We start from the raw sequence: 54,524 nt of genomic DNA, 5'->3' as shown, positions 1-54,524 counted from the left end.
AGGACTTCGCCACACAATGGCTATGGACTTACAACAACGACCGCCCGAACATGGGCATAGGCGGCATCACACCCGCCCAGAAACTGAAAACGGCCGCCTAAGTTCTACAAATGCACCCCGTCAAAAATGGGGGGATTACCACCTACCTTCACCCTTCCTTAACCATCCCTCCCCTCTCCTCACCCTTGCATTTCCCCTTAATGTATGCATATAAATATGGGACTGGGACGAGCCGAAACGCCAAGCGACGCTGCTGCTTCGGGGGCTGGATTTTGCTATGGTCCGTGACTTTGATCTGGATACGGCGGTGATCGACCCAGACGACAGGCGCGACTATGGCGAGGCACGATTTAAGGCGACTGGGATGATTGACGGGCGGTTGTTCATCGTGATCTTTACCACGCGCGGTGAAAGATTTCGGCTGATCAGCCTGCGAAAGGCGAATGAAAGAGAGAAACGGGCATGGGCAAATCGCTAAGAGAATCCGAACCAGACGAAGAAAACCCGGAATGGACAGCGGAAACCTTCGCCCGCGCCAAGCCCGTCTGGGCCTTCCCCGAACTCGTCGCTGTCCTGCAACACCACGGCAAACTCGGTCGCCCGCCACTGGCCGAGGCTGACAAAAAACAGCGCGTCACGCTCTACCTTGACCCCGATGTGCTGGCAAACCTGAAACAAGGTGGCAAAGGCTGGCAAACCCGCGCCAACGCGGCGCTGCGCAAGGCGTTGGGCCTGTAGGGTGGGGTTACACCCCACCAGCCCTAAACCTTAACAAACCCTTAAACTGGCTTCGCAACCCTTTGAAAACAAACACCCCAAAAACGGTCCCAACTCGGGACCACCTCAACTACCCCCGCCGCAGCAGATAGATATCCATAATCCACCCATGCGCCGCCCGCGCCTCAGCCCGCAGCTTCACAATCCGCGCCCCCACCTCGGCGAGCTTGCCCTCAACAATAATCTCCTCAGCCATCCCCACATACCCCCCCCACCAAATGCTCACCCCTGCCGGGTCGATATTCTGAAATGAACACTCCCCATCCAACATCACCACCGCCGTATCGACGCCCAAAGGAAACCCCTCCTCCCGCAGCCTTCTCCCGGTCATCACGATAAACGGCGCGCCGATCTCATTCAAAGCGATCCCATGCGCCGCCGTCAGGGCATGAATAGACGTCACCCCCGGCACCACATGCACCCGCTTGGCAGGCACCAACCGCGCCGCAATCCTCAGCGTGGAATCATAGAGCGCGGGGTCGCCCCAGACCAGCAACGCGACCCTCAAAGCTCCGCCAATCGCGCCCCTCCAAACGCCCGCGATCCGGTCGTGCCAATCCTCCACCCGCGCTTTATAATCGGCGATGCTTTCGTCCCGCACCGGCAGGTCAAACTCGACAATCCGCGTCGCAGGATTGGTCAGCACATCGCGACAGATCGCGAGGCGCAGCTCGGCCAGATCCGCCTTCCCCTCGCCCTTGCGCGGGATCAAGATCAGATCGGCGGCGTTGATCGCCTTGATGGCTTGCAGGGTGAGATGATCGGGATTTCCCGTACCAATGCCGATGAGGGTGAGATCAAACATGGGGCCTCCTGTAACTGCCCTATCAGCAGCAAAACGCGCGCCAACCACAAGGATCGGCGCGCGTTGATCTTCAGTGTCTTACTGTGGGCGCGACCAGAACCAGCCCGAAAGCGCGCCCAAGGCCGACCACACGATCAGTCCCACAGCCAGCGAGCGCGCCGCGAAGGCTGAGGCCAGTTCGGGCGGAGCGACGCCGGAATAGCTGTCCAATTCGGGCGCGCCTATCACATGCGGAATTGCCAGCAGCAGGACCGCGCCGATCACCGAAGCCACACCCTTGCCGTAGCCCAAAAGGCCCAATCCACCAGCCGTGCAGATCGCAGTGCCAAGCCACCAGATCTGCCGCGCGGTCAGATCAGCGGCCATGGTTCCGGGTAGTTCAGGCTCTAACCCCATTGCCGGGGCGAGTTGAAGGGCGGCGTAGCCCGCGATGCCCCAAAGCAGACCTTCGCGCAAAGTCACACGTTTGCCGAACGCTTCGGCAAGTCCATACCCTGCCACCAGAAGAAGGGCATAGCCAACATACCCGGCGCCGAAGAACAGGCTGGTCCAAGCGTTGCGCGTGAGTGCGCTGCCTTCTTCGACCGCTTCATGCTCATGCGAATGGCCGTCAGCTTGAGTTGCGGTGGCCGCTTCGGTAGTGGCCGGAGCCGCTGCATCTGCCACAGATATGGCGGTGTGATCGTGACCATTCAAGGAACCCGACGTGGCGACCCCGTTGAAATGCACCAATACGCCGGTTTCATAGCCTTCACCCAGAAGGATCAGCTTCTGTACGAATGCGAAATGCAACAAGGCTGCGAGCAGGCCTGCCGCAAAACCAGCGAACACCGCGCTGGTCAGCATATGTTTGATCATCAGATCAGTGGCAGGGGAAGCCAGAGGCGTGACGCACATCATGTGCTGCGTCATGCAGGGCCTGCGAATGGGCAAAACCGGTCAGAAATACGGTCGCAGCGCCAATCATAGCAACAAACAGCACCGACATCAGCGCGGTTGCTTTGCTGGAAGCGAGGGTCTTTGTGGTCATCATAGTCTCCATACCGTCACACCCGACGGTTTTCGTGTTTCTTTGCACGGCCGGTCTCCTGGCTCGCGGGTCGTAGCGACCCCTCCCCTTCCCAGCCCTAAGAAGGCCAGTGGATTTTGAGGGGCCGCTCACCGCATACAGTCGCGGGGGCGGCTGAGGCTTGGGGTGCCGATTGGTCCACCCATTCCTCATTCTCGTTTCAGTCCAGACGCTTTGCGTTTTTCAGAACACCATGCAGCACCATCAGTCACCTAAGGCCGGGTTTGGGTCAAGCGGAAATGCGGCTTTTGAAGGCACATCGCCGACACTGTGGGCGAATAATCTTAAGCCGGGATGCGGGCGATGGCCTTGCTGCGCAGATTTCCCAGCACACGGGCGTCGGGGAAATTACCGTCCAGCGACGCGGCATAGAGTCGGGCGAAATTTTCAAGCTCGGGCAGGTCATCGGCGGTGATGTCGCCAAACAGATAGGCGGTTTTACCGTCAGCACGGAAGGCTATGGTTTGGTCGCGAGCACAGCCAGACATGCATTCGATTTCAAGCACTTCTACGGCGGAGGACATGGCGTCGCGCAGGGTGTTCGCAAAGCCCTCGCGGCCCAACTGGCACAATGTGCAGACGTAAAGCCTCACGCCGGAAACTCGGCCAGCGGGCCGTAGAAGATCAGAGCCGGGTGCGCGCTGGTTGCTGCTTGCAGATGGGTCGCAAGGCTGGCGATGGTGTGGCGGGTGATCTGTTGATCGGGGGTAGAGACGGCTTCGGCCAACAGCGCGGGCGTGTCGGCGGGCAGGCCGTGGGCGATGAGCCGAGCGGCGAGACCCGCGAAGGTGCGGCGGCCCATGTAGACCACGGTGGTGGCGAGGGGGTCGGCGAGCGCGGCCATGTTGGTGCTTTCCGGCAGGCTTCCGGTCACATCCGCCCCGGTGATGAACTGCACGCGCCGCGCCGTGAGGCGGCGGGTCAACGGGATGCCCGCGGCGGCGGCGGCGGCAGAGGCAGACGTAACCCCCGGGATAATTTCGTAAGCGATGCCAGCGGCTTGCAGGGCTACAATTTCCTCCTCCAGCCGCCCGAACATGCCGCAATCGCCAGATTTCAGCCGCACAACCCGTTGGCCCGCCAAGGCGTGATCGACCAGCAGGCGACTGACGTGATCTTGTTTCGGCGAGGGTCGCCCTGCCCGTTTGCCCACTGCGATCAGATCGGCTTGCGTGGCATGGCCAAGGATCGGGCCAGAGGACAGGTCGTCAAACAACACCACCTCAGCCGCTTGCAGCCGTTGTACGGCCTTGACCGTCAAAAGCTCCGGGTCGCCGGGCCCGGAAGAAACGAAGGAAACAAAGCCAGTCATGTCGCCTCTGCGATCAAATGGAAGAAGGTGCCCGAAGATTGGCCGCCACCCGCTTGGATGCGGAGCGAGCCAGTTTCCGGCACAACCGTATCGGTTGCATCGATGACATGCGCAAGGGCTGTGTCGGGCTGGGCAAGGATGGTGGCATAGTGAAATTCATGGCCGCGCAGGCGGGTGTGGGCCGGATGGCCAGCCAGCGGCGCGTGGGTTTCGGCCAAGCGGTAGCCCAGATGCATCCGGCGCTTGGCAAAGCTGGTCTCTAGCCCCAACAGCCCTGCCATCTCATGGCGTTGGCCCTGCGCATCCAGCAGTCCCGCGCCCATCGCCATATAGCCGCCGCACTCGCCATGCACTGGTTTGGTCTGGGCGAAGGCTTGCAGGGACTGTCGAAAATGCGCGTTGGCGGCAAGTTTTCCGGCGTGAAGCTCGGGGTAGCCACCGGGCAGCCAGCAAGTCTCGGCTGTCGGATCTGGGGCCTCGTCTTGCAGCGGTGAGAATGGCAAGATCGTGGCCCCGGCCGCGCGCCATCCCGCTAGAAGATGCGGGTAGACGAAGGAAAACGCGGCGTCTCGCGCAAGGGCGATGCGATTGGCCGGAGGAGTGATTTTCAGTGGCGGTTGGAAGCGCAGATGGCCACGGGCTGCGGCGCGCAGGGTGTCGAGGTTCAGGTGTTCGGCAATGAACGCCCCGGTCTCGGCCAGCAGGGCCTGTAGATGCGGTTGCTCCTCGGCTTGCACGAGGCCCAAATGACGCTCGGGCAGAGCGATTGAGGCGCGACGCGGCAGCGCTCCAAGCACCGCGATACCCGCCGCCGCCATCCCTGCGCGCACCAAGGCTTCGTGGCGGGGCGAGGCGACGCGGTTTAAGACGACCCCGGCGAAAGGCATGTCGGGGCGGAGCAGTTGGAAGCCCTTGGCGACGGCGGCGGCAGATTGGGCTTGGCCGGAAACATCCAGCACCAGAACCACCGGCCAACCCATCATCATCGCAATATCGGCGCTGGCCCCTGAGCCAAATTCCCCCGGTTTGGCGACGCCGTCGAACAGGCCCATCGAGCCTTCCGCCAAGATCAAATCGGCATCTGCCGCTACCGAAGACAGCCCTGCGATCCGCGCCGGGGTCATGGCCCAACTGTCCAGATTGACCGAAGCGCGGCCCGAGGCTGCGGCATGGAAGGCGGGGTCGATGTAGTCAGGACCGGATTTGAACGGCTGTACGTTCAATCCCTGCGCGCGGAAGGCGGCGAGCAGACCCAGCATCAGCGTGGTCTTGCCGGTGCCCGAGGCGGGGGCGGAAATGAGGAGGCCGGGAATGTTAAGGTTGGGAGGGGTCATTTGGCGTCCGGGAAGCGCGGTTCAGTGCCAACGGGACGGAAACGGCGGTCGTAGTCACCGGCATAAAGACGGCTTTCCTCAAATCCTTCGGCGGCGAGGGCTGGGCCGACGAGGATCAGGGCCGTGCGCTCCATCTCGGCACCGATGGCGGTTTGCAGGGTGGCGAGGGTGGCGCGAACGATCCGCTCATCCGGCCAACTCGCGCGCCAGACCACAGCGACAGGGCAATCAGGGCCGTAGTGGGGGGTGAGGTCTGCGACAACCTTTTCAAGCACATGCACGGACAGGTGGATGGCAAGGGTAGCCCCGGTGGCGGCGAAGGCGTGCAAGCTTTCTTTTTCGGGCATCGCGGTGGCACGGCCAGAGGTGCGGGTAAGGACGACGGATTGCGTCAGGCCCGGCAGGGTTAATTCGGTCGCCAAAGCAGCAGCGGCGGCAGCGAAGGAGGGCACGCCGGGGGTTACATCATACGGGATATTCAAGGCCCGCAGGCGGCGAAGTTGCTCGCCCATCGCCGACCACACCGACAGATCGCCGGAATGCAGGCGGGCGACGTCTTGGCCAAGTGCATGGGCGGCTGCGAGTTCGGCGATGATCTCGTCCAGCGACAAGGGGGCGGTGTTGATGATCTTGGCACCGGGCGGACAATGCGCCAGCAGCGCTTGCGGCACCAAGGAACCCGCATAAAGGCAGACCGGGCTGGAGGCGATCAGATCACGCCCGCGCAGGGTAATCAGATCGGGTGCGCCGGGGCCTGCGCCGATGAAATGGATGGTCATGGGATGCTCCTTTCGGCAAGGGCTGCGGTGGCCTTGCCGTCTTGGGATGTAGCGCGGGGGCCCAAAAGCCGCGCGCCGGGGCCAGCGGCGGCAAGCGCTGCGGCTTCGGCAAGGCTGCCGGTGCCGTAGCGAGCTTGGATTCGGGCGGATTGGGTGACTGTGACCTGGCTTTGCAGGCTTTCCAAGGGCACTGCGTGCAGAGGCAGGGCCATTTCAGCGGCAAGGGCTTGGATGACAGGGGAGTCAGCTTTGTCCTTGGCTGTAGCAAGGGCCTGCGTCTTTTCGCCCCCTGCAGCGCGCAGGGCATCGCGCAGGCTGTCGATCCCGGCATCTTTGCGAAAGCCTATGCCTGCGACGATCATCGGATGACACTCCATTGCACGACCGGACGGGCAGCGTCCCAGCCGCGCATCCGACCTAGGGCGGCTGCTTGGGCGCACTCGATGCGCAAGAGGGTGCCACCGTGTCGGGCGTGTTGCGCTGCCAGCAGGCTTTCAGTTTCCAGGGTGACGCCATTGGCGACGAGGCGCGTACCTTCGGGCAGGATGTGCCAGAGTTGATCGTACATCGCTGCGTTGCCGCCACCGCCGATGAACACCGCATCGGGGATTGGATGGGTGGCGAGGGTTTCGGATGCTGCACCCTCAAAGCAGGTCAGGCGGTGGTCTAGGCCGAAGTTTAGGGCGTTGGCGCGGATGTTAATGGCGCGGTCGGGGCGGAGTTCAAACGCCAAGGCACGACCTCCAGCCAAGCACCATTCCACCGAAATTGAACCAGACCCTGCTCCGATATCCCACAAGAGTTCGCCTGCGCGGGGGGCGAGGGCCGACAGGGTCAGCGCGCGGATCGGGCGTTTGGTGATCTGGCCGTCATGGGCGAATAGGCTGTCGTCGAGGCCCGAGGCGCGGGACAGGCCGAGGCCTGCAGTGATCTCGATGGCGACGGCAACGGGGGATTGGATGTGGGTCACGGTAAAGGCTGCGGCGGTGGTTTTGCGCACGCGTTGGTTTGGGCCGCCCAAGGCTTCCAGCACGGTCAGATCGGCGGCGAAGCCTTGGTCGGTCAGCCATGCGGCAAGGGCTTGCGGGGCGTAGCCATCGCGCATCAAGCATATGGCACGGTGGCCTTTGGTCAGCACTGGGCGCAAGCGGGCAAAAGGCGCGGCGTGCAACCCGTGGCAAGTTATTTCCTCCATCCGCCAGCCGAGATGGGCCGCAGTCCGTTGGAAGGTTGACGGCGCGGGAAAGGCTTGCCATGCGTCGCGGCCAAGGTGCGCAGTCAGACTGCTGCCCGCGCCGAACCAGAACGGGTCGCCCGAGGCGAGGATGGCCACGTTTTGCCCCTTGCAGGACAGCACCGGGCATATCGAAAACGGGATCGGCCAAGCACGGCCCCTGTCGCCTGCCGCCACCAAAGCCAAATGACGCGGGCCGCCGAAGATGATTTCGGCCTGCGCCAAAGCTTCACGGCTTGCATCTGACAGGCCAGCCAAGCCATCCTCGCCCAAACCGATGATCGCAACCCAAGGCTTACCCATGACTCGCATCCTTCTGCTGGGCGGCACCACCGAGGCGAGTGCTTTGGCGCAAGCTTTGGCAGCTGCGGGGAAGGACGCGGTGTTTTCTTATGCCGGGCGCACCGATAGTCCGGTGGCGCAACCCCTGCCCACGCGGGTTGGCGGCTTTGGCGGCGTGGCGGGGCTGGTGGACTATTTGCGCGCCGAGAGAATTGACGCTGTGATCGACGCCACGCATCCCTTTGCCGCCCAGATGAGCCGCAATGCGATAGAGGCTTGTGCACGGGCTGGAGTGCCGTTGCTGGGGCTGGAGCGCGCGCCTTGGGTGGCGGGGATCGGCAACCGTTGGGTGCATGTGGACAGTCTGGAGGCGGCTGTCGCAGCCTTGCCAGACGCCCCGACGCGGGTGTTTCTGGCGATCGGCAAGCAGAATTTGGCTGGCTTCGCCGCCAAACCGCATCACTATTTGCTGCGGCTGGTCGATGCGCCCGATGCGCCGCCCTTGCCCGATTGCACCGTGCTTCTGGCGCGGGGGCCGTTTGAGGCAGAGGGTGATAGGGCGCTGCTTATACAGCATAATATCAGCCATATCGTCGCCAAGAATGCGGGCGGCACGGGGGCCGAGGCCAAGCTGATCGCCGCCTGCGCTTTGGGTCTGCCGGTGATCCTGATCGACCGCCCCACCCTGCCCACACGGCGCGTGGTGGGATCGGTGCCGGAGGTGATGGGTTGGCTGTCTCATGCCGACCTTGGCGTGTAGACAAAACGGCCAACCCGGCGTGTCGCGGAATTGCCGACGATCACAACGGTGCGCATGTCGGCCATCTCTGGCGTCGCCTCGGCCAGTGTCACGGTCTGGATGCGTTCGTCGGGGGTGCTGACGGCGCGGGCGAAGGTGATCAGGCGGTCGGGGCCACATTCTTCGCGCAAGATGTCCAATGCGCGGGCGAATTGGTGCGGGCGGCTGGCAGAGCGCGGGTTGTAAAAGCCCATGGCGAAATCGGCTTGGGCTGCGAGGCGCAGGCGGTGTTCCACCAGCGGCCACGGTTTCAGGTTATCGGATAGGTTAATGGCACAGAAGTCATGGCCCAACGGCGCGCCGGCATGGGCGGCGGCGGCGAGCATCGCGGTGATACCGGGGAGAATTCGGATATCGAGGTGGTGAAGGTCGGGGCGTTTTTCCAGCGCCTCAAACAGCGCGGACGCCATGGCGAACACGCCAGGATCGCCCGACGAGACGATCACCACCTTCGCGCCCTCGGATGCCAAGCGCAGGGCATGATCGGCGCGGTCAATCTCTACCCGGTTGTCCGATCCGTGCAGGTTCAGACCGGGGCGCGGGGCGACGCGGGCGACATAGGGGAAATAGCCAATCACATCGGTGGCTTCAGCCAAAGCGGTGCGGACTTCGGGCGTCACCATGTTCTCATCGCCGGGGCCAAGGCCCGCGACGGCCAGCCAGCCTGTCATTCGACACCGCCAATTTCCGGGCGGCGGCCTTGGCCGTGGACCAAGACGATGGCGAAATACGGGCAATCGGCGGCATCGACTTCGCTAAGGCGGGCAATGCGCTGGGTTGGCATGGTGCCACGCTCGACCAACCATGCGTCGGCAAGCCTCCCGCTGGTTTGCAAGGCGGAGCGGACTTTTGGCAGGTTGCGCCCGGTTTTCATAATGACCATGGCGTCGGAGCGTTGCATGTGGTGGACCAGATCGGCCTCGGGCAGCGTTGCCATCAGAACCGACAGCACATCGTCGCCCCAAGTAAACGGCGTACCCACGGCATTCCAACAGCCGGTCATGCCGGTGATGCCGGGGATCACCTCGACCTGCGCTCGGCCTTGCAGGCGGGTGTGCAGGTGCATGAACGAGCCGTAAAAGAACGGATCGCCTTCGCACAGCACGATCACGTCTTGGGTCTGTGCGACCAAGGCCAAACGGTCGGCCCAACCGTCGTAGAACCGCGCGAGGGCGTCGTTGTACTCGGGGCTGTCAAAGGGCATTTCCGTGGTGACAGGATACTCCATGGCGTATTCGGTGACGCCTGCGGCCAGCATGCCTTGCACGATCTGCCGTGCCTGCCCTGACCGACCTGCCTTGCGAAAATAGGCGACATGCTGCGCGCTGCGGATCAAGCGATCAGATTTCACCGAGATCAGGTCAGGGTCGCCGGGGCCAAGGCCTGTGCAGATGATTTTGCCCATTCACTCCACCCGGCTTGCAAGCGCGTTGATCGCGGCCACGGTGATCGCCGAGCCGCCCAGCCGCCCGCGCACGATCAAGGACGGCACCGGCAGCGCCTCTATCAACGCTGCTTTCGATTCCGCAGCCCCGATGAAACCGACCGGGCAGCCGATGATCGCGGCAGGGCGCGGGCAGCTTGGGTCTTCCAGCATGTTCAACAGGTGGAAAAGAGCGGTGGGGGCGTTGCCGATGGCAACGACTGCGCCTTGAAGGTGAGGACGCCACAGTTCCAGGGCAGCGGCGGAGCGGGTGTTGGCCATTTCCTTCGCCAGGGCGGCAACCGAGGGGTCATGCAGCGTGCAGATCACCTGATTTCTCGCAGGCATCCGGCCACGGGTGACACCTTCGGACACCATCCGCGCATCGCACAGGATCGGCGCACCAGCCTCCAGCGCCGCGCGGGCGGCGATGGCCATACCTTCGGAAAATTCAATATGCGCCTCTAGCCCGACCATCCCGGCGGCGTGGATCATCCGCACCGCGACGATTTCTTCTTCGGGCGTAAACCGCGCGAGGTCGGCCTCGGCGCGGATCATCGCGAAGGAACGGCGGTAAATCTCGGCACCATCGGTGATGTAGCTGTGCGGCATCAGGGGAACTCGTTCAGGATATTGGTTTCAATCAGGTCTGCGGCGCATAGCCCTTCGCGCAGCAGAGTGCCAGAGGCGGTGCCGTTGCGGATCAGGCAGAAGCCTGTGGGCGTGGCTGTCAGGGTCAGTGGCGCAGCGGTGGGATACGCGCAGCCTTTGGCACAGCCCGAGACATGTAGGGTTTCGGTGAGTTTCGGGGCCAAAGCGCGGGCGAGCGGGCGGGTGGCGGCATGGGCCTGCAGGCAGCCGGGCGCACCTGTGCAGGCGATGACGCGCAGCATCGGATCATCTGGCTGCGTGATCACGCCGGGGATATGGGGGGCATCAGTCAGGTTTTCGATCAGCAGCATCCGCCAAGGGGTGATACGGAGGGGGCCAAGATCCGCGAGGGCTGCCAAGGTTTCATACGGCATTTGACCAAACTCAAACCCGACAAGTTGGCCCTGCGGCTGCATACCTGGCGTGGGCCGCGCGACCGCAGGCCGGCGCGGGGTGGTGAAATCTTCAGGCAAAGCACAGTGTTTCAGCAGGTTCGCCATACGCCCCCTGCCCTCGGTCACGCCACCTTGGGCGATGAACCAATGCGCCAAGGCGATGGCGGCGGGCACGGCGGTTTCAATGGTAACAGGTTTGGCGAGTGGGCCTGGAGTAGCCAGCAGCAAGCCCTCTGCCCCGGTTTCCAGCCAGATATCGGCAGAGACATCGCGCAGAACGGGCTGGACGGCGGTGTCGACAACGAAGCCAAATTTCCCCGGCAGATTTGGCGCATGTGGCGCGGAAAGCGCTTGGGCCAGCGCCGCAGCGATCTCTTGCGAGCCATCGCCCTCGGTCCAGAATGGCGAGACAATAATGTTGCGCCGCGCCTCATCCTCGGCGTCCGTGTCGATCAGATCAAGCCCGCGCAGGCCATCAATCAAGGCGGGGTGGCTGGCTTCGGTCACGCCGCGCAGTTGAACGTTGGCGCGGTTTGACAAATCGATCAGCCCGTTGCCGTGCACAGCTGCAAGCTGGGCGATACCGCGCGCCTGATCGGGCGTCAGGCGGCCCCCACGCGGGCGGACACGGACGACCAAACCATCGCCGGATTGCATCGGGCGCAAGGCTCCGGGGCACCAGCCTTGGACGATGGGGGCTTGAAGGGGGTTCATTCGCCCGCCCCCATCATAGCCGCAATCGAATTACGGCGGGTGATCCAGAGTCCCGCGTCTTGCAGGGCTTTGAAGCGCGCTTGCAGGGCGGCGAGGGCAGCGGGGTTTTCCGCCGCCATAAAGGCCACTAGATCGGCGCGGCCAAGGCTGGCTTCGTGGTATAGGTCAAACAAATGCGCGGGGACGCTGCGGGTCAGATGCGCATAGGCGGCGAGGTTATCCAAGGTCGCGGTCACCTCGGCCGCACCGCGAAAACCGTGGCGCATCATGCCGGTCGCCCAATCCGGGTTGGCGGCGCGGGCGCGCACGACGCGGCCGATTTCCTCGGCCACAAGCCGGGCTTTCGGGGCGTCGGGGCGGGTGGCGTCGATGTGGTAAAGCGCAGGCTCGGCGGCCCCGATCGCGGCCATGGCTGCGGCGAAACCACCTTCGTGCGCGGCATAGTCGGGAGCCAGCAGAATGTCGGTTTCCACCAGATCCTGCACATGGGCATAGCCGTCGGCTTGGCGCAGGCGGTCTTCCAAGGCGGCGCGGTTGTGCTGGGTTTGGCCCTTGGCATCAACCGTCCAGTCAGAGCTGGACAGCCAAGCCTCGCCCGCAGCCGCGCGGCCTTCAGGGCTGTAATCTTCCAATGCAGGCTCCATCCCCATGCCATAAAGGCCGGGTTTCGGGCCGAATACGCGGGGGCCAGTGGTGATATAGGGGTTCATGTCGGGGGCTTCGTCGCGCTGCGATAGGGCTGCGGCCCCGGCATCGAACAACTGGCTGAGCCCGCCGAACACGTCGCGGAACAGGCCGGATACGCGCAGGGTCACGTCAATGCGCGGGCGATCGAGCAACGCAAGCGGCAAGATTTCAAAGCCGGACACCCGTTCGGACCCGTCGTCCCATTTCGGCGCAAGCCCCGCCAGATGCAGCGCCATCGCCAGTTCTTCGCCTGCTGTGCGCATGGTCGCAGAGCCCCAGAGGTCGATGACCAAGCCCTTCGGCCAATCACCCTTGTCTTGCAAATGGCGGCGGAGCAGTTCCTCGGCCAGCTTGACGCCTTGGGCATGGGCGGCGCGGGAAGGCACGGCACGGGGGTCGACAGAATAGAGGTTGCGGCCTGTTGGCATAACATCGGTTCTGCCGCGCCATGGGCTGCCAGAGGGACCCGGTTGCACACGTTTGCCCGCAAGCGCCGTCAGCAGACCCTCGGTTTCGCCAGGGGCTTGGCCGTAGATGTGCAGGCCGTCGCCGAACTGACTTTCCTTGATGTCGCAGACGAATCTGTCAATACGGGTGATCGCCTCGGCGGGGCTTGCGGTGGCGTCGAGGCCAAGGTCCGCTTCGACGCCCGAGGCTTGCGCCTCATCCCGAATGGTGGCGATCAGGCGATTGCGGCGGGAGGGATCAAGGCCGTCGGCGGTGGAGTATTCATCCAGCAGGCGTTCGAGGCGGAGCAGGTTTTCGGGGGTGGCGGATTGCGCCAGTGGGGGCGGGACGTGGCCCAAAGTCACCGCCCCGATGCGGCGCTTGGCTTGGGCGGCCTCGCCGGGGTCGTTGACGATGAAGGGGTAGATTATGGGGAGGGGTCCGGTGAGGGCTTCGGGCCAGCAATCGGTAGACAGGGCCACCGATTTCCCCGGCAGCCATTCCAGCGTGCCATGCGCGCCGATATGGATCAGCGCATGCAGATTTTGGGCGCGCAGCCAGAGATAGAAGGCAACATAGGCGTGGCGCGGGGTGCGGGCGAGATCGTGATAGTCGGTTTCACGCTGCAGCACGGTGCCGCGTTCGGGTTGCAGGGCGATCAGGGCTTGGCCTGCACGGGTGGCTTTGAACCGAAACTGGCCGTTTTGGGCGGCGGGGTCTGATTCAGGTGCGCCCCATGCGGCGGTTAGGGCGGATTGGAGGGGGTCTGGCAGAGTGGTAAGCGCGATTTTATAGGCGTCGAGCGGCCATGTCAGGGTTTCTGTGCTCAGGGCCGCAGCAAGGGTTTTGTGAGAGTGAACGGTGTAGCCTTCGGCGGCTAATGTCGTGGTCAGGGTTTCGGTACTGGCCAGCGCATCAAGGCCGACAGCATGGGCAATCTGGTCGGGTCTGCCGGGATAGGTGGACAGGATCACTGCCAGATTGCGGGCGGCAGCAGGCGCGGTGGCAAGCTGGTGCCAGCCTAGGATACGATCCACCACGGCATTGATGCGGGTTGGATCGGCGCGGTGGGCGAAGCGCGAGAATTGCAGATCGGGGTCGCGCTTACCCGGCGATTTGAAGCTGATCACCCCAGCAAAAATGCGGCCATCGACTTCGGGCAACACCACATGCATCGCAAGGTCGGCTGGAGAGAGGCCGCGCTCGGACGCCGACCAATCGCGCTTTCGGGCGGTAGAAAGGGCGACTTGGAACACCGGGCAGCCGGTTGCATCCAAGGGCGTGGTGCCGTCTGCGCCTCGGGCGGAGAAGGCCGTGGCGTTGACGATAGCGGCGGGGTTCAGGTGGGCGAGGGCTGCGCGCAGGAAGCTATCGGCTCCGGCGGCTTTCAGCGAGGGGGCGAATAGGCCGTAAGCTGCAAAGCCGCGCGCACGGAAGGCGCGTATCAGCGCATCGACGGGGTCGGTGTCGGCGGCGGTGACGTAGCTGCGGTAGAAGGTGATGGCGATGGCATGGCCTGTAGCAGCGGGCTGCGGGATCACGCCAATATCTGGGTCATACCAGCCGCAATCCGGCACAGTTTTATCGCCCGGCACTGGGCCCGCGTAGAGGCCCGCCGCCAAGGCAAGCTGCGCCAAGGCTGCTTGGGCGGCAACGGCTCCGCCAGCGTCACACAGGGCCGAGAGGCGGCGCAGGGTGCTGATCGGCAGGGTGGAATGGGCGTCGAGCGTCTTATCCTCACGGCCATCTGCAGGCAGGACGGCCAAGGCGATGCCCTGACGACGGGCGAGGTCTTGCAGCTGCATCAAGCCGTAGGGCCAGTAATTCTCGCCACCGATCAGGCGGACAAGGATGCCTTTGACGCCCGGCAGAGTTTGCTGGACATAGGTATCGACCGACATGGGATGTTGCAGCGCCACCAGATTGGCAAGGCGCAGGGTCGGCAGTTTGACCTCCCCCTGATTTGCCCTGTGCCAGCCCGCCGCGAAAGCCCCGAGGTCACTATCGGAAAACGACAAAACCACCAGTTCAGCCGGGGTCTGACCCAGATCGAACGGGGTTTGCGTATCCTCCAGCCCATGGCTTTCGCGGAAGACGACATGCATAGTTCAGGCCCCCAACACGCTGCGGATCGCGGCCAGATCAACGTGGTGATGCTCGGCGATCACCACAAGCTGACCTTGGCGCGGCGATGTTCCCCACGGGCGGTCAAACTGATGCCGCACCCGCGACCCCACGGCCTGCACCAGCAGACGCATCGGCTTGCCGGTGACAGCGACATAGCCTTTGACGCGCAGGATGTGCTGCTCGGTGGCCAGGCGCTGGATGGCGGCAACCAAGGCGTCAATGTCGCTGATCTCGGGCAGATCAATCACCACAGTGTCGAAATCGTCATGCTCGTGGTCATCGTGGCCATCGTGATGGGAGGGACGCGCGGCGAGGTCATCCTCGGCGCGGGCGTTCAGACCAAGGATCAACGCCGGGTCAATGATGCCTTCCGACATCGATAGAATCGGAATCGGCCGCGGGCTTTCCGCCATGATCACGGCACGGGCAGCGGCAAGGCCCGCTTCGCCTGCAAGATCGGCCTTCGACATCAGGATAATGTCGGCGCAAGCGATTTGATCTTCGAAAACTTCGGACAGCGGGGTTTCGTGATCAAGTGAAGGATCGGCGGCGCGTTGAGCATCGACCGCCTCGACATTCGGCGCGAAACGGCCCGCAGCCACCGCCTCGGCATCGGCCAAAGCGATCACACCATCGACGGTGATTTTCGAGCGGATTGCGGGCCAGTCGAACGCCTTCAACAGCGGCTTTGGAAGGGCCAGCCCCGAGGTCTCAATGATGATGTGATCGGGGCGCACCGGCAGCGCCATCAGGGCTTCAATCGTCGGGATGAAATCATCGGCGACGGTGCAGCAGATGCAGCCGTTGGCGAGTTCAACGATATTCTCAACCGGACAATTCGCATCCGCGCAGGATTTCAGAATATCACCATCGATGCCCACGGTGCCAAACTCATTGACCAAGATCGCCAGGCGCTTGCCCTGCGGGTTCTGCATCAGATGGCGGATCAGCGTGGTTTTGCCGGCCCCCAGAAAGCCAGTGATCACAGTGACGGGGATTTTTGCAAGATCAGACATCTGGAAGCTCCAAAGGGGGAATACGGGCAAGGCTTTGCTTGCGGAAAATCACCGGGCGCGCACGCCACGGCACGATACCATCGGTGGCATCCAGATAGGCCGCAGCACCAAGCAGAATATCTGGTGCATCGGCCTCAGTCAGACGGCCATAGACATAAGACCAACGGCCGGGTGCCGAAAGCGCCACCGCAGCACCAGAATTACAGGCGGACAGACAAGGGACGCCGACGATGCGCAAACCCTCAGGAATTTCGCCCGCCAACAAGGCCGCATGCAACCGCGCGCCCGGCAGCGCTTGCCCGTCTTCTACGACCTCTCCGGCCTTACAGGTGGTGCAGACATGCAGCGTTGCGGTCATCGGCCTATCCAAATTTAGCGATGGGATGGCCAGAAAGACAAGGGCCAAGGGCCTTGCCTGCTGGTTGCGAAACACCCCGTTCGCCCGTTCAGTCTTGCGCTGGCAGGTCTCCCGGCTTGCGGATACGGGGTTTCCCCCACGGTTGCCCGCCTTCCCGGATTGCTCCAGTGGCCTCGGGCAACCTCTCCGGTCACGGTCGCGGGGGCGGCAGCTTTTGGGGTCTCCCCCTTTCGCATTCCCTCTTCGCCTGTCATAAACAGGAACCAGCGCATGCCCACCTGTGGCACAACCGCCTCCCTTGTCAAGCAACGGAAAACACCTGATGGCCGACCCAGAGCTGCCCGTGATTGAAGCGATTCCCGATAGCGACGCATCAGACGATGAAAACGCCCGCCACGCCCGAAAAATGGCGAAGAAGAAGGCCGCGCGGGATAAGATCATGGCGGGTAAGGCCGGGGATAAAGGCCTGCTGATCGTGCATACCGGCGCGGGTAAAGGCAAATCCTCCAGCGGATTCGGCATGATTCTGCGCTGCATCGCGCATGAAATGCCCTGCGCGGTGGTGCAGTTCATCAAAGGCGCCTGGGATACCGGGGAGCGTCGGATCATTGAAACCCACTTCGCCGACCTGTGCGAGTTTCATGCCATGGGCGAAGGTTTCACTTGGGAAACCCAAGACCGCGCCCGCGACATCGCGATGGCCGCCAAGGGCTGGGAGAAGGCGAAAGAGCTGATCCGCGACCCTGACAACCGGCTGGTGCTGCTGGATGAGATCAACATCGCCCTGCGCTACGATTATCTCGATATCGCCGAGATCTTGGCGTTTCTCACCGCCGAAAAGCCGCCTCTGACCCATGTGGTGATGACCGGACGCAACGCCAAACCCGAGTTGATTGAGGCGGCGGATTTGGTCACCGAGATGGCGTTGATCAAGCATCCGTTCCGATCCGGCATCAAAGCACAGCCGGGGGTGGAGTTTTGATCTGGGGTGCCTGCTGAGCAGATGCATTGGGGGCCAGCCCCCAAACCCCCGGGATATTTATGCCAAGATGAAAGCAACGAAGTGTTAACTATCCTGTGGCAGATTGATCGAGCGGCACAGGGGGGGACCCCGATGGCTGTCCAAGGTGAAAGCGCAGCGCCTCCCCCGTGCAAACGGCCCGAGGTGCTGCGCCCACATGCGGCTTTCATCTTGGCAAAAAATATCCCCGCCGGAGGCTTCTGCAATCTCCGCCAAGACACCGTTGGAAGATCTCGGTGAAAGCCCTGATGATCCAAGGCGCAGGCTCTAACGTCGGCAAATCAATGCTGGTGGCGGGGCTTTGTCGTGCGGCGAGGCTGCGCGGGTTGTCCGTCGCGCCGTTCAAACCGCAGAATATGTCTAACAACGCGGCTGTTACCGCCAATGGCGGTGAAATCGGACGGGCTCAGGCGTTGCAGGCTTTGGCTTGCGGGCTAGAGCCGCATACAGACATGAACCCCGTGCTGTTGAAGCCAGAGTCCGAGACGGGAAGTCAAGTTATCGTGCAGGGCAAGCGCATCGCCACCGTCAAAGCGCGCGATTATGCGGCGTTGAAGCCGTCGTTGATGGCTCCGGTTTTGGACAGCTTCAACCGTTTGAAATCGCAATATGATCTGGTGATCGTCGAGGGCGCAGGTAGCCCGGCTGAGGTCAATCTGCGCAACGGCGACATTGCCAATATGGGATTCGCGCGGGCAGCGGATTGCCCCGTGATCCTGACCGGTGACATTGATCGCGGCGGGGTGATTGCGCAGATCGTCGGCACCCAAGCGGTACTTGACCCCGCTGATAATGCGATGATCGCGGGGTTTCTGATCAACAAGTTTCGTGGCGATCCCCGTTTATTTGACGATGGCTATAAGCTTATCGAAGCCCGCACAGGCTGGCGTGGCTTCGGCGTGGTGCCGTTTTTCACCGATGCGTCAAAACTGCCAGCCGAGGATGCTTTGGATTTGCCAAAGGGCGGCGGGGCCGGCGCTTACAAAATTGCGGCGCTGGTGCTGTCGCGGATCGCCAATTTTGATGATCTTGATCCCTTGGCACAGGAACCCGGCGTCAGCCTGCAGATGGTGCGGGCGGGCGAGGCGATTGCGGGCGATACTGATCTGGTGATCATTCCGGGCTCTAAATCCACGCGCGACGACCTGGCGTATCTGCGGGCGCAGGGTTGGGATGTGGATATCGCGGCGCATCTACGGCGGGGTGGGCGGGTCTTAGGAATTTGTGGCGGCTATCAGATGTTGGGTCAGATCGTGCGTGATCCTGAGGGGATTGAGGGGCTGGCGGGTGAAACCCTAGGCCTTGGGGCTTTAGCGGTGGACACGCTGATGACCCCCGACAAGCGGTTGACGCGGACCGAGGCGGTGCATGCGGCCACCGGCCTTGCGATGCAGGGCTATGAGATTCACATCGGTCGCACCGATGGCCCCGACCGCGCGCGCCCGTTTGCCTATGTCGGTGGCAAGCCCGAGGGGGCGGTTTCAGCAAATGGCCGGGTGATGGGCAGCTATTTGCATGGCATGTTTGCCAATGACGCCTTTCGCGCGGGGTTTCTGCGCCAGATCGGCGCGCAGGCCTCGGGCCTGACCTATGCTGCGGGGGTGGATGCGGTGCTCGACGCGCTGGCGGCGCATCTTGAAACCCATGTCGATGTCGACGCCTTGCTGGCCTTGGCGCGTTAGCGGCGCGGCCATTCGGTCTGGGTGTTTTCCTGCCAGCCAGCGCGGTGCAACAGTGGCGTGTCGTCCATAAACTCAGGGTGGCCAAGGCAAAGATAGGCCGCAAATTCCCAATCCTCGGGCACGCCCAACAATGCCTCGATGTCATGCGGTTCCAGAATCGACACCATGCCAAGGCCCAAATTCTCGGCCCGCGCCGCCAGCCACAGGGTGTGGATTGCCATCGCTGTCGATTGGCGCAGAGTTTCGGGCAGGGTTTGCCGCCCCAACCCATGCCCGGCCTCGGGGTGCATCACGTTGAACACCGCCAGTTGCACGGGGGCTATTTCAAGCCCCGCGAGTTTCAGCGCCAGATATTCCGCGTGTTTGTCGCCGGTGTAAAGCTTGGCGGCCTCAGCGTTGCACCGGCTGAAATTGGCGCGCACGGCGACGCGCAAGCCCGGATCATCGACCCGGATCACCCGCCACGGCCGCGCATTGCCGACCGAAGGCGCGCAATCCATCGTGGCGCGGAGACGCTCTAGCACCGCCTCACCCACAGGATCGGGGCGAAAATGCCGCACGTCGCGGCGCCATTGCAGGATGCGTAACAGGGTGGCGGATTCATCTGAGGTGAACTGCATCAGACCTCCAACGCGCGGGTCAGCCGCGCCCATTCAGCAGGCGTACCGGGAAGGCCGATCCGCAGCCATCGGTTTGAATAAGGAAAGATTCGGCTCCAAATTCGCTGTTTTGCGAGCCGAATTTGTGCGGTTTCTGCATCCGGCGTCTCATAGCTACGAAACAATTCGCAGCCGCCAACCAGTTGCCAGCCCGCCGCCAATGCCAAAGCGTCAGCCTGTGCAACCTCAGACCGTAAGCGTTGTACCGTCGCCTCGGTCCAAGCTTTGTCCGCCAAAGCCGCAGCCCCAATCCGCAACGCCGCACCGTTCACTGGCCATGGCCCCGACATTTCCTGCAGCGCCGCAATATCCTCAGCGCAGCCGATCACAAAACCCAAACGCACCCCGGCCAAACCGTAGAACTTGCCGAACGAGCGCAGCACCAGCAGACCCGCCTGCCCGGCTTGCGGCAGCAAAGACACCTCGGGTTGCGCATCGGCGAAGCTTTCATCCACCACCAACCGCCCGACTTGCCCGGCCAAAGCCAGCAGATCTGCGGGCGCACAGGATCGGCCATCAGGGTTGTTGGGGTTCACCACCACGGCCAAATCCGCGCCTGCCAACTGACCGAACTGGCTGACCTGCTCGACATTCCAGCCAGCGGCACGCAGGCTTGCTGCATGTTCGTTATAGGTCGGCCCCAGCACGCGGGCCTTTCCCGGCTTCGCCAGCCGCGGAATCATCTGAATCGCGGCTTGTGCGCCTGCCACCGCCAGCATCGGGGCGGTGCAGCAGTAGGTTTTAGCGGCAACGTCCAGCAAGGCTTGCTTGGCGGTTTGGGTGGGCAGCATCGTCCAATCTTCCGGCTGCAAGGCGGGAATCGGATAGGCCACGCGGTTGATGCCGGTCGACAGATCAATCCAATCTGCGCCGCCAAAGCGGGCCATCGCGCCGTCAATGTTTCCGCCATGATCGCGTATGGGATCGCGCATCTGCCCCCTCAGACCAGCGCCAAACCGAGCAGCGCTGCGCCCAGCACAAACATCGCCCGGACATAAAGCGCAAGGCCTCGTTGCAGATCGGCAGGGGTTGGGTCGGCGGCACCCGCATTGACCCAAGGCTCCTCCGCCACCCGATCGGCGTAAACCCTCGGGCCAGACAGTCGCACGCCAAGGCCAGCGGCCATCGCCGCCTCTGGCCAGCCTGCATTGGGTGATCGGTGCAGGCCAGCATCTCGCCACATCACTTTCGCCGCGTGGCGCGGGGCGTTGGAGACCAGCGCAAATACCGCCCCCGTCAGCCGCGCTGGGATCAGGTTGACCAGATCGTCGATCCGAGCCGAGGCCCAGCCGAACGCCTCAAACCGGGGCGTGCGGTGGCCGATCATCGAATCCAGCGTGTTGATCGCCTTATAGGCCGCAATCCCCGGCAGGCCCAGAATGGCCCCCCAAAACAGCGGCGCCACAATGCCATCCGAGGTATTTTCCGCCAAACTCTCCATCGCCGCCCGCGCCACGCCCGCCTCATCCAACACGGCAGCATTGCGCCCGACGATCATCGACACCGCAAAGCGCGCCTGTACCAAGTCGTTGTTTTGCAAAGGTAAAACTACGGCGGCGACATGGGTGTACATCGACCGCAGCGCCAGCAATGGCCAGGCCAGAACCCCGCCAATCAGAATACCCAGCCAACCCGCAGGCAAAGCACATTGCAGCGCCCACGCCACGCCACCCGTGACGCCGATCACCATCAGCGCCGTCGCCACCCCCGCCATCCGGCGCGACGTACCGCGTGCCGCATCGTGGTTTAGCGCAAGGTCAAGCCAGTGGATCAGCGCGCCGATCCATGTCACTGGATGGCCGATCACCGCGTAAAGCCGCGCTGGCCAGCCGATTAGACTGTCCAAGACCATCGCCACCAGCATCATCGCGGCAAAACTCATCTGCCCCCCCCGGTCCGAAACTGGATGATACCGTGCAGGCCTGCGTCGTGCAAAGCGACGCTGGCGTGCGGCGGAATCTTACCGGGCGCGAAGATCAGCCCCCGCGCCGCCCCAGTATGGGCAATTACATAACCCAAGGCCCCAAGGTCTGCTGCAAGCGACGCGATGGGATCACTTTGCGTCCCGCGATGCGCCAAAGTGCGGCTTGCCGACAGGCTGGCCAAGGCCGCAACGCGTGCCAGATCGCGGCCAGCGCAGGCATCCTGCCATTGCGGGATCAGATCCGCAATATCGGGAAAATCCACATCCTGCGGATCGGTGCGGCGCGGCGGGCCGAAAAATCCACCGGTGATCTCCATCGCGGGCGGCGGCGGCAGCGTGGTAAGAATTTCGCCCTGACGCGAGGCCCAAAGTGTCTGCGAAGGCCGCGACAGCATCAATGGGTCCGACGCCCCTTCCACCGCAATGCAAGCTCGCGCCAGAAGCATCGGCACCCCCTCCCAACCCGCCAAACCCGCAAGTGCCACCAAAGCAGCTGTCGAGACACCCGCGCCACCGCCGGGGGGCATCTCTGCAGAAAAACTGAGCGTGCCAGAGATCGAAATGTCTAACAGAGTCAGCAGTTTGATCGCCCGTGCTTCGGGTATAATGGCGGCGCTGGCCGCGGTGATCGCAAACCCCAGCCCCTCTGCAAGGCTTGCCGTCACCCCCAGCACCGGGCACGGCAAGGTCACCAGCGCCACCGGGCCATCCCGCCCGATCCGCCCCTGCAACAACTCGCCAAAATGCCCCGCGACCCGGAGAGTTTGCGGCCTCATCTCCGCATCCGATTGACGCCTTCGATAGAAAACACCCCGCCCGGAAGCGCCACAATCGTCGTTAACGACAGCGGTGCGATCTGAAACGCCAGCCCCAATGCAGGCACTCCCAGAGCCAACCCCAAAGCAGCACGGATCACCCCGGCATGGGCGACGATCACCACGCGACCGCCCAACGACCCGGCCGCAAGCAAGGCAGGCGTCAACCGCGCGCAGAGATCCAGAAAACTTTCGCCCTGAGGTGGGCGATGCGCGGCCAGTGCCGCCCCAGACAGCACGCCCAGATCGGGCAGTTCTGCAAAAGGCACCCCCTCCCATGCGCCGAAATCCTGCTCCCACAACCGCGGGTCTTGCATAGGCGTCAGTTCAGGCCACAGCACCGCCGCCGTCTGCACACAGCGCCGCGCCGGGCTGATCCGCAAGTGATCCGCAGCCCCGACCGCGCCACGTAACGCCGCAAAGGCCAAGGCATCACTGCAATCCGCCGCCACATTGCGCCGCCCTGCCATCCGCCCCTCGGTCAGCGCGGGGGCGTGGCGGATCAGCATGATCTCGGTTTGGCGATCTGTCGCGGGTTCTGTCGGGGCATCAGCAGGCACGGTCGCATTTCTCCTTTCGCGCTGGCCCCGTTTCTGCTTTGACAACGGCCAAGGGGCAAGGGCTGATATGCACAAAACCATTCTGATCACCGGCGGCGCGCGCTCTGGCAAAAGCCGGATCGCAGAAGGCCGCGTTTTGCAAATGGGCCAACCCGCGCATTACATCGCCACAGCGCAGGCTTGGGATGATGAGATGCGCGCCCGCATCGCCGAACATCAGGCGCGGCGCGGGCCGGAGTGGATCACCCATGCCGAGCCTTTGGATTTGATCGCAGCCCTGACCGCGACCAATGGCAAAGGCCCGCGCTTGGTCGATTGCCTGACGCTCTGGCTGACAAATCTGATGCTTGGGAACCACGATTGGCGCGCGGCGGGGCAGAAATTGCTGACCGCCCTGCCACATCAAACCAGCCCCGTGGTGTTTGTCACCAATGAAGTCGGCATGGGCATCGTGCCGGAAAACGCCCTTGCCCGCGCGTTCCGCGATGCGGCGGGGACGCTAAACCAATGGATCGCAGCCGAGGCGGATGAGGTGATCCTCGCCGTCTCGGGCCTGCCAATGAAGGTGAAATGATGAAACTGACCTCTCTCGCCGCCGTGGCCGATCTTGCGGCAAGTCTGCCGCAAGCCGATAGCGCCGCCGCCGCCGCAGCCCTTGCACGGCAAAACAGCCTAACCAAACCGCCGGGATCTTTGGGACGGCTGGAGGAGTTGGCCGTGTTCATGGCAAGCTGGCGCGGGACAGCCCGACCACAGATCACCCGCGCCCAAGCGCTGGTTTTTGCCGGAAACCACGGCATCTGCGCCCAAGGCGTCAATCCCTATCCGCAGGCGGTAACGGCGCAAATGGTCGGAAATTTCCAAGCCGGAGGTGCCGCGATCAACCAGCTCTGCCGTGCCAATGGCGCCAATCTATCGGTGATCGCACTGGAACTTGACCGCCCCACCGCCGATTTCACTGAAAGCCCTGCTATGAACGAGGCCGAGGCTTTGGCCGCAATGCAGGCCGGGGCGGACGCGGTGGATGTAAGCGCCGACGTGCTGATCTTGGGCGAAATGGGCATCGGCAATTCTACAGTTGCGGCGGCGATGACCTCAGCCCTGTTTGGCGGTGATGTGGCCGGATGGGTTGGGGCCGGAACAGGCTCGGACAGCGACGGCATCAAGCGCAAGATCGCCGCGATTGAAACCGGGCTTGCCCGCCACAAAGGCCTGACCGCGATGGGCATCTTGGCAGCCTTGGGCGGGCGCGAGCAGGCGGCGATTTGCGGTGCGGTGCTGGCTGCGCGGGCAGCCCGGATTCCGGTGATCCTTGATGGCTTCATTTGCACCGCTGCGGCCTCCGCGCTGTATGCTGTGAACCCTGCCCTGCTGGATCACTGCCTTATCGGTCACCAAAGCGCCGAACCGGGGCATCGCAAGCTTTTGGCCGCGCTCAACAAACGCGCCGTGCTGGAGTTCGACATGCGCTTGGGCGAAGGCTCGGGCGCGGCTCTCGCCCTCGGCATCCTGCGCGCGGCACTTGAGTGTCATAACGGCATGGCGACCTTCGGCGAGGCCGGAGTGTCCGAGGCATGACCCCGCTGCGCACCCGTCTGGCAGAGGTGCAACTGGCGATGATGCTGCTGACCCGCCTGCCCGCAGGGCGGATGGCCGACGCCCCGGCGATTGGCGCGGCGGTTTGGGCATTTCCGCTGGTAGGTGCGCTGGTGGGCGGGATTGGCGCGACGGTTTTGATCGGGGCAATGGCTCTGGGAATCGCCCCGCCGCTCGCGGCAGGGCTCGCCTTGGCGGCAGGCATTCTGACCACGGGCGGCCTGCATGAAGACGGCCTTGCCGATGTCGCCGACGGCTTCGGCGGTGGCCGCGACCGCGACCGCAAGCTGGAGATCATGCGCGACAGCCGCATCGGCAGCTATGGCGGCTTGGCGCTGATCCTATCACTGGGATTGCGCTGGCAGGCTTTGGCGCTTTTGGCGGCGCAGAGCCCAAAGCTTGCGGCCTGTGCCCTGATTGCACTGGCTATTTCCAGCCGCGCGGGCTTGGCATTTGCGCTGCACTGGATGCCCGCCGCCCGAAGCGATGGCATGGGAAAATCCGCAGCAGGCACCATGCTGGCCCGCGCTTTGGCCGGGTTGGCGCTGGCTCTTCTCGGCGTGGCGGTGCTGGTCGGACCGCAAGCCGTCGTCCTGGTTTTCGCAACCCAAGTCGTCGTGCAAACCATCTTCGCCCGCATTGCCCTGCGCCAAATCGGCGGGCAAAGCGGTGATGTTCTGGGGGCAATGCAGCAGTTGGCCGAAGTCGCAGGCTGGCTGGTCTTGGCGCGCTGAATTCGGGTCAGAACCGGGGGCTAGCCCCCGGACCCCCAGAATATTTAAGCCAATGTGAAAGCCCTAGAGGCTCGGACGTTTCTGCAACAGCGGCATCACGTCAGCCATCTCTGGCCCCGCATCCAAGCCCGTGACAGCGCGGCGCAGCGGGCGGAACAGGGTTTTGCCCTTGCGCCCGGTGGCCTCTTTCACCGCCGTCGTCCATTCGCCCCAAGTCGCGGTTGTCCACGGCCCTTCGGGCAGCATATCGAAAGCTTGCGCCACGAATTCGCGATCTTCCTCATCCACCAGTGGCACAGCACCATCGCGGAACAGCACCCACCAGCCTTCCAGATCGGCCAGCACGGTGATGTTGGCTTTGGCGACGGTCCAGAACAACTCGGCCTTTTCGGCAGGCACACCCAGCGCCGCGATCTTCTCGGCCACATTCGCCAACGGCAGGCTTTGCACATGCGCGCGGGTCAACGGGAACAGATCTTCGGCATCAAACTTGGTCGGAGCCGCGCCAAAGCTGCCAATGTCGAAACCGTCGATCAAATCCTGCATCGACGAAGCCAGTTCCACCGGCTTCGATGACCCGAGCCGTGCCATCAGCGACAGCAGCGCCATCGGCTCTACTCCCCGCGCGCGCAGGTCGCGCAGGCTCAAAGTTCCCAGACGCTTGGAGAGTTCCTCACCCTTCGGCCCGGTCAACAGCGAGTGGTGCGAGAAGTTCGGCGGCACACCGCCCTTCGCCTGCATGATCTGAATCTGCGTCGCGGTATTGGTCACATGATCCGCCCCCCGCACGATCGAGGTCACGCCCATGTCGATATCATCCACCGACGAGGCAAAGGTATACAGGATCTGCCCATCCGCCCGGATCAGCACCGGATCAGACACCGAAGCCGCATCAATCGAGATCGGCCCCAAGATGCCGTCCGTCCATTCAATCCGCTGTTGATCCAGCAGAAAACGCCAATAGCCCGCCCGGCCTTCGTCACGCGCCTTGGCCTTCTCATCTTCCGTCATCCGCAAAGACGCGCGGTCATAAACCGGCGGCTTGTGCATGTTCAGTTGCTTCTTGCGCTTTAGGTCCAACTCAACCGGAGATTCAAAGCATTCATAGAACCGTCCCGCGGCGCGCAACTGATCCGCCGCCTCGCGGTAGCGATCAAAGCGCAGGGATTGCTGTTCCACCCGGTCCCACTGCAGGCCGAGCCATTCCAGATCGAACAGCAGGCCATCAATGTATTCCTGCTTCGAGCGTTCCTTATCGGTGTCATCCAGCCGCAGAATGAACGTACCCCCGGCCTTGCGGGTGATCAGATAGTTCATCAGCGCCGTGCGCAGATTGCCGACATGGATATAGCCGGTGGGCGACGGGGCAAAGCGGGTAATCGTGGGACGATCGGTCATTTCGGCTCTCCTGCAACCGCCCTTCCCTGTCATATGGCCCGCCGTTTGTCCAGTTATCGCCTTGCAGCTTTCCGCGCGGCGACTAGGCTGCGGCGATGATCACGCCTCATACCAGCCTCCTCGCCCCCGATGCCGAGCATATCGAGGCCCTCGCCCGCGCAGCCATCGCCGATTTGCCGCCACCCTACCGCACGGCAGCAGCGCAAGTCGCGCTGCGGATCGAGGATTTTGCCAGCGATGTCATGTTGGCTGAACTCGGCTGCGAAAGCCCGTTCGAGTTGACGGGCCTTTATGACGGCATTCCGCTTACTGAAAAATCCGTGTCAGATCAACCGCTTCAGCCCGATATGATCTGGCTGTTCCGCCGTCCGATCCTGGATGAATGGATCGAGCGCGGCAATGTCACCCTGCAAGAGCTGGTCACCCACGTTCTGGTGCACGAGCTTGCGCATCACTTCGGCTGGAGCGATGATGAAATCGGCGCGATTGATCCGTGGTGGGAATGAACAATCCCGTTTCTTTCGCGCTTGCGGCTTGGACAGGACAGGACAGGACAGGAAAACCTTTCTATCACGTCCTTTATATCATACCCGAGCAGTGTGATGACTTTAATCTGAAGTAGGGGAGTTGATCTATGTTTACAAAAACCGCCGCCGCTGTTGTTTTGGGCCTGTCCTTTGCCCTGCCCGTCCACGCCGGACCAATTGTCGATAAAGCCACCGAGATAGAGGCGCTGATGGCCGCTGATGACGCCAAGGGAGCGATGGATGCGGCACATGCCTTGATGGCGACGGTGTGGGAGGGCGGCAAAGACATTGGCATTCATCAAACCGTTCTGGTGACGGAACCGGCCGCGGGCTTTGGCATCTACAACCCGCGCCTCGATGAAAAATACAAGGTCGGTGAGCCGATTCTGATTTATGCAGAACCGTTCGGCTTCAGCTATGGCTCGGGCGGTGACGGGCTTTATACGATCGGTTTTGTTGTCGATTTGAAGGTGATGACCGAGGCGGGAGAGGTGCTTGGTGAATTGCCTGCGGTGGCCAATCTGGATCTGACATCGCGCTACCAGAACCGCGAGTTTCAGGCCAATCTGACCTATACGCTGGATGGAATTACGCCGGGGCAGTATATACTGGAAACCACGCTGCGAGATAAGAATTCCGCGAAATTCGGCAGCTTCCAGAACAGTATCGAAATCGTGGAATAGCCTACGACCAGTGCCATGAAACTCAAGCAAACGCCTATCCTGACCCTTACCCTGAACCCGGCGCTGGATATGGCGACGGGGGTGGCGGAATTGGTGCCGGATCAGAAACTCCGCTGCTCGGAACCGCTTTTGGACCCCGGAGGTGGTGGCTTAAATGTCAGCAGGGCGATTTCGGCTTTGGGCGGCGAAAGCCTTGCGCTTGTGGCTTTGGGCGGGCTGACTGGCGACCGTCTGGCGGGATTGATCCGGCAAGAATCCGTGCCGTTTCTGGCGCTGACCGCCCCCGGTGAGACCCGGCAAAGTCTGACGGTGACCGAAGCCAAAACGGGCAGACAGTACCGCTTCATGTTGCCGGGGCCGATCTGGTCTGAGGCGGACCAGGAACGCGTGTTCATGCTGCTGCGCGCCTCGGCCCGACCGGGGGCGATTGGGGTAATTTCGGGCAGCCAGCCGCCCGGCGTTCCGGTGGATTTTCCCGCGCGTCTGGCGTGCTCGATGCCCGGTCTGAACGTGGTGCTGGATACCTCGGGCGCACCGCTGCGCCAAGCGGTCAGCCACCCGATTCCGGGATTGTTCGTGCTGCGGATGGATGGCGAGGAAGCCGGAAGCATCGCAGGGCAGAAGTTGGAAACACGCGCCCAAAGTGCTGATTTTGCCTCTGATCTGGTCAAGCGCGGCGTCGCACAGCGGGTGATTGTGGCCCACGGCGCGGATGGCTCGGTGATGGCCGAAGCCGGGCGGCGGGTGTTTGCCAAGGCCGCCAAAGTGCAGGTGGTCAGCACGGTTGGCGCAGGTGACAGCTTTGTGGCGGGCTTTGTGCTGAGCCTTGCGCGAGGGATGGATTCTGCGCAGGCATTGGCCTATGGCGCGGCCTCGGCCAGTGCGGCGGTGACGACGGATGCCACGCAGCTCTGCCACTTGCCCGATGTCGAACGCCTGCTGCCGCAATGTGAAGTCAGCGCGGTTTAGCCGCGTGGCGCCCATAAGATCAGCGTCGCTCCGGCCAGTGCCAAAGCGGCCCCGCCAAGGTCGGCCCAGTCCGGGCGACTGCCCTCAACCAGCCAAAGCCAGAGCAAAGAGGCGGCGATATAAACCCCACCATACGCCGCATAACTGCGCCCGGCATGGCTTGGCGGCGTGAGCGCCAGCAGATATGCAAAGCCAGCCAACCCAATGGCCCCGGGGATCAACCACAGCGCCGACGCCCCCCGCCACCAGCTCCAAACCGCAAAACAGCCGGCAATTTCAAGCAAGGCGGCGAGGATATACAGCGGCATCATTTCTCCTAAGATGCGCTCGACGCTCCCTATCGGGTGCTGCTCGCTTCAGCGCACAGCGCGCGATAAGCGCCAGTTCAACAATTGTCGCGCCAGCGGTTGGCGATCGGATAGCGGCGGTCACCCGCAAAGGCGCGGCGGGTCAGCCTTGTGCCTGGAGCGGATTGGTAGCGTTTGTATTCGCTGATATACAAAAGGTGCTCGACCTTCTTCACCGTGGCGCGATCAAAGCCCTTGGCGACCAGATCAGCGACCGAAAGCTCTTGCTCCACCAGCCCATCCAAAATCGCATCCAGCACCGGATAGGGCGGCAGGCTGTCCTCGTCTTTCTGATCGGGGCGCAGCTCGGCGCTCGGCGGCTTGTCGATCACACGCGGCGGGATCACCTGCCCCGCAGGGGCCAGCATCCACGGCCGGTGGTTGTCATTCCGCCAACGGCAGGTGTCAAAAACGCGGGTTTTATACAGGTCTTTCAGCGGGTTATAGCCGCCGTTCATATCGCCATAAATCGTACAATAGCCCACCGCCATCTCGGATTTATTCCCTGTGGTCAGCAGCATCTCGCCAAACTTGTTCGACATCGCCATCAGCAACAGCCCGCGCAACCGCGACTGCACGTTTTCCTCCGTCACCCCCGGCGCTGTGCCCTCAAACAAATGCCCCAAAGCCTCGCCCACCGCATCCTGCGCGCCCGAGATCGACACCGTGTCCAACCGACACCCCAAAGCCCGCGCAACCTGCGCCGCATCCTCCAGCGAATGCGCCGAGGTATAGCGCGACGGCAGCATCACACAGCGCACATTTTCCGGCCCAATCGCATCGGCAGCAACAGCGGCCACAATCGCAGAATCTATCCCCCCCGACAGCCCCAGCAGCACCTTCTTAAACCCGGTTTTGCCCAGATAATCCTGCAAAGACATCACCATAGCCCGGTAATCAGCCTCGTAAGAGATCGGCATCTTCTCCATGATCCCCGGCAAGGCCCGCCAGCCCTCGGCAGTCTCCTCAAAATCCACATGCGTCACACAAGCATCAAACTGCGGCAGTTGCACCACCAAAACCCCGCCGGGGTTCAAGACAAACGAGGCGCCATCAAACACCTGATCATCCTGCCCGCCGATCATATTCAGATAGACCAGCGGCAGCCCGGTCTCGATCACCCGCGCCACCATCAGGTTGGTCCGCACCGAAGGCTTGCCGCGATGATAGGGAGAGCCATTCGGCACCAGCAAAATCTGCGCCCCCGTCTCAGCCAAGGTCTCACACACCTCGGAATGCCAAGCGTCTTCACAAATCGGCGAGCCGATGCGCAACGGCCCCACCCGATACGGCCCCTGCGGCGGGGCCGAGGCGAACACCCGCTTTTCGTCAAATACATCGCTGTTGGGCAGTTCATGCTTCAACACCGTGGCCGCAATCTTGCCGCCCTCAAGGATGTAATAAGCGTTGTAAAGCAGCCCGTCTTTCACACAAGGGCCACCAATCCCCAACGCCGGGCCATCGACAATCCGCTCAGCCAAAGCCTCTACCGCCTGTATCGCAGCCGTATGAAACGCCGCTTTCATCACCAGATCTTGTGTCTGATAGCCAGTGATGAACATCTCGGTCAGCGCCACCATCTGCGCCCCGGCCTCGCGTCCCCGCACCCAAGACTCATAGGCCAGCGCTGCATTGGCCTCGATCGCGCCCAAGGTGGGGTTCAACTGGGCGAGGGTCAGGCGGAACGTCGCGGCCATATCATGCTCCGAGTTAGGGTTTTCCCGGTTCTAGCAGGTTCAGTGCCGAGGGAAAGGCCAAGTGGGGCGCTTGTCAGCAAGGCGCGGGCTCGGCTAGGATGCGCCGCGACAAGAGGGATATTGGTGATGCGCAACACAGGCTTGGCGGCGGCGATGGTGATGGCTCTGGCAGGGGCGGCACTGGCACAGGACGCAGGCGAGATCATCAGCAAGCAATATGACGATGGCTCGGTCTACGAGGGCACCTTCGTCAACGGCCTGCAAGACGGCAAAGGCACCTACCGCCTGCCGAGTGGGTATGAATACTCTGGCGAATGGGTCGGCGGCGAAATCCGCGGCACCGGCGTTGCGCATTATCCCAATCGCTCGGTCTACGAGGGCCGCTTCGCCGCGGGCAAGCCCGAGGGCAAAGGCAAAATCACCTTCGCCGATGGTGGCACCTACGAGGGCGACTGGCGCGGCGGCAAGATGACCGGGCAAGGCCGCGCGGCTTATGCCAATGGCTCGGTCTATGTCGGCGCGCTCACCGACGGCAAACATGATGGCATGGGCAAACTGACCGATGCCAATGGCTACAGCTATGCGGGCTTCTGGCGCATGGGCGAAAAGCAGGGCGAGGGCGTGATCCGCTATCCCGATGGCACCACCTATACCGGCACCTTGGTGAAAGGCGCGCGCGAAGGCACTGGCACGCTGTCCATGCCAAACAAACTCACTTACGTCGGCGCGTGGAAAGCTGGCCAGATCAACGGTCTGGGCAAGCTGACCCAGCCGAACGGCGATGTCTACGAGGGCGATTTCGTCGAAGGCCTGCGGGTCGGCAAGGGGACTGAGACCTACGCAAATGGCGATATCTACAAGGGCAGCTTCAAGGCCGACAAACGCGACGGCAAAGGCACATTCACCGCCAAGGATGGCAGCAGCTATGAAGGCGACTGGGGCGCGGGCCAGATGCAGGGTCGGGGCCGCATGATCTATGCTGATCGTTCCACCTATGAGGGCGGCTTCAAGGCCGATCAGCCCGATGGCGCGGGCAAGATCCGCTATGCCGATGGCTCCAGCTACACTGGCCAATGGGTGAAAGGGGCGATCACCGGACAAGGCACTGCAGTTTATGACAATGGCGCGACCTACATCGGGGCGCTGGTCGGCGAAAAGCCCGAAGGCATCGGCAGCATGAGCTATCCCGACGGCTTCCGCTATGAAGGCGCGTGGAAAGCGGGACTGCGTGAAGGTGTGGGCACCGCAACTTGGGCGGATGGCACGGTTTACAAGGGCAATTTCAAAGCGGGCCTGCGCGATGGCAAAGGCGCGCTGACGCAACCCGATGGCTTTAGCTACAGCGGCGATTGGCTCGCCGGCGCAATGCAGGGCAATGGCATTGCCACCTACCCGACCGGAGACAGCTATGCGGGCGGCTTCATTGCAGGTAAGCGCGAGGGCGCGGGCAAGCTAACCTATAAGGGCGGTGAAATCTCGGAAGGCATCTGGAAGGCCGGGGTGCTGGTCGGCCCGCTCCCCACTGCTCCGGCTGCGTCGCAACCGCCCCAAGCCCCCGCAATGCCTGCCACCCCTGCGGCCCCCGAACCACCCGCAGCCCCAGCCAACGCCGCCCCGCCCACTGGCGAAACGGAGGCCCCAGCCAATCCCTAACCGGCAGACATCGGGCAAGCGAGCGCCGGCACCACGCCACCGGCTTGCCCCATAGTTATAAAAGCCACCCGACTGGACGGGCGCCTGCAAAGCGCGCAAGCTTTCTGCACCGCAGTAGGGCGGGGTTCACCCCGCCATGCCTCAGAATGTTACGCGCGCAGGTCCGACGCGCCTCCGCTTCCTCCAGCCCAACCGCCAAACCTGATCTTGAATCCAGCCGCTACGGATGGGCAAGCATGCGGAGCGCCGCGGCCTACCAAGGCACCGTCTGACCCTTATAATCATAAAACCCGCCCGACTGCGCCGGGGTCACGCCGCCCAGCACTGCAATCAACCGGGCGGCAGAAATGCCGGCGGTGTCCTTCTGTCCCGGATAGCCCGCCGTAAACGGCGTGGCCACCGTACCCGGATGCAAGCACGCAAGCACCGCCAAAGGATGGCTGCGCGCCAGTTCAATCGCTGCCGTATGCACGATCTGATTCAACGCCGCCTTCGCCGTGCGGTAAGAATACCACCCCCCCAAAGCATTGTCGCCGATTGAGCCGACACGGGCCGACAAAACCCCCACCCGCGCCACGCGATCTTTCGGCAACAAAGCCACCACATGCTTGATCAGCAAAGCAGGCCCCACCGCGTTCACCGCAAATTGCTCCAACATCGCCTGCGCGGTCAACGCTTTCAGCGATTTCTCCGGCACCCCCAACGCCCCCGAGGCGATGAACACCCAGTCAAACACCCCCGCAACCGCCCCCAACACCCGCGCGACCGAGGCTTCATCCGTCACATCCAACCCATCGGCAGAGCGCGACACACGCACAACCTCGCCTTGCGCAGCCAAAGCCTCCCCCAAAGCCGCCCCGATCCCGCCCGAAGCCCCAACCACCAATGCCCGCATCCTGATACTCCCACTGCGCGCACATGAGTCTAAGCTGTGCACCAACCCCTCAAAGATAGCGCGAAGCCGCCCTTTGGCCATTGCAGGTCACAGAACATCTCGCCCCGAAGGACGGCGGGCGCCGCAAGGTAGCGAACGCTGCAGAACATAACAGAACGATACCCCCTGATCCCCGCGCCCTGCCACAACACCAAAAGCCACGCTTCCACCTCCACCGCCAAATCCAGCCGCGCGCAAAAGTTAACAATCTGTGAACTCCCACTCATAACGCATTGAAACTATTGCACCCAAAGTCGTGTCCGCGCGTGGACAAAGCCACCACCGCCCCCCCTCAGCGCGCGCCTCAAGGCCCCCCAAATTTGCTCTCTCCAAAATACTCCCGCCGGAGGCTCCCCCTCTCCACCGCGCCCCGCTCCCCAAACCACCTCCCCGGCAGCGCCGCGAGCGGGGGCTCCACGCCCCGCCAACACGGCCCCACTTTTTCCACACACCCCCTTCCCTTCCAACAAATCCGCCGTATAGTTGTCAGCATGACACGGGAAACCTTCATTCCATCGATCCCCAGCGCGCCCAGCGCGACACTTTCCTATGGGCTGCTGCTTCTTACCCGCTTCTGAGCGTGCCCTTGGGTGCGAACGCTCGGAAGTGATCAGCGCCCGGAAAGCAGCAACACCATTCAAGGAATAAACCCATGACCGACACCGCCGCGCCAGCCCGCGCCGAAGCCGCTAATTCCCAACCCTCCCGCGCCGAGCAGGCGAACTCTCAGCCAAAAGTCATCATCTTCGACACCACCCTGCGCGACGGTGAGCAATCCCCCGGCGCCACCATGACCCATGATGAAAAGCTTGAGATCGCCAGCCTGTTGGACGAAATGGGCGTCGATGTGATCGAGGCCGGCTTCCCCATCGCCTCGGAAGGCGATTTCACCGCCGTCACGGAAATCTCCAAACGCTCGAAAAACGCCACGATCTGCGGCCTTGCGCGCGCAAATTACAAAGACATTGATCGGTGCTGGGAGGCGGTGAAACACGCCGCCTCCCCGCGTATCCACACCTTCATCGGCACCTCGCCCTTGCACCGCGCCATCCCAAACCTCGACATGGATCAGATGGCCACCCGCATCCACGACACCGTCACCCACGCCCGCAATCTGTGCGACAACGTGCAGTGGTCGGCGATGGATGCGACGCGAACGGAACACGACTACCTGTGCCGCGTGGTGGAAATCGCTATCAAGGCGGGGGCCAGCACAATCAACATCCCCGATACCGTCGGCTACACCGCGCCGCGCGAGTCCGCCGACCTGATCCGCATGTTGCTGGAACGCGTGCCGGGGGCGGACGAAGTTATTTTCGCCACCCATTGCCACAATGATCTCGGCATGGCGACAGCTAACTCGTTGGCGGCTGTTGAGGCGGGCGCGCGTCAGATCGAATGTACCATCAACGGCTTGGGCGAGCGCGCGGGCAACACCGCACTGGAAGAAGTCGTGATGGCGATGAAGGTGCGCAACGACATTATGCCGTATCGCACCGGCATCGACACCACCAAGATCATGAACCTGTCTCGGCGAGTTTCCAGCGTCTCGGGCTTCGCGGTGCAGTTCAACAAGGCCATCGTCGGCAAAAACGCCTTCCTGCACGAATCCGGCATCCATCAGGACGGTGTTTTGAAGAACATCGAAACCTTCGAGATCATGCGCCCCGCCGATATCGGCTTGACCGCGCATAACATCTCGATGGGCAAACATTCTGGCCGCGCGGCGTTACGCTCGAAACTGAAGCAACTCGGCTATGAATTGGCCGACAACCAGCTGAACGATGTGTTCGTGCGCTTCAAGGCTTTGGCCGACAGCAAGAAAGAGGTCTACGACGAGGATTTGCTGGCACTGGTTGCCGACGAGGCCACCAATGACGCGCATGACACCATCCAAGTCAAACGCCTGCGCGTGGTCTGCGGCACCGAAGGCCCGCGCGAGGCGGAACTGACGCTGACCATCGACGGCGTAGATCATTCCATCGACGCCACAGGCGATGGCCCGGTTGATGCGGCGTTCAACGCGGTGAAGATGCTTTTCCCACATTCCGCGCGTTTGCAGTTGTATCAGGTGCAGGCCGTGACTGAAGGCACTGACGCGCAAGCCACGGTTTCGGTGCGGATGGAGGAAGAAGGCCGCATCGTCACGGGGGCCTCAGCCGACACAGATACGGTGGTGGCAAGCGTGAAGGCTTATGTCAATGCGCTGAACAAACTTGTGGTGCGGCGGCAGAAATCCGCACCGGATACTGACAAAAAGTCGGTGAATTATAAGGATCAGTGAGTTGGTGTGGCGCAGTCCAGTGGTTGGGGCCGCGCCAGCCGCATTTAGAACGCGCCTTTCATCTCGGTCAGTGTGTTACCACCATCGACCACCAACATCGCGCCATTGACGTAAGATGCCGCCTGCGATCCTAAAAACAGCGCGCAGGCGGCGACTTCTGCCGGGCTGCCCGGACGCCCCGCCGGGGTGGCCTGCCCTGCGCTGATCTCATCGGCACTCGACGATGCGGTTTCGATCCAGCCCGGCAGCACTGCATTGCAGGTGATGCCGTCGCGACCATATTCCAGTGCCACCGCGCGTGTCATACCGGTGATTGCCGCCTTGGCCGTCGCATAACCTGACGAGCCGTCAATCGCCACCATCGGCCCGGTGACAGAAGCGATGTTGACGATCCGGCCATAGCCCGCCGCCTGCATGGCAGGCAAGGCGGCGCGGATGCAGTGGAAGGTCACGCCAATGTTCAATCCCAGATGATGTGCCCAAGCGGCATCGGTCATGTCCCCAAGTTTCGCCCGCTCCAAGTGTTTGCCGATCTGCACCATACCGGCGTTGTTGATCAGGACCTCGACCGACCCCAGCCGTTGCGTCACTGCCGCGAACAAGGTGGCCACCTGCGCGCTGTCGGTCAAATCAGCGATATGCGCCATGCAGCCCAAGGCGGCGGCACGCTCGAAAATCCGGGGGCTGGTGGCGGTGATGCAAACCCGCGCGCCACTTGAAGCCAAGGCCCGCGCGATGGCAAAACCAATCCCGTCCGCACTGCCTGCGCCAGTGACCAGTGCCACGCGATTGCTGAAACTGAACATCTTACCCGCCCCAAATTGTCGCCAGACACGCGGAAATGATAGGGTCTCACCACCACAATGCGAAGGCCTTGACGGGCACTGTCGTGCAAAAAATTTGAAAAGCACAAATTCATACATATGTATCGTCTACTTTTGATCCATTGATGTAGTAAAATGAATAGCGCGACGTCCAAGGCGGAAAGGCGCGGCCTGCAAGGCTCGGGCCTTTCCCTACCCGTTGCATGGTCTTATACAAACAACGCCCGCCTCGGACTTATCTGAGTCGCGGGCAATTGTTTTTAGCGGGCCAAGGATCACCTCAGCATGTCTATCCTCTCCAGCATTTTCTCGTCTGACATGGCGATCGACCTCGGCACCGCCAATACGCTGGTCTATATTCGCGGCAAGGGTATCGTGTTGAACGAGCCTTCTGTGGTGGCCTACCACACCAAGGATGGCAAAAAACAGGTGCTGGCGGTGGGCGAGGATGCCAAGCTGATGCTGGGGCGCACGCCAGGGTCCATCGAGGCGATCCGCCCGATGCGCGATGGGGTGATTGCCGACTTTGAAGCGGCAGAGGAGATGATCAAGCATTTCATCCGCAAGGTGCACAAGCGTACGACGTTCTCCAAGCCGAAGATCATCGTTTGTGTGCCACACGGGGCCACTCCAGTGGAAAAGCGGGCGATCCGGCAGTCGGTTCTCTCGGCAGGCGCACGGCGGGCTGGTCTGATCGCCGAACCGATTGCGGCGGCGATTGGGGCGGGGATGCCGATCACCGACCCGACTGGGAATATGGTGGTTGATATCGGCGGCGGCACCACGGAAGTCGCAGTGTTGTCGTTGGGTGACATCGTTTATGCGCGATCGGTACGGGTTGGTGGCGACCGGATGGATGAGGCGATTATCTCTTATCTGCGGCGTCACCAGAACCTGTTGATCGGTGAGTCGACGGCGGAGCGGATCAAGACCAGCATCGGCACCGCGCGGATGCCGGATGATGGGCGTGGGGCAAGCATGACCATTCGCGGGCGTGATCTGTTGAATGGCGTGCCGAAGGAAACCGAGATCAATCAGGCGCAGGTGGCGGAAGCCCTGTCAGAGCCGGTGCAGCAGATTTGCGATGCGGTGATGCAGGCGCTGGAAACCACTCCGCCGGATTTGGCGGCGGATATTGTCGACCGTGGCGTGATGCTGACCGGGGGCGGCGCGCTTTTGGGCGATCTGGACCTAAGCCTACGCGAGCAGACCGGGCTTTCGATCTCGGTCGCCAATGAGCCGCTGAACTGCGTGGCTTTGGGCACCGGCAAAGCGCTGGAATATGAGAAGCAGCTGCGCCACGTTATCGACTACGATAGCTAAACTGGTGGTCCTCCGGTCTTTTAAGTGAAACGGACCAGTCATGGCAAGAAACCGCATTGATCCAGAAGAATTCCACCGCCCGCTGCGTCGGGTGTTGGTGGGATTGTTGGTTCTGTTGATGTTGGCGCTGTTCTTTTTGTGGCGCATCGACAGCCCAAGGGTGGAACGCTTCCGCGCGGCTTTGGTCGACCGCTTTGTGCCAAGCTTTCAGTGGGCAGCGGCTCCGGTCACTTGGACGGCGGGGGTGTTGGACAATTACCAATCCTACTCTCGCCTCTACGAGCAGAACCAACAACTGCGCGAGGAATTGCGCCAGATGAAGGCGTGGAAAGAAGCCGCTTTGCAGCTGGAGCAGAAGAATGCCCGGCTGCTGGATTTGAATCATGTCCGGCTGGACCCGATGCTGACCCATGTGACCGGGGTGGTGCTGGCAGACAGCGGCAGTCCATTCCGGCAGTCGGTTTTGCTGAATGTGGGTGCGCGCGATGGCATCAAAGATGGCTGGGCGACGATGGACGGCATCGGTCTGGTGGGGCGCATCTCGGGCGTCGGTCAACAGATCAGCCGGGTGATCTTGCTGACCGACAGCAACAGCCGGGTGCCGGTGACGGTGCAGCCTTCGGGGCAAAAGGCGCTGCTGTCGGGCGACAACTCTGACCTGCCACCGTTGGATTTTCTGGAAGATCCCGATGAGGTCCGCCCCGGCGACCGGGTGGTGACCTCGGGCGATGGCGGGATGTTTCCGGCGGGGCTGCTGGTGGGATCGGTGGTGCTGGGCACGGATAAACGGCTGCGGGTGGCTTTGTCGGCGGACTACCAGCGCCTCGAATTCCTCCGCGTGTTGCGCAGCCACGCGTTGACGCCAATCACCGATCCGGGTGCTTTGGTGACATCCCCTCCGGTACAAGGGCCACCAAAGCCGCCAACCACGCCAGAGCCTGCGTCCGAGACGGGGGCCAGCAATGGTTGATCCCGCCGCGCGTGAGGTTTGGCTGCACCGCGCTTTGTTCGTGGCTATAGCACTACTGCTGTTGTTCTGGCGATTGCTGCCCTTGCCGATGGCGATGATATCAGATTGCGTGGAAACGGCAGGCTGGTGCCGTTTCACCGTCTGGCTGAACCGCACGCCGGGGCCGGATTTGCTGCTCTGCATCATCTTTGCCTGGACGATGCGCCGCCCAGACTACCTGCCTGCCCTGCTGATCGCCGCAGTGGTTTTGCTGGAGGATATGCTGCTGGATCGCCCCCCCGGCCTGTGGACCGCGCTGGTCCTGCTGGCGTCAGAGTTTGTGCGGGGGCGGGTCGCACTGACTCGTGAATTGAACTTCGGGGTGGAGTGGCTTTTGGTCTCGGGCCTAATGGTGGCGATGCTGCTGGTGTACCGCTTGACCTTTGCGATGGTGATGCTGCCGCAAACCGGCTTTGGTTTTGCGATGATCCAAGTGGTGTGGTCCGTGCTGTGCTATCCTGTGGTGGTGTTCCTGTCGCGCTATGTGCTGGATCTGCACAAGCCTGCGATGGGCGAAGTTGATGCTTATGGGAGACGGATGTGAGACGCGCCCCCCGCGATACCGAAGCCACCTCGCGCTCTGTCACACGGCGGGCCTTGTTCATGGGCGGCTGTATGGCGGCGATGGTGGCCGCATTGGGCGCGCGGATGCGGTTTCTGGGGGTCGAGCAGGCAGATCAATTTCGCCTGCTGGCGGAAGAAAACCGTATCAACATCCGGTTGATCCCGCCCGCACGGGGCCTAATCCAAGACCGCAACGGCAAGCTGATCGCGGGCAATGAGCAGAATTATCGGGTGGTGATCACCCGCGAAAACGCCGGCAAAACCGATGCCGAGGTCGAAGATGTGCTCAACCGCCTAAGCCATATCATCCCGATGACGGCTGAGGATTTGGCTGACACCATGAAAGAGCTGAACCCGCGCGTCAACTCGGCCTTCGTGCCGATCACCGTGGCCGAGCGGCTCAGCTGGGCCGATTTCAGCAAAATCGCCGTCAACGCCCCCGCCCTGCCGGGTGTCTCGCCCGAGGTCGGCCTTAGCCGCGTCTATCCGCGCGATTTCGATTTCGCGCATATCGCCGGCTATGTCGGTCCAGTTTCGGAAAAAGACCTGACCGAGGTGAAGGAAAGAGAGGGCGCGGATCACGTCGATCCACTGCTGATGATCCCGCGTTTTCAGATCGGCAAGATCGGCGTGGAACGATGGATGGAAGACACTTTGCGTGGTTCTGCCGGCACCAAACGCATAGAGGTCAACGCACTCGGTCGCGTGATGCGTGAGTTGGACCGCGAGGAAGGTCTAAAAGGCAAAGACCTGCGGCTGACCATCGACGCCGATGTGCAGAATTTCGTGCAGGCCCGCTTGGGCGAGGAAAGTGCCGCCTGCGTGGTGATGGACGTCAACAACGGCGACATCATCGCGGCGGTGTCCTCGCCGTCGTTCGATCCAAACCTGTTCGTCCGCGGGATTTCCAACGCCGATTATGCGGCTTTGACCGAACATGACCACCGCCCGTTGGCGAATAAGGTCGTGCAGGGAGCCTATCCGCCGGGGTCAACCTTCAAGATGGTGACCGCATTGGCGGCGCTTGAGGCCGGGGTGATTGATGAAAACACCACGGTGCGCTGCCCCGGCTATATCGAAATGGGCGGCATCCGGTTCAACTGCTGGAAGCGTGGCGGGCATGGATCGGTTGATCTAAAGCGCGGACTGGCGGAAAGCTGCGATGTATTTTTTTATGATATTAGTCAAAGGGTTGGCATAGATAAGATGGCCGAGACTGGCCACAAGCTTGGCATGGGTGTGCGCCATGAGTTGCCGATGTCGGCAATTTCGGAAGGTGTGATGCCTAACAAGGCCTGGAAGCAGGAGCGCTACGGTCAGGCTTGGGTGATCGGCGACACCATCAACGCCTCGATCGGTCAGGGTTATGTGCTGGCCACGCCCTTGCAACTCGCGGTGATGGCGTCGCGGATCGCAGCGGGCAAGCAGGTTGCTCCCCGCATCATCCATTCGGTCAACGACATTGAGGTGCCCATTGCCAAGGTTGAGGGGCTAAATCTCGACGGATCAAAATTGCGTGCTGTGCAGATGGGCATGTTCGAGGTGATGAACGGCCCGCATGGCACTGGTCGGGGTTCTCGGATTGCCGATGAGACCATGCAGATGTGCGGCAAATCTGGCACCGCACAGGTGCGCAACTTTTCCGATGCCGAAAAGCGCGACGGGGCCACGAAGAACGAAGCCTTGCCATGGCGCTTGCGCGACCATGCGCTGTTTGTCGGCTTTGCTCCAGCCAATGCGCCGCGCTATGCGGTGTCGGTGGTCGTGGAACACGGCGGCGGCGGCTCTGCCGTGGCCGGGCCAATTGCGCGCGATGCTTTGTTGCGCGCCCTGACCGGAGGTATCCCGCCGCTGACCGCCTATCCTGCCGATCAGCGCGGCACGATTGAGAGCCGGATGAACGATTTGCGCCTGCGGCTGCCTGATGGCAGCCAGCCTGCGGCCTCAAAGGTGTAGCGCGATGAGCTTTCTGGAGTATCGCCTGAAACTGGCCCCAAGTGGCATCGCAAAGGTGTTCTACATCAACTGGGCGCTGATCCTTGTGCTGACCGCCATCGCCGCTATCGGCTGGCTGATGCTGTATTCCATCGCAGGCGGAGAAATGGACACTTGGGCTTTGCCGCAAATCAAGCGTTTTGGCATGGGTCTGGGGTTGTTGTTCTTCGTCGCCTTCATCCCGATCTGGTTCTGGCGCAGCATGTCCGGCGTATCTTATCTGGTTGCGATGCTGCTGCTGCTGCTGGTGCATTTCTTTGGCACCGTTGGCATGGGCGCGCAGCGCTGGATTGATCTCGGCTTCATACGTTTGCAGCCTTCGGAATTGATGAAGGTGACCCTGGTGATGCTCTTGGCGGCATATTACGACTGGCTCGATGACAAGAAGGTTTCGCGCCCGCTATGGGTGGTAATCCCGGTGGTGCTTATTCTGCTGCCAACCTATTTCGTGTTGAAACAACCTAATCTTGGCACCTCGATGATGCTGGTCTTGGGCGGGGCCGGAGTTATGTTCGCCGCAGGCGTGTCGCTGTGGTATTTCGGTGCAGTGGCGGCTCTGGGCGGCGGCGGTCTTGCGGCGGTGATCATGTCGGAAGGCACGCCGTGGCAGGTGCTGCATGATTACCAATACAAACGCATCCACACGTTTCTGGATCCTTCGGCAGACCCTTTGGGCACCGGCTATAATATAATCCAAGCCAAGATTGCTTTGGGATCGGGCGGTTGGGCGGGCAAAGGTTTCATGCAGGGCACGCAGAGCCGCTTGAACTTCCTGCCAGAAAAGCACACCGACTTCATCTTCACCACTTTGGGTGAGGAATTTGGCTTCATCGGCGCGATTTCCTTGCTGGCTCTCTACACGCTGGTTTTGGTGTTTTGCATCATCGCGGCAATCCAGAATAAGGACCGCTTCAGCCAGTTGTTGATCATTGGTGTGGCGATGAACTTTTTCCTCTACCTCGCGGTCAATCTTGCAATGGTGATGGGCATGGCCCCAGTGGTCGGCGTGCCGTTGCCGCTGTTGTCGTATGGCGGTTCAGCGACTTTGGTGATTTTGCTGGCGTTTGGGCTGGTGCAAAGCGCCATCGTGCATAGGCCGCGGTAGAACAATGAAACGTCACATTCGCTTTGTGCTGGCCTTTGTGATCGGCGCAGTCGTCGCCCTGCTGGTGCAACTGACGTCGCTGCCGTTCGAGTTGCGCGTGCTGGCTGCAGCCAACGCGTTTTTCGTCAGCTATCTGGGGCTGATGCTGCAATTCGCCACGACCACATCCTCGGACGAATTGCGCACCCATGCCGAACAGAATGACGCGGGCGTTGTCGCTATCCTGCTGCTGGCACTGGCCGCAGGCGCGATCAGCCTGACTTCAATCATTCTGGTGCTCAGCGCGCCAAGTGACAGCACGCCTGCGCGGCTAATGGCTTTGGGCTCGGTGCCGCTGGGCTGGGCTGCGGTGCATGTGCTGGCGGGGTTTCACTATGCCTTTCTGTTCTATCAACCCCGTAAGGCCAAAATGCCCGCAGGGCTTGAATTCCCCGGCACGGAAAAGCCGGGCCCTTGGGATTTCCTGTATTTTGCCTTCGTCATCGGTATGACTGCGCAAGTCAGCGATGTTACTACCGCCTCAGCGAAGATGCGCAAGGTGGTGCTGCTGCATTCGGTCGGTTCGTTCTTTTATAACACTATCATTCTGGCACTGGCGGTGAATGCCGCCGTGACCAGTGCCGGTTGAATTCACAGGAGCCTGCAATGACCCTCACCGTATTTTTTTCTGCCCCCGCCGTTTGGGGGGAATATCGGGATTTGCTGCCGCTGTTGCTGGAAAATGCAGGGATCGACGCCCAAGTGGTGACCGAAGCGCCGGACCCTGTGGCGGTGGATTACATCATCTACGCGCCTTCCGCGACGTTGCAGAATTTCACCCCGTTTACCCGCTGCAAGGCGGTGCTCAGCCTCTGGGCCGGGGTTGAGCGCATCGTTGGCAACGCCACGCTGACGCAACCTTTGTGCCGGATGGTCGATAACGGCCTGACCGAGGGCATGGTGGAATGGGTGACAGGTCACGTCCTACGCCATCATCTCGGAATGGATCGCCATATCGTCAACCCCGGCCATATTTGGGACGCGACATGCCCGCCCTTGGCCCGTGAGCGCAAGGTGGCGATGCTAGGCATGGGGGCTTTGGGCACCGCCTGTGCACAAGCTTTGGCTGCGTTGAATTTCAACGTGGTGGGATGGAGCCGCACCGAGAAGGTCACCGAAGGCATCCAAGGCTTTCACGGTGAGGCAGGGCTAGAGGATACCTTGCGCGGCGCGGATATCGTTGTGACATTGCTGCCGAAAACCCCCGAAACCGAGAATATCCTGAACGCGGAACGCCTGTCTTGGCTAAAGCCCGGCGCGTTTATCCTGAACCCCGGACGCGGGCCGCTGATCGACGATGCGGCCTTGCTGGCGGCACTGGACACAGGCCAAATCGGTCACGCCACGCTGGATGTATTCCGCATCGAGCCTTTGCCCGAAAATCATCGGTTCTGGAGCCACGCGCGCGTCACCGTCACCCCGCATATCGCCGCCGATACGCGAGCGACTGGAGCGGCGAAAGTGCTGGTGGAAAACATCCGCCGCTCTGAGGCAGGCGAGCCCCTGTTGCATCTGGTAGATCGCACGCGCGGCTACTGACAAAGCGGAATTCGCGCGAATTCCGTACACGATTTCCGAGCGGAAATCGGTTCCGGCTGTGGTTTCGGTGGGATCAGTGCGGCAAAGGTCGCGATTGGGCCAGACCTGCGCCTCAGCCTCGCTCAGCGTGCCTCAAACGGGGGTGGCAATGTCTTATCTGAGCGGTGCAATTCTGATCATCCTCGCCGGGGTGCTGTGGTCAACCCAAGGCCTGATTATCCGGCTGATCCCGGATACCGGGTCTTGGGCAATCCTGTTCTGGCGCTCGGCGGGAATGTTGCCGATGCTGGCGCTGTGGATCGGGCTTGCCGCACGCGGCAGCATCATTGCTGAAATCCGCTCGGTTGGCTGGGCCGGGGTGATGGGCGGCCTTGGGCTGGTGATGGCCTTCTCGGGCGCGATCTATGCGTTCCAAGCCACCTCAGTCGCCAACGCCGTGCTGCTGTTTGCCGCATCGCCGTTCTGTGCTGCGATTTTGGGGCGGTTGTTGCTGGGCGAAGGCGTGAACCCCCTGACATGGTTTGCCATTGTTCTCGCCGCTTTCGGCATTCTAGTGATGGTCGGGGGCGGCCTTGCAGGGGGGGCGATCGACGGCAATATTGCCGCCTTGGCCTCGGCGCTTGGGTTTGCGATCTTCACCGTGACATTGCGCTGGGGCAGACTTGCGAACATGCTGCCTGCGGTGGCTTTGGGAGGGGTTTTCTCAATGGTCGCCGGGGCGATAGCATTGGCAATCCTGGGTAAAGCCGTGCTGATCCCACTGCCTGAGATTACCATCTCGGCGCTGATGGGGGCGGTGACGCTGACCGGGGGGATGTTGCTTTACACCATTGGCAGCCGGGTGGTGCCTGCCGCTCAGGCGACATTGCTGTCGCTGGTCGAAGTGCTGCTGGCCCCGCTTTGGGTGTGGCTGTTGCTTGACGAGACGGTGTCTCGCGGCACCCTGATCGGCGGAGCGGTGTTGTTGGCTGCGGTGCTTCTGAACGCTTACGGCGGGCGGGTGAGCCGGGTGCAGGGGGCTCGCCCCCTCGGCCAGTCACGCCTCACCTCGAGGGTATTTGAGCACAGAGGATGACCTAAGCGATTCAGCGATGACGGCGGAAGAACCTTGTGCGGGCGTAAAGCTCCTCCAGCCGCTTCATTCGGCCTTCGGTGACATCCCATGTCAAGTCCTGCACCGCCGCGAGCAGGGTTTCTACCAGCACCATCAGCGACACATTGCTGTCCCAAGCCGAGGGCGCTTCGATATGACAGGCAAGCGTGTGCCGCGCATGGGCCGAGGCTGGCGAAATCCAGCGATCGGTAATCAGCACGATCTCGGCACCACGTTCCTTAGCCATCTCCGTCACTTGCAGCACGGCGTTTTCATAGCGGCGGATGTCGAACACCAACAGCACATCGCTTGGCCGCATATCCAGTAGCGCAGGCTGCCAAGTCGAAGAACTGTCTGACAACAGCGTCACCTGTGGCCGCACAATCGTCATCAGCGAGGTGAAATAATCCGCCATCGAATGGGTGATCCGCCCGCCCATCGCGAATACATGCCGTGCGGGGTCGGCCAGCAGTTTCGCAGCGGCATCGAATTCGGCATGGTCGATCTGGCCCAAAGTGGCTTGCAGATTGGTCATCACCGCATCGGCGAAGCGGTTCAAAATGTGCGTGTCGGGCACGCCACCCGCCCAGCGATCATGCTTGGCGAGGGGCGAGATCAGCATCGCTTCGACCTCGCCTCTCAGCGCCGCCTGAAAATCGGGATAGCCCTTGTAGCCCAGTTTTTGCGCCAGCCGCACCACGGTCGGGGTCGACACCGAGGCGGCTTTTGCCAGAATGGTGATCGAGCCCAAAGCCGCCACCGGATAATGCGACAGCACATGGGTGGCGAGTTGCCGCTCGGCCCGCGTCAGGTCAGGCAAAGCCGCGCGCAGTTGCTCGTCAAGTGGCAGTCTGGCGTCCATCGCATCCCCCTCCGCAATGCCGTCAGCCTAGCGCAGATTGCAGCATTTGGAAAAGATTGTATCAGCGCCGCCCCGAAAGAAACATTCTTGACAGAACTGCGGCAAAAGGTGAGCCTTGGGCAAATCTAGGGGATGACTCGACACCATGCGAGGTGCAACCAAGCTCAAAACGCCCGCGACCCCCAAAGCGCTCGCGCCGCTGGCACAGGCGTTTTTGCCAGTGATCGAGAATGTCGAAGCCGCAGGCCGGATCATTCTGGTCTGCGAACATGCCTGCAACTATATTCCGCCTGCATGGGGCGATCTGGGGCTGACGCCAGCGCAGCGCATGGCACATATCGCCTGGGACTCCGGGGCATTGGCGGTTTCGCGCGGACTCGCGCAGCGCTTGGATGCGGTGCTGATCCACGCCCCGGTCAGCCGCCTTGTCTATGACTGCAACCGCGCGCCAGATATGCCGGGGGCGATGCCTGCCCGCTCGGAAATCCACGACATTCCCGGCAACGCCACGATCTCGGCCAGTGAGCGCTTTGCGCGCACCGAAGCCGTCTATCTGCCATGGGCCACGGGTCTGCATGAGCTGATCGCCAAGCGGATTGCTTTGGGGTTGCGGCCCGTGGTGGTGACAATCCACTCCTTCACCCCGGTCTTTCACGGCATGCCCCGCCGGGTGGAATTTGGCGTGATCCATGATGCAGACCCGCATTTGGCAATGGCTATCCTCAATGCAGCGCACAAGTTGACCGGGTTGCAGGCCGAGTTGAACGCGCCCTATTCAGCGGCTGATGATGTGACGCATACTTTGCGCGTGCAGGCGACGCCTTACGCCTTGCCCAATGCGATGCTGGAAATTCGCAATGATCTGATTGCAACGCCAGAGGCCGCCGAGGTGATGGCGGATCAGTTGGCGGCTGTATTGAACTTGGGTCTAGTGGAAATCCAGCGGCAGGCGAAGGCCAGTTGACGCTCGGCTAAGGCTTCTCGGCGGGTCTTTGGCCCTTAATGCAAATGACCCCACAGCAGATGGGGGAAACATCACTGGAGATCCCGGATATGCCCGGTAATATGACCCTTTCCGATCTGAAAGCCGCCGTAAAGGCTGGCGAAATTGACACCGTTCTGGTGGCTGGCATCGACATGCAGGGCCGCCTGATGGGCAAGCGCTTTCATGCGCAATTCTTCGTCGATGGCGGCTGGGAAGAAACGCATTGCTGCAACTACCTCCTCGCCGTCGATATGGAGATGACTACGGTTCAGGGCTATAAATCGTCGAACTGGCAAACAGGTTATGGCGATTACATCCTGAAAACCGACATGAGCACCCTGCGCCGGGTGCCGTGGCTGGAAGGCACCGCAATGGTGCTGGGCGATACTTTGGATCACCACCACCAGCCCGTGCCGCATGCGCCGCGCAACATCCTGAAGCGTCAGGTCGAACGCGCCCGCGCCATGGGTTTTGATGCGATGATGGCGACCGAGTTGGAATTCTACCTGTTTGAAAACAGCTACGAATCCCTGCGTGACAGCAACTTTACCGGGTTGAAGCCCGTCAGCGCCTATAACGAAGACTACCATATCTTCCAGACCACCAAGGAAGAAGACGTGATGCGCGCCGTGCGCAATGGCCTCTATGGCGCAGGCATCACCATTGAGAACTCCAAGGGTGAAGCGGATGCGGGGCAAGAGGAGGTGAACTACAAATACTCCGACGCCTTGGACACCGCCGACAACCACACCATCGTCAAGCATGGCATCAAGGAAATCGCTTGGTCCAAGGGCAAGTCTGTGACTTTCATGGCGAAGTATGATCACCGCAAGGCCGGATCGTCGTCGCATTGCCACCAATCCTTGTGGACGCAGGACGGCAAGCCTGCCTTCTATGACAAAAAAGATAAGCACGGCATGAGCCAGCTGATGAAGCACTACATTGCCGGGCAGTTGGCCTATGCGCGGGAAATGACGGTATTCCTCGCCCCCTACGTCAACAGCTACAAACGCTTCACCATTGGCATGTTTGCCCCGACCAAAGCCGTCTGGTCTGCCGACAACCGCACCGCAGGTTTCCGGGTTTGTGGCGCGCATACCAAAGCGATCCGGGTGGAATGCCGCATCCCCGGCAGCGACGTGAACCCCTACCTCACCTGCGCCGCTCTTTTGGCCGCTGGCCTTGACGGCATCGAGCAGAAGTTGGCGTTGGAACCCGAAATGCAGGGAGATATGTACGCCGCAGGCGATGTGCGCGAAATCCCGCATAACCTGCGCGAAGCCGCCGATTTGCTGCACGGCTCAGCGATGTACCGCAAGGCGTTTGGCGATGACGTGGTGGACCATTACCACCACGCAGCCCAGTGGGAGATTTCGGAGACCGACCGCGTCGTGACCGATTTTGAAATCCAGCGCCTGCTAGAGCGGGCGTAAGTAGGGTTGGGGTATACCCCACCCATCGCATGAACGGTGGGGTATAACCCCACCCTACGAGGTAAGCTATGAAACCCATCCAACTGATCTCCCCGGTGGACGGCTCGGTCTATGCCGAGCGCACGCCGCTGACGCTCGACACCGCGACAGCCGCCGCAGCCCGTGCCCGCGCCGCACAAAAGGGCTGGGCTGCCCGCCCCTTGGCCGAGCGTATCGCTTTGGTCAAAGCTGCCGTCGCCAATCTGAACGCCAATGCCCCGAAAATTGTCGCGGAACTGGCGTGGCAAATGGGCCGCCCCACCCGTTTTGGCGGAGAATTCGGCGGCGTGAACGCCCGCACCGAGTATATGTCCGAGATTGCGGTCTCCACCCTCGCGCCGCAAACAGTTGAAGACAGCGACAAATTCCGCCGCTATATCGCGCGCGAAGCGTTGGGAGTGGTGTTTATCGTCGCCCCTTGGAACTATCCCTACCTCACCACGATCAACACCCTCGTCCCCGCTTTGATCGCCGGAAACACCGTCGTTCTGAAACACGCCTCCCAAACCATGCTGGTGGGCGAACGTCTGGCCGAAGCCTTCCACGCCGCTGGTATCCCTGCGGACGTGTTCCAGAATGTCGTGCTGGACCACGCCACCACCGAGCACCTGATCGCCAACCGCGCCTTCAATTTCGTCAACTTCACCGGATCGGTCGGCGGCGGTCAGGCGATTGAGCGCGCCGCAGCAGGCACCTTTACACCCTTGGGTCTTGAACTAGGCGGCAAAGACCCCGGCTATGTGCGCGCCGATGCCAATCTAGAAGCGGCCGTCGACACGCTGATGGATGGCGCGATGTTCAACGCGGGCCAGTGCTGCTGCGGCATCGAGCGGATTTATGTGCATGAATCGCTCTACGATGCCTTTGTCGAAAAGGCCGTCGCTTGGGTGAAAACGCTGAAACTCGGCAACCCGTTTGAGGCCGACAGCACCCTCGGCCCGATGGCAAACAAACGTTTCGCCGCCGTGGTGCGCAGTCAGATTGCCGAGGCTGTCGCCGCTGGTGCCAAAGCCCTGATCGACCCCGCGCTGTTTCCGGCAGATGACGGCGGCGCCTATCTTGCACCCCAAGTGCTGGTGAACGTAGATCATTCCATGCGGGTGATGATGGAGGAAAGCTTCGGCCCGGTCGTCGGCATTATGAAGGTGAAGGACGATGCCGAAGCGCTGAAACTGATGAACGACAGCCCCTATGGTCTGACCGCCAGCATCTGGACGGCAGATTACGACACCGCCGCCGCCCTCGGCGCGCAGATCGAAACCGGCACCATCTTCATGAACCGCGCCGACTACCTTGACCCCGCCCTATGCTGGACCGGTTGCAAAGATACCGGACGCGGCGGCAGCCTGTCCTACTTGGGTTTCCTCTCCGTCACCCGCCCGAAATCCTACCATCTGAAGAAAGTCTAAGCCATGACCCACAACGTTCCCAACCGGAATTGGTCCTACCCCACCGCGATCAAATTTGGCGTCGGTCGCATCAGCGAACTGGCCGAGCATTGCGCGGCGGCGGGCGTGAAAAAGCCGCTGTTTGTCACCGACAAGGCCTTGGCCTCCCTGCCGATCACCGCCGAAGCGGTGGCGATCCTGAAGGCACATGGCCTTGGCACAGCAGTATTTTCCGAGGTCGATCCGAACCCCAACGAGACCAATATGGCCGACGGTATCGCGGCCTACCTCGCGGGCGGCCATGACGGCGTGATCTGCTTTGGCGGCGGCTCGGCACTTGACCTTGGCAAGATGATCGCCCTGATGGCGCATCAGCGCAAAGACCTCAGCGTGTGGGACTTGGAAGACATCGACGACTGGTTCACCCGCGCCGATGCGTCAAAAATCGCGCCGATCATCGCGGTGCCAACCACCGCTGGCACGGGGTCGGAAGTCGGTCGCGCCGGGGTTCTGACCAACTCGGTCACGCATAAGAAAAAGATCATCTTCCACCCGAAACTGCTGCCCGTGGTGGTGATCTGTGACCCCGCGCTGACAGTGGGGATGCCGAAATTCATCACCGCAGGCACTGGCATGGACGCGCTGGCACATTGCCTTGAGGCGTATTCGAGCCCGTTCTACCACCCGATGAGCCAAGGCATTGCCTTGGAGGGCATGCGGTTGGTGTTTGAGAACCTGCCCAAAGTCTATGCCAACCCGAACGATCTGGACGCCCGCGCGCATATGATGTCGGCGGCGGCAATGGGGGCTACGGCATTTCAGAAGGGGCTGGGGGCGATCCATTCGCTTAGTCACCCGATTGGCGCGGTCTACGGGACCCATCACGGCACCACCAACGCCGTGGTGATGCCGATGGTGCTGGATATGAACCGCCATGCTATTGAGGAGCGGATCAACGCCGCCGCAGCTTACCTTGGCATCAAAGGCGGCTTTGATGGCTTCCGGGCCGCTGTGATGGATCTGCGCAAAACGCTGAACATCCCGGAAAACCTGACGGCGCTGGGTGTCACCAACCCCGATCTCGACATGCTGACCGAAATGGCGCTGGAAGATCCGTCTTGCGGTGGCAATCCGGTGGCGATGACGGCCGAGAACACCCGCGCGTTGTTTGAGGCCTGCATGTAACTTGAAAAGCGGCGGTTTCGGCCGGTAAACCGCAAGAACCGCCGCCTTTACCTACGGATCCAGCATGACCCAACACGTCACCACCGATATCGCGATCCTTGGGGCGGGGGTCGTTGGCCTTGTGATTGCCGAAGCTTTGACGTCGGAAGGGCGCGAGGTGGTGCTGGTCGATCCCGACCAGCCCGGCATGGGGGCCAGCTATGGCAATGCGGGCACCATCGCCGATTACGCGGTTATGCCGGTCGGAAGCCCAGATGTGCTGCGGAACCTGCCGTCCTTGCTGCTGAACAAAGACTCCCCACTCGCGATCCGTCGCGCCGCCCTGCCCTCTCTGATGCCGTGGCTGGCACGGTTTGCGCGGCAATCATTGCCCGGCCCGACCCGGCGCAATGCCGCGGCGATTGCGGCCTTGGTGGCGGATGCTTGCCCGAGCTGGCTGGCACTTGCCGAGCGTATCGGCGGGGCTGCGATCATGCAGCACAAGGGGTGTTTGTATCTTTACGAAACAGCCGGCGCTTTTAGCGCCGCCAAGGCGGATATGGCATTTCGGCGCACGCACGGGATTACGGTAGAGTTGATTTCGCCAGATGTCTTAGCGGGGATGGAGCCGGGGTTGCCTGTGGTGGAGGGCGGGGCTGCGTTCTTTCCCAAGGCGGTGTTTCTGTCCGATCCGGGACTGATGGTGCAGACCCTTGCCTCGCATGTTTTCAAACATGCCGGGTTTGTGCAGGCTGAGGCCCGGACAATATCGCGACAGTTTGATGGGATTGTGGTGGAGGGGCCAGACCTACGGTTGCGGGCGCGAAAGGTGATCATTGCGGCGGGGGCACACTCGAAAGGGTTAGCACTGCAGGCGGGGGATAAGGTGCCGCTGGAGACTGAGCGGGGCTATCATGTAGAGTGGGATATGGCCTCACCCCGCCTGAGCCGGCCAGTCTGTCCAACGGCACGCGGGTTTTATTTGTGTCCGATGACGGGTCGACTGCGGGTGGCGGGAACGGTGGAGTTGGGGGGGCTGACGGCGCCTGCGTCACCACACCGGATCAAAAAGCTGGTCGAGGGGGCGCGGGCGATCTTTCCTGATCTGGGCCTGCCAGATCGGGAGTGGATGGGGTTTCGGCCTTCGATGCCGGATTCGGTGCCGGTGATCGGGCCTTCTCGGGCGGGGGCGGAGGTGATCCATGCGTATGGGCACGGGCATATCGGGCTGACTTTGGCCCCGATCACGGCGCGGTTGGTGGCGGCTTTGATAGGCGGGCGGGAGCCGGAATTGGACTTGACGCCATATCTGCCGGGGCGGTTTTGAGGGTGGTCCCAACTCGGGACCGACTTCAGAATCTGAAATATCAATAAGTTACAAACTCGATTTAAGGAATTCTTAACACTTCACCGCATTTTCTCAACACAAAGCCGCCCGAAACGGGCGGCTTTGTGCATCCTACACGGGCGCTTATGTGCCGAGATAGGCCATCACGAAAGGCTGCACCTCGTGCCAGCCTTCCCACATCATCTTCAAGGCGACATAAACGATGATCGCAAGACCAACATAGGCGATCCAGCGGTGCTTGTTCAGCAGCCGGGCGATGAAGGTGGCAGCAAGGCCCATCAGCGCAATCGACATCACAAGGCCAATCACCAGCACGGTCGGATGATCGCGCGCGGCACCCGCCACGGCCAGCACGTTATCAAGGCTCATCGAGATATCGGCAACAACGATCTGCAACGCGGCCTGCGCAAAGGTCTTGCGCGGCGCGCCCCCTGCAACGGTGCCATCGGCATTCAGATCGCGATCAGTCAGCGATTCCTCGGCAATGTTGTCACTGCCATGACCCTGTTGCAGCTCGCGCCACATCTTCCAGCACACCCAAAGCAGCAGGATACCGCCCGCCAGCAACAGACCGACGATGGCCAACAGATGCGTGGTGATCAACGCAAAGCCGATCCGCATCACGGTGGCGGCAATGATACCAACCAGAATGGCCTTGTTGCGCTGATCTTTCGGCAGACCCGCCGCGGCAAGACCAATCACTATGGCATTGTCACCCGCGAGGACAAGGTCAATCCCCATAACCTGAAGCAGGGCGATAAAGCCCGGATAAGTGAATATTTCCATGTCCGTCCCGGTTTGCGTTTTGTTGTACTTGCGGGTTAGGTAAGGGCTGAGCGGGTGTATTTCAACCCAACTTTCAGAGCCAATGCCATTGGTTCAGCCCAAAAGCCGCTTTGCAACCACCACCTCAGGGGCAAGGTGTGCTGATTTCGACGCTATAGGTGGCTTTGCCCGCCATACCGGGCGGCTTGGCGATCAACTTGAGCACAAGATCGCACTCTTGCGTGCGCACCGTCCATTCATCGGCCCCATCGGGGAAACTGCCCGTATTGCTGATCGCACCGATGGGTGCCTGACGCAGCGCGTCTGCAACCGCCGCGTCTTGCAGGATCGTGGTGATTTTTTCGGCGCTGTCATAAAACGGCGACAGCATGGCAAGCGCGGGGCTGGCGGCAAGCGTCAGCAGAGTTGCAAGGCGCAGCATGATCATAACATCCCCGGCACAACCTGATCCGGCGGGCGGTGGCCGTCGGCGAAGGTTTTAATGTTGATGATGACCTTTTCGCCCATCTCGATCCGGCCCTCGACCGTCGCCGACCCCATATGCGGCAATAGGACGACATTGGGCAGGCTGCGCAGGGTCGGGTTGATCTCGGTGCCGTGTTCGTAGACATCAAGGCCCGCGCCGCCAATCTCGCCGGCTTTCAAGCCGCGGGCGAGGGCGTTCTCGTCGATCACTTCGCCGCGTGAGGTGTTGATGATCACCGCCGTCGGCTTCAGCAGCTTCAGGCGGCGGGCGTTCAGTAGGTGGAAGGTCGAGGGGGTGTGCGGGCAGTTGACAGAAATGATGTCCATCCGAGCGATCATCTGATCAAGGCTTTCCCAATAGGTGGCTTCCAGATCGGCCTCTACTTCGGGGCGCACGCGTTTGCGGTTGTGGTAATGCACCTGCATCCCGAACGCGCGGGCGCGGCGTGCCACGGCTTGGCCAATGCGGCCCATGCCAAGGATGCCAAGGCGGCGACCGCCCATCCGACCGCCCAGATGCGCCATCGGCGACCAGCCTTGCCATTTTCCGGCCTGCATTTCGGCCAGACCTTCGGGGATACGGCGGGTGACCGACAGCATCAGCGCCAGCGTCATATCGGCGGTGTCATCGGTGACGGTGCCGGGGGTGTTGCTGACCAAAATCCCGCGTTGGCGGGCGGTGGCGACGTCAATATGATCGACACCCGAGCCATAATTGGCGATCAGTTTCAGCTTGTCGCCCGCTTGCGCGATCAGGCCCGCGTCAATCTGATCGGTGATCGTTGGCACCAGCACATCGCAGCGCCGCATCGCGGCTGCGAGGTCTTCGCGGCTCATACTGATGTCGGGGTCGCGCAGTTCGACATCGAAC

Annotated in this window: 56 protein-coding genes and 2 riboswitches (1 of these 58 running past the window's edge); of the genes, 26 read left to right on the top strand and 30 right to left on the bottom strand. The window is 62.0% G+C overall.

Features of this window, described 5'->3' with window-relative positions; translation table 11 throughout:
* The first annotated feature begins 214 nt into the window (after window positions 1-214).
* Both Q7V03_RS22470 and Q7V03_RS22465 read left to right on the top strand, forming a co-directional pair.
* The gene (locus Q7V03_RS22470; protein WP_304927813.1) at window positions 215-478 is read left to right on the top strand and encodes a BrnT family toxin; all 264 of its coding nucleotides are present in this window, start codon (window positions 215-217) and stop codon (window positions 476-478) included.
* Window positions 463-738, top strand: coding sequence for a BrnA antitoxin family protein (locus Q7V03_RS22465; protein WP_304927811.1), 276 nt, complete (start codon window positions 463-465; stop codon window positions 736-738). Before Q7V03_RS22470 ends, Q7V03_RS22465 begins: the two co-directional genes overlap by 16 nt.
* Window positions 739-847: 109 nt before the next feature.
* Here Q7V03_RS22465 and cobF read toward each other — a convergent pair whose 3' ends face one another.
* The 9 genes from cobF to cbiE form a co-directional block, all read right to left on the bottom strand.
* Entirely contained in the window at window positions 848-1,582 is a 735-nt protein-coding gene (gene cobF / locus Q7V03_RS22460; RefSeq protein ID WP_304927810.1) for a precorrin-6A synthase (deacetylating), read from the bottom strand.
* Window positions 1,583-1,660: 78 nt separating this feature from the next.
* Entirely contained in the window at window positions 1,661-2,428 is a 768-nt protein-coding gene (locus tag Q7V03_RS22455; protein ID WP_304927809.1) for a CbtA family protein, read from the bottom strand.
* 16 nt (window positions 2,429-2,444) lie between these two features.
* Entirely contained in the window at window positions 2,445-2,612 is a 168-nt protein-coding gene (locus Q7V03_RS22450) for a CbtB domain-containing protein (protein WP_304927808.1), read from the bottom strand.
* Window positions 2,613-2,642: 30 nt separating this feature from the next.
* Window positions 2,643-2,862: riboswitch (cobalamin riboswitch) on the bottom strand.
* Between the two features lie 73 nt (window positions 2,863-2,935).
* The gene (locus tag Q7V03_RS22445) at window positions 2,936-3,244 is read right to left on the bottom strand and encodes a DUF1636 domain-containing protein (protein WP_304927807.1); all 309 of its coding nucleotides are present in this window, start codon (window positions 3,242-3,244) and stop codon (window positions 2,936-2,938) included.
* Window positions 3,241-3,963 carry a uroporphyrinogen-III C-methyltransferase gene (cobA, locus tag Q7V03_RS22440; protein ID WP_304927806.1) on the bottom strand — a complete coding sequence of 241 codons (723 nt, stop codon included), beginning with the start codon at window positions 3,961-3,963 and terminating at the stop codon, window positions 3,241-3,243. The genes Q7V03_RS22445 and cobA overlap by 4 nt, the downstream gene beginning before the upstream one ends.
* Window positions 3,960-5,297 carry a cobyrinate a,c-diamide synthase gene (locus Q7V03_RS22435; protein WP_304927805.1) on the bottom strand — a complete coding sequence of 446 codons (1,338 nt, stop codon included), beginning with the start codon at window positions 5,295-5,297 and terminating at the stop codon, window positions 3,960-3,962. Before Q7V03_RS22435 ends, cobA begins: the two co-directional genes overlap by 4 nt.
* Window positions 5,294-6,076 carry a precorrin-4 C(11)-methyltransferase gene (cobM, locus tag Q7V03_RS22430; protein WP_304927804.1) on the bottom strand — a complete coding sequence of 261 codons (783 nt, stop codon included), beginning with the start codon at window positions 6,074-6,076 and terminating at the stop codon, window positions 5,294-5,296. The genes Q7V03_RS22435 and cobM overlap by 4 nt, the downstream gene beginning before the upstream one ends.
* Window positions 6,073-6,438: a cobalamin biosynthesis protein gene (locus Q7V03_RS22425; protein ID WP_304927803.1), complete on the bottom strand. Its 366-nt coding sequence runs from the start codon at window positions 6,436-6,438 to the stop codon at window positions 6,073-6,075. Before Q7V03_RS22425 ends, cobM begins: the two co-directional genes overlap by 4 nt.
* Entirely contained in the window at window positions 6,435-7,613 is a 1,179-nt protein-coding gene (gene cbiE, locus Q7V03_RS22420) for a precorrin-6y C5,15-methyltransferase (decarboxylating) subunit CbiE (RefSeq protein WP_304927802.1), read from the bottom strand. Before cbiE ends, Q7V03_RS22425 begins: the two co-directional genes overlap by 4 nt.
* Between cbiE and Q7V03_RS22415 the strand changes: the two genes are divergently transcribed.
* The gene (locus tag Q7V03_RS22415) at window positions 7,612-8,352 is read left to right on the top strand and encodes a cobalt-precorrin-6A reductase (protein WP_304927801.1); all 741 of its coding nucleotides are present in this window, start codon (window positions 7,612-7,614) and stop codon (window positions 8,350-8,352) included. The genes cbiE and Q7V03_RS22415 overlap by 2 nt on opposite strands.
* Here Q7V03_RS22415 and cobJ read toward each other — a convergent pair.
* Genes cobJ through Q7V03_RS22380 form a run of 7 tightly spaced genes read right to left on the bottom strand, consistent with a single transcriptional unit; the run spans window position 8,331 to window position 16,209 of the window.
* A complete protein-coding gene (gene cobJ, locus Q7V03_RS22410; protein ID WP_304927800.1) occupies window positions 8,331-9,062 on the bottom strand; it encodes a precorrin-3B C(17)-methyltransferase in 732 nt (243 codons plus the stop codon). The two genes, Q7V03_RS22415 and cobJ, sit on opposite strands and share 22 nt — an antisense overlap.
* Entirely contained in the window at window positions 9,059-9,796 is a 738-nt protein-coding gene (locus tag Q7V03_RS22405; RefSeq protein WP_304927799.1) for a precorrin-2 C(20)-methyltransferase, read from the bottom strand. Before Q7V03_RS22405 ends, cobJ begins: the two co-directional genes overlap by 4 nt.
* A complete protein-coding gene (locus tag Q7V03_RS22400; RefSeq protein WP_304927798.1) occupies window positions 9,797-10,426 on the bottom strand; it encodes a precorrin-8X methylmutase in 630 nt (209 codons plus the stop codon).
* Window positions 10,426-11,574 carry a precorrin-3B synthase gene (gene cobG / locus Q7V03_RS22395; RefSeq protein WP_304927797.1) on the bottom strand — a complete coding sequence of 383 codons (1,149 nt, stop codon included), beginning with the start codon at window positions 11,572-11,574 and terminating at the stop codon, window positions 10,426-10,428. Before cobG ends, Q7V03_RS22400 begins: the two co-directional genes overlap by 1 nt.
* The gene (gene cobN / locus Q7V03_RS22390) at window positions 11,571-14,813 is read right to left on the bottom strand and encodes a cobaltochelatase subunit CobN (RefSeq protein WP_304927796.1); all 3,243 of its coding nucleotides are present in this window, start codon (window positions 14,811-14,813) and stop codon (window positions 11,571-11,573) included. Before cobN ends, cobG begins: the two co-directional genes overlap by 4 nt.
* Before the next feature lie 3 nt (window positions 14,814-14,816).
* Entirely contained in the window at window positions 14,817-15,851 is a 1,035-nt protein-coding gene (gene cobW / locus Q7V03_RS22385) for a cobalamin biosynthesis protein CobW (RefSeq protein ID WP_304927795.1), read from the bottom strand.
* A complete protein-coding gene (locus Q7V03_RS22380; RefSeq protein WP_304927794.1) occupies window positions 15,844-16,209 on the bottom strand; it encodes a DUF1636 domain-containing protein in 366 nt (121 codons plus the stop codon). Before Q7V03_RS22380 ends, cobW begins: the two co-directional genes overlap by 8 nt.
* Window positions 16,210-16,292: 83 nt before the next feature.
* A riboswitch (cobalamin riboswitch) is annotated at window positions 16,293-16,492 on the bottom strand.
* Window positions 16,493-16,531: 39 nt separating this feature from the next.
* On the opposite strand from Q7V03_RS22380, the gene cobO reads away from it, so the two are divergent.
* Both cobO and Q7V03_RS22370 read left to right on the top strand, forming a co-directional pair.
* On the top strand, window positions 16,532-17,191 hold the full coding sequence (cobO, locus tag Q7V03_RS22375) for a cob(I)yrinic acid a,c-diamide adenosyltransferase (protein WP_304927793.1): 660 nt from the start codon (window positions 16,532-16,534) through the stop codon (window positions 17,189-17,191).
* Between the two features lie 275 nt (window positions 17,192-17,466).
* Entirely contained in the window at window positions 17,467-18,912 is a 1,446-nt protein-coding gene (locus Q7V03_RS22370) for a cobyric acid synthase (RefSeq protein ID WP_304927792.1), read from the top strand.
* Here the strand turns inward: Q7V03_RS22370 and bluB are convergent.
* The 5 genes from bluB to Q7V03_RS22345 are packed head-to-tail and all read right to left on the bottom strand — an operon-like array spanning window position 18,909 to window position 22,870.
* The gene (bluB, locus tag Q7V03_RS22365) at window positions 18,909-19,532 is read right to left on the bottom strand and encodes a 5,6-dimethylbenzimidazole synthase (RefSeq protein ID WP_304927791.1); all 624 of its coding nucleotides are present in this window, start codon (window positions 19,530-19,532) and stop codon (window positions 18,909-18,911) included. The two genes, Q7V03_RS22370 and bluB, sit on opposite strands and share 4 nt — an antisense overlap.
* The gene (cobD, locus tag Q7V03_RS22360; RefSeq protein WP_304927812.1) at window positions 19,532-20,491 is read right to left on the bottom strand and encodes a threonine-phosphate decarboxylase CobD; all 960 of its coding nucleotides are present in this window, start codon (window positions 20,489-20,491) and stop codon (window positions 19,532-19,534) included. The genes bluB and cobD overlap by 1 nt, the downstream gene beginning before the upstream one ends.
* 20 nt (window positions 20,492-20,511) lie before the next feature.
* Window positions 20,512-21,453 (bottom strand): adenosylcobinamide-phosphate synthase CbiB, encoded by a 942-nt coding sequence (gene cbiB / locus Q7V03_RS22355; RefSeq protein WP_304927790.1) that lies wholly within the window; start codon window positions 21,451-21,453, stop codon window positions 20,512-20,514.
* Window positions 21,450-22,271: a propanediol utilization protein gene (locus Q7V03_RS22350; protein ID WP_304927789.1), complete on the bottom strand. Its 822-nt coding sequence runs from the start codon at window positions 22,269-22,271 to the stop codon at window positions 21,450-21,452. Before Q7V03_RS22350 ends, cbiB begins: the two co-directional genes overlap by 4 nt.
* Window positions 22,268-22,870, bottom strand: coding sequence for a histidine phosphatase family protein (locus tag Q7V03_RS22345; RefSeq protein ID WP_304927788.1), 603 nt, complete (start codon window positions 22,868-22,870; stop codon window positions 22,268-22,270). Before Q7V03_RS22345 ends, Q7V03_RS22350 begins: the two co-directional genes overlap by 4 nt.
* Before the next feature lie 67 nt (window positions 22,871-22,937).
* Here Q7V03_RS22345 and cobU point away from each other — a divergent pair, with 67 nt between their 5' ends.
* Genes cobU through cobS form a run of 3 tightly spaced genes read left to right on the top strand, consistent with a single transcriptional unit; the run spans window position 22,938 to window position 25,200 of the window.
* Window positions 22,938-23,444 (top strand): bifunctional adenosylcobinamide kinase/adenosylcobinamide-phosphate guanylyltransferase, encoded by a 507-nt coding sequence (gene cobU, locus Q7V03_RS22340; RefSeq protein WP_304927787.1) that lies wholly within the window; start codon window positions 22,938-22,940, stop codon window positions 23,442-23,444.
* Window positions 23,441-24,448: a nicotinate-nucleotide--dimethylbenzimidazole phosphoribosyltransferase gene (cobT, locus tag Q7V03_RS22335; RefSeq protein ID WP_304927786.1), complete on the top strand. Its 1,008-nt coding sequence runs from the start codon at window positions 23,441-23,443 to the stop codon at window positions 24,446-24,448. The genes cobU and cobT overlap by 4 nt, the downstream gene beginning before the upstream one ends.
* A complete protein-coding gene (cobS, locus tag Q7V03_RS22330) occupies window positions 24,445-25,200 on the top strand; it encodes an adenosylcobinamide-GDP ribazoletransferase (RefSeq protein WP_304927785.1) in 756 nt (251 codons plus the stop codon). Before cobT ends, cobS begins: the two co-directional genes overlap by 4 nt.
* Window positions 25,201-25,263: 63 nt before the next feature.
* On the opposite strand, the gene gltX is transcribed toward cobS, so the two are convergent.
* On the bottom strand, window positions 25,264-26,598 hold the full coding sequence (gene gltX / locus Q7V03_RS22325) for a glutamate--tRNA ligase (protein ID WP_304927784.1): 1,335 nt from the start codon (window positions 26,596-26,598) through the stop codon (window positions 25,264-25,266).
* Window positions 26,599-26,693: 95 nt separating this feature from the next.
* On the opposite strand from gltX, the gene Q7V03_RS22320 reads away from it, so the two are divergent.
* The 3 genes from Q7V03_RS22320 (at window position 26,694) to Q7V03_RS22310 (ending at window position 28,777) form a co-directional block, all read left to right on the top strand.
* The gene (locus Q7V03_RS22320; protein WP_304927783.1) at window positions 26,694-27,104 is read left to right on the top strand and encodes a metallopeptidase family protein; all 411 of its coding nucleotides are present in this window, start codon (window positions 26,694-26,696) and stop codon (window positions 27,102-27,104) included.
* 128 nt (window positions 27,105-27,232) lie between these two features.
* Window positions 27,233-27,808, top strand: coding sequence for a hypothetical protein (locus Q7V03_RS22315; RefSeq protein WP_304927782.1), 576 nt, complete (start codon window positions 27,233-27,235; stop codon window positions 27,806-27,808).
* 15 nt (window positions 27,809-27,823) lie between these two features.
* Window positions 27,824-28,777 carry a 1-phosphofructokinase family hexose kinase gene (locus Q7V03_RS22310; protein ID WP_304927781.1) on the top strand — a complete coding sequence of 318 codons (954 nt, stop codon included), beginning with the start codon at window positions 27,824-27,826 and terminating at the stop codon, window positions 28,775-28,777.
* Here the strand turns inward: Q7V03_RS22310 and Q7V03_RS22305 are convergent.
* Together Q7V03_RS22305 and Q7V03_RS22300 are read right to left on the bottom strand one after the other, a co-directional pair.
* Complete coding sequence (locus tag Q7V03_RS22305) at window positions 28,774-29,085, bottom strand: YnfA family protein (protein WP_304927780.1); 312 nt, start codon at window positions 29,083-29,085, stop codon at window positions 28,774-28,776. The genes Q7V03_RS22310 and Q7V03_RS22305 overlap by 4 nt on opposite strands.
* A 77-nt stretch (window positions 29,086-29,162) precedes the next feature.
* The gene (locus tag Q7V03_RS22300; protein ID WP_304927779.1) at window positions 29,163-30,821 is read right to left on the bottom strand and encodes an NAD+ synthase; all 1,659 of its coding nucleotides are present in this window, start codon (window positions 30,819-30,821) and stop codon (window positions 29,163-29,165) included.
* Between the two features lie 126 nt (window positions 30,822-30,947).
* Here Q7V03_RS22300 and Q7V03_RS22295 point away from each other — a divergent pair, with 126 nt between their 5' ends.
* The gene (locus tag Q7V03_RS22295; RefSeq protein WP_304927778.1) at window positions 30,948-32,474 is read left to right on the top strand and encodes a 2-isopropylmalate synthase; all 1,527 of its coding nucleotides are present in this window, start codon (window positions 30,948-30,950) and stop codon (window positions 32,472-32,474) included.
* 253 nt (window positions 32,475-32,727) lie between these two features.
* On the opposite strand, the gene Q7V03_RS22290 is transcribed toward Q7V03_RS22295, so the two are convergent.
* On the bottom strand, window positions 32,728-33,369 hold the full coding sequence (locus tag Q7V03_RS22290; RefSeq protein WP_304927777.1) for an SDR family NAD(P)-dependent oxidoreductase: 642 nt from the start codon (window positions 33,367-33,369) through the stop codon (window positions 32,728-32,730).
* 691 nt (window positions 33,370-34,060) lie between these two features.
* Between Q7V03_RS22290 and Q7V03_RS22285 the strand changes: the two genes are divergently transcribed.
* Window positions 34,061-35,692, top strand: a complete 1,632-nt coding sequence (locus Q7V03_RS22285) for a 2-isopropylmalate synthase (RefSeq protein ID WP_304927776.1) — start codon at window positions 34,061-34,063, stop codon at window positions 35,690-35,692.
* 44 nt (window positions 35,693-35,736) lie between these two features.
* Here Q7V03_RS22285 and Q7V03_RS22280 read toward each other — a convergent pair whose 3' ends face one another.
* A complete protein-coding gene (locus tag Q7V03_RS22280) occupies window positions 35,737-36,498 on the bottom strand; it encodes an SDR family NAD(P)-dependent oxidoreductase (RefSeq protein WP_304927775.1) in 762 nt (253 codons plus the stop codon).
* Window positions 36,499-36,801: 303 nt separating this feature from the next.
* On the opposite strand from Q7V03_RS22280, the gene Q7V03_RS22275 reads away from it, so the two are divergent.
* The 8 genes from Q7V03_RS22275 to Q7V03_RS22240 all read left to right on the top strand — a co-directional run bounded on the left by Q7V03_RS22275 (window position 36,802) and on the right by Q7V03_RS22240 (window position 45,165).
* Window positions 36,802-37,839, top strand: a complete 1,038-nt coding sequence (locus tag Q7V03_RS22275) for a rod shape-determining protein (protein ID WP_054007360.1) — start codon at window positions 36,802-36,804, stop codon at window positions 37,837-37,839.
* A gap of 40 nt (window positions 37,840-37,879) precedes the next feature.
* The gene (mreC, locus tag Q7V03_RS22270; RefSeq protein ID WP_304927774.1) at window positions 37,880-38,809 is read left to right on the top strand and encodes a rod shape-determining protein MreC; all 930 of its coding nucleotides are present in this window, start codon (window positions 37,880-37,882) and stop codon (window positions 38,807-38,809) included.
* Entirely contained in the window at window positions 38,802-39,392 is a 591-nt protein-coding gene (locus Q7V03_RS22265; protein WP_304927773.1) for a rod shape-determining protein MreD, read from the top strand. Before mreC ends, Q7V03_RS22265 begins: the two co-directional genes overlap by 8 nt.
* A complete protein-coding gene (mrdA, locus tag Q7V03_RS22260) occupies window positions 39,389-41,368 on the top strand; it encodes a penicillin-binding protein 2 (protein ID WP_304927772.1) in 1,980 nt (659 codons plus the stop codon). Before Q7V03_RS22265 ends, mrdA begins: the two co-directional genes overlap by 4 nt.
* 4 nt (window positions 41,369-41,372) lie before the next feature.
* Window positions 41,373-42,512: a rod shape-determining protein RodA gene (gene rodA / locus Q7V03_RS22255; RefSeq protein ID WP_304927771.1), complete on the top strand. Its 1,140-nt coding sequence runs from the start codon at window positions 41,373-41,375 to the stop codon at window positions 42,510-42,512.
* A 4-nt stretch (window positions 42,513-42,516) separates the two neighbouring features.
* Window positions 42,517-43,140: a DUF1345 domain-containing protein gene (locus Q7V03_RS22250; protein ID WP_304927770.1), complete on the top strand. Its 624-nt coding sequence runs from the start codon at window positions 42,517-42,519 to the stop codon at window positions 43,138-43,140.
* 17 nt (window positions 43,141-43,157) lie between these two features.
* Complete coding sequence (locus Q7V03_RS22245) at window positions 43,158-44,090, top strand: glyoxylate/hydroxypyruvate reductase A (RefSeq protein ID WP_304927769.1); 933 nt, start codon at window positions 43,158-43,160, stop codon at window positions 44,088-44,090.
* 148 nt (window positions 44,091-44,238) lie between these two features.
* Window positions 44,239-45,165: a DMT family transporter gene (locus Q7V03_RS22240; RefSeq protein WP_304927768.1), complete on the top strand. Its 927-nt coding sequence runs from the start codon at window positions 44,239-44,241 to the stop codon at window positions 45,163-45,165.
* A 10-nt stretch (window positions 45,166-45,175) separates the two neighbouring features.
* On the opposite strand, the gene Q7V03_RS22235 is transcribed toward Q7V03_RS22240, so the two are convergent.
* A complete protein-coding gene (locus Q7V03_RS22235; RefSeq protein WP_304927767.1) occupies window positions 45,176-46,045 on the bottom strand; it encodes a MurR/RpiR family transcriptional regulator in 870 nt (289 codons plus the stop codon).
* Window positions 46,046-46,190: 145 nt separating this feature from the next.
* Between Q7V03_RS22235 and Q7V03_RS22230 the strand changes: the two genes are divergently transcribed.
* The 5 genes from Q7V03_RS22230 to Q7V03_RS22210 all read left to right on the top strand — a co-directional run bounded on the left by Q7V03_RS22230 (window position 46,191) and on the right by Q7V03_RS22210 (window position 52,381).
* Window positions 46,191-47,009: an N-formylglutamate amidohydrolase gene (locus tag Q7V03_RS22230; protein ID WP_304927766.1), complete on the top strand. Its 819-nt coding sequence runs from the start codon at window positions 46,191-46,193 to the stop codon at window positions 47,007-47,009.
* A gap of 89 nt (window positions 47,010-47,098) precedes the next feature.
* Window positions 47,099-48,463 carry a glutamine synthetase family protein gene (locus Q7V03_RS22225; protein WP_304927765.1) on the top strand — a complete coding sequence of 455 codons (1,365 nt, stop codon included), beginning with the start codon at window positions 47,099-47,101 and terminating at the stop codon, window positions 48,461-48,463.
* Between the two features lie 68 nt (window positions 48,464-48,531).
* Entirely contained in the window at window positions 48,532-49,911 is a 1,380-nt protein-coding gene (locus Q7V03_RS22220; RefSeq protein ID WP_304927764.1) for an aldehyde dehydrogenase family protein, read from the top strand.
* A gap of 3 nt (window positions 49,912-49,914) precedes the next feature.
* Window positions 49,915-51,075 carry an iron-containing alcohol dehydrogenase gene (locus tag Q7V03_RS22215; RefSeq protein WP_304927763.1) on the top strand — a complete coding sequence of 387 codons (1,161 nt, stop codon included), beginning with the start codon at window positions 49,915-49,917 and terminating at the stop codon, window positions 51,073-51,075.
* Between the two features lie 64 nt (window positions 51,076-51,139).
* Complete coding sequence (locus Q7V03_RS22210; RefSeq protein WP_304927762.1) at window positions 51,140-52,381, top strand: FAD-binding oxidoreductase; 1,242 nt, start codon at window positions 51,140-51,142, stop codon at window positions 52,379-52,381.
* Between the two features lie 144 nt (window positions 52,382-52,525).
* On the opposite strand, the gene Q7V03_RS22205 is transcribed toward Q7V03_RS22210, so the two are convergent.
* From Q7V03_RS22205 to Q7V03_RS22195, 3 genes are all read right to left on the bottom strand, one after another.
* A complete protein-coding gene (locus Q7V03_RS22205) occupies window positions 52,526-53,188 on the bottom strand; it encodes a TerC family protein (RefSeq protein ID WP_304927761.1) in 663 nt (220 codons plus the stop codon).
* Window positions 53,189-53,312: 124 nt separating this feature from the next.
* Entirely contained in the window at window positions 53,313-53,609 is a 297-nt protein-coding gene (locus Q7V03_RS22200) for a hypothetical protein (RefSeq protein ID WP_304927760.1), read from the bottom strand.
* Between the two features lie 2 nt (window positions 53,610-53,611).
* Window positions 53,612-54,524: the 3' portion of a D-glycerate dehydrogenase gene (locus Q7V03_RS22195; protein ID WP_304927759.1), read on the bottom strand. The gene runs 74 nt beyond the window's last position; only the last 913 of its 987 coding nucleotides appear in the window; its start codon lies off the right edge, out of view; the stop codon is at window positions 53,612-53,614.

It is taken from the genome of Cypionkella sp. (assembly GCF_030652235.1).
In the GTDB taxonomy this organism is placed as follows: Bacteria; Pseudomonadota; Alphaproteobacteria; order Rhodobacterales; family Rhodobacteraceae; genus Cypionkella.
This window is presented reverse-complemented; position numbering and strand designations above follow the sequence as displayed.

Bases quoted from the DNA above. Each gene is read 5' to 3' on its own strand.
- Q7V03_RS22450 (WP_304927808.1), bottom strand. From the start codon at position 2,612: ATGACCACAAAGACCCTCGCTTCCAGCAAAGCAACCGCGCTGATGTCG.
- cobN (WP_304927796.1), bottom strand. From the start codon at position 14,813: ATGCATGTCGTCTTCCGCGAAAGCCATGGGCTGGAGGATACGCAAACC.
- cobS (WP_304927785.1), top strand. From the start codon at position 24,445: ATGACCCCGCTGCGCACCCGTCTGGCAGAGGTGCAACTGGCGATGATG.
- Q7V03_RS22220 (WP_304927764.1), top strand. From the start codon at position 48,532: ATGAAACCCATCCAACTGATCTCCCCGGTGGACGGCTCGGTCTATGCC.
- cobG (WP_304927797.1), bottom strand. From the start codon at position 11,574: ATGAACCCCCTTCAAGCCCCCATCGTCCAAGGCTGGTGCCCCGGAGCC.
- cobT (WP_304927786.1), top strand. From the start codon at position 23,441: ATGATGAAACTGACCTCTCTCGCCGCCGTGGCCGATCTTGCGGCAAGT.
- Q7V03_RS22415 (WP_304927801.1), top strand. From the start codon at position 7,612: ATGACTCGCATCCTTCTGCTGGGCGGCACCACCGAGGCGAGTGCTTTG.
- Q7V03_RS22200 (WP_304927760.1), bottom strand. From the start codon at position 53,609: ATGCTGCGCCTTGCAACTCTGCTGACGCTTGCCGCCAGCCCCGCGCTT.
- Q7V03_RS22210 (WP_304927762.1), top strand. From the start codon at position 51,140: ATGACCCAACACGTCACCACCGATATCGCGATCCTTGGGGCGGGGGTC.
- cbiB (WP_304927790.1), bottom strand. From the start codon at position 21,453: ATGAGTTTTGCCGCGATGATGCTGGTGGCGATGGTCTTGGACAGTCTA.
- Q7V03_RS22265 (WP_304927773.1), top strand. From the start codon at position 38,802: ATGGTTGATCCCGCCGCGCGTGAGGTTTGGCTGCACCGCGCTTTGTTC.
- Q7V03_RS22280 (WP_304927775.1), bottom strand. From the start codon at position 36,498: ATGTTCAGTTTCAGCAATCGCGTGGCACTGGTCACTGGCGCAGGCAGT.
- Q7V03_RS22425 (WP_304927803.1), bottom strand. From the start codon at position 6,438: ATGATCGTCGCAGGCATAGGCTTTCGCAAAGATGCCGGGATCGACAGC.
- cobF (WP_304927810.1), bottom strand. From the start codon at position 1,582: ATGTTTGATCTCACCCTCATCGGCATTGGTACGGGAAATCCCGATCAT.
- Q7V03_RS22310 (WP_304927781.1), top strand. From the start codon at position 27,824: ATGAAACTCAAGCAAACGCCTATCCTGACCCTTACCCTGAACCCGGCG.
- Q7V03_RS22285 (WP_304927776.1), top strand. From the start codon at position 34,061: ATGACCGACACCGCCGCGCCAGCCCGCGCCGAAGCCGCTAATTCCCAA.
- cobU (WP_304927787.1), top strand. From the start codon at position 22,938: ATGCACAAAACCATTCTGATCACCGGCGGCGCGCGCTCTGGCAAAAGC.
- Q7V03_RS22240 (WP_304927768.1), top strand. From the start codon at position 44,239: ATGTCTTATCTGAGCGGTGCAATTCTGATCATCCTCGCCGGGGTGCTG.
- Q7V03_RS22230 (WP_304927766.1), top strand. From the start codon at position 46,191: ATGCGAGGTGCAACCAAGCTCAAAACGCCCGCGACCCCCAAAGCGCTC.
- Q7V03_RS22435 (WP_304927805.1), bottom strand. From the start codon at position 5,297: ATGACCCCTCCCAACCTTAACATTCCCGGCCTCCTCATTTCCGCCCCC.
- Q7V03_RS22380 (WP_304927794.1), bottom strand. From the start codon at position 16,209: ATGACCGCAACGCTGCATGTCTGCACCACCTGTAAGGCCGGAGAGGTC.
- Q7V03_RS22215 (WP_304927763.1), top strand. From the start codon at position 49,915: ATGACCCACAACGTTCCCAACCGGAATTGGTCCTACCCCACCGCGATC.
- gltX (WP_304927784.1), bottom strand. From the start codon at position 26,598: ATGACCGATCGTCCCACGATTACCCGCTTTGCCCCGTCGCCCACCGGC.
- mreC (WP_304927774.1), top strand. From the start codon at position 37,880: ATGGCAAGAAACCGCATTGATCCAGAAGAATTCCACCGCCCGCTGCGT.
- cobW (WP_304927795.1), bottom strand. From the start codon at position 15,851: ATGTCTGATCTTGCAAAAATCCCCGTCACTGTGATCACTGGCTTTCTG.
- cobA (WP_304927806.1), bottom strand. From the start codon at position 3,963: ATGACTGGCTTTGTTTCCTTCGTTTCTTCCGGGCCCGGCGACCCGGAG.
- Q7V03_RS22305 (WP_304927780.1), bottom strand. From the start codon at position 29,085: ATGCCGCTGTATATCCTCGCCGCCTTGCTTGAAATTGCCGGCTGTTTT.
- bluB (WP_304927791.1), bottom strand. From the start codon at position 19,532: ATGCAGTTCACCTCAGATGAATCCGCCACCCTGTTACGCATCCTGCAA.
- Q7V03_RS22235 (WP_304927767.1), bottom strand. From the start codon at position 46,045: ATGGACGCCAGACTGCCACTTGACGAGCAACTGCGCGCGGCTTTGCCT.
- rodA (WP_304927771.1), top strand. From the start codon at position 41,373: ATGAGCTTTCTGGAGTATCGCCTGAAACTGGCCCCAAGTGGCATCGCA.
- Q7V03_RS22315 (WP_304927782.1), top strand. From the start codon at position 27,233: ATGTTTACAAAAACCGCCGCCGCTGTTGTTTTGGGCCTGTCCTTTGCC.
- Q7V03_RS22455 (WP_304927809.1), bottom strand. From the start codon at position 2,428: ATGCTGACCAGCGCGGTGTTCGCTGGTTTTGCGGCAGGCCTGCTCGCA.
- Q7V03_RS22405 (WP_304927799.1), bottom strand. From the start codon at position 9,796: ATGGGCAAAATCATCTGCACAGGCCTTGGCCCCGGCGACCCTGACCTG.
- Q7V03_RS22295 (WP_304927778.1), top strand. From the start codon at position 30,948: ATGCGCAACACAGGCTTGGCGGCGGCGATGGTGATGGCTCTGGCAGGG.
- Q7V03_RS22465 (WP_304927811.1), top strand. From the start codon at position 463: ATGGGCAAATCGCTAAGAGAATCCGAACCAGACGAAGAAAACCCGGAA.
- cobM (WP_304927804.1), bottom strand. From the start codon at position 6,076: ATGACCATCCATTTCATCGGCGCAGGCCCCGGCGCACCCGATCTGATT.
- Q7V03_RS22205 (WP_304927761.1), bottom strand. From the start codon at position 53,188: ATGGAAATATTCACTTATCCGGGCTTTATCGCCCTGCTTCAGGTTATG.
- Q7V03_RS22350 (WP_304927789.1), bottom strand. From the start codon at position 22,271: ATGAGGCCGCAAACTCTCCGGGTCGCGGGGCATTTTGGCGAGTTGTTG.
- cbiE (WP_304927802.1), bottom strand. From the start codon at position 7,613: ATGGGTAAGCCTTGGGTTGCGATCATCGGTTTGGGCGAGGATGGCTTG.
- Q7V03_RS22225 (WP_304927765.1), top strand. From the start codon at position 47,099: ATGCCCGGTAATATGACCCTTTCCGATCTGAAAGCCGCCGTAAAGGCT.
- cobJ (WP_304927800.1), bottom strand. From the start codon at position 9,062: ATGACAGGCTGGCTGGCCGTCGCGGGCCTTGGCCCCGGCGATGAGAAC.
- Q7V03_RS22300 (WP_304927779.1), bottom strand. From the start codon at position 30,821: ATGGCCGCGACGTTCCGCCTGACCCTCGCCCAGTTGAACCCCACCTTG.
- Q7V03_RS22275 (WP_054007360.1), top strand. From the start codon at position 36,802: ATGTCTATCCTCTCCAGCATTTTCTCGTCTGACATGGCGATCGACCTC.
- Q7V03_RS22320 (WP_304927783.1), top strand. From the start codon at position 26,694: ATGATCACGCCTCATACCAGCCTCCTCGCCCCCGATGCCGAGCATATC.
- Q7V03_RS22250 (WP_304927770.1), top strand. From the start codon at position 42,517: ATGAAACGTCACATTCGCTTTGTGCTGGCCTTTGTGATCGGCGCAGTC.
- Q7V03_RS22400 (WP_304927798.1), bottom strand. From the start codon at position 10,426: ATGCCGCACAGCTACATCACCGATGGTGCCGAGATTTACCGCCGTTCC.
- Q7V03_RS22245 (WP_304927769.1), top strand. From the start codon at position 43,158: ATGACCCTCACCGTATTTTTTTCTGCCCCCGCCGTTTGGGGGGAATAT.
- cobO (WP_304927793.1), top strand. From the start codon at position 16,532: ATGGCCGACCCAGAGCTGCCCGTGATTGAAGCGATTCCCGATAGCGAC.
- Q7V03_RS22290 (WP_304927777.1), bottom strand. From the start codon at position 33,369: ATGCGGGCATTGGTGGTTGGGGCTTCGGGCGGGATCGGGGCGGCTTTG.